The sequence below is a fragment of the Pseudohalocynthiibacter aestuariivivens genome (assembly GCF_018457175.1).
In the GTDB taxonomy this organism is placed as follows: domain Bacteria; phylum Pseudomonadota; class Alphaproteobacteria; order Rhodobacterales; family Rhodobacteraceae; genus Pseudohalocynthiibacter; species Pseudohalocynthiibacter aestuariivivens.
This window is the reverse complement of record NZ_JAGFNU010000006.1, coordinates 166,666-209,642: the sequence shown is the minus strand read 5'-3', so window position 1 is coordinate 209,642 and position 42,977 is coordinate 166,666. Positions and strand designations below refer to the sequence as shown.

Sequence of the window (42,977 nt, the reverse complement as noted above, 5' to 3'; positions counted from 1 at the left end):
ATGCCAAAAATAAAAAAAAGGCAATGGGCCGGAAAAAACTGTCGCGGGATGGAGCAGCCCGGTAGCTCGTCAGGCTCATAACCTGAAGGTCGTAGGTTCAAATCCTACTCCCGCAACCAAAATTTATTTGCACAAGGCCATCGGCAGTCATGCGGGTGGCTTTTTTGTTGTCTTGCGCGAGGCCGAGTATTCCTGCGATATCTCTCTCGATACCTATCAGGAGACCGGACGATAAGTCCTTGTTCACACGCCGGTTGGTTCGCAACCACCGAAAGCTACCAACTCCTCAAATTGTGTTAGGGTTTTTTTTGCCAACGTTGTTGGCTCGTCAGCCTTAAGCTTTTATTTCAAGCTCTGATAGATCAGGCGACCAGGGTTCAGCGGGTCGCAGGATGGCCTTTAACGTGATAAAAGTGTCCGGAACAGGAGGCGTTTCATGACCACAGCTTTGATTATTGGTGCAGGCCAAGGACTCTCCACCTCACTCGCCCGTGCGTTGCACGCGCGCGGCCACTCACTCATTCTCGCTGCACGCGATACGTCTGATCTAGGTGGGCTTGCTTCCGAGACCGGGGCGGCATTGATCAACTGCGATGCACGCAACCGCGATGATATGGTCCGCCTGTTCGACACTGTCGATACCAAAGGGCCATTGGACGTCGCCATTTACAACCCAAGTGCCCGCGTAAGAGGTGCTGTCGCTGATCTAGACACTGAAGCCGTCGAAAACGCCATTCTGGTCACCGCTTACGGGGCCTTTCTGATGGCCCATTACGCCACCAAACGGATGCAGCCGCAGGGGCACGGCGCGTTGCTTTTCACCGGGGCTTCCGCTGGGGTCAAAGGCTTCGCCAATTCTTCGGCCTTCGCCATGGGGAAATTCGCATTGCGGGGGCTATGTCAGTCTTTGGCCCGCGAACTGCATCCGCAAAACATACACATTGGCCACTTTGTAATTGATGGCGTTATCGCCAAATCCACCGACTCTGAGCCCGGCAATACCGTGCTGCACCCAGACGCCATCGCCCAATCCTACATGCATTTCCTCGACCAGCACCCATCATCCTGGGCGTGGGAGATTGAATTGAGACCGCAAACCGAACGGTTTTGACGTCCGTTTAGAGGTGGAGCCGGACATCGCGAGTTTCTAATCGTGAGCACTTAGTCGACCACGCTACAGTATCAAAAGGATTTGCGTATGATCGAGGCGCGTGACCTCATACAAAAAGGTCGACACTCTGTATCTGCCGCAGGGCTCGAAGTGAGTTATGAAAGCCCAACGCATTTTAGCCGCGACTACACACGGAATTTTGACGTTTTCCCCGTCAATGACGTTCGTGCAGCTAACGCCATATCTCAAGAAGATGCGCTGATAACTGCATGAACGGAACATTCGACGCGGATGCAAACGCTGGGAACTTGGTGAAAAGGCAGGCGTCAGACGCTAACGCGATTTCTTAATCGGCGTTCAAGGCGTGCGCGGTTTTGGTCTGACGTAACCGCCGCTCACGCCAAACAATCAACAGGCCACCTGTTGCGATCAGAAACGCACCCGGAAAAAGATCATCAATCGGGGCCTCTCCAAAAAATGCCCAACCAAAGACAAATGCAATCAGGATGCCAAAATAGTTGAACGGAGCAAGATTGCTCTGCTCGGTCATCCTGAACGAAACGACCAAGGCTAACACCGCCGATCCGCCAAGACACCCCATCGCCACGATCCAACCCAAATCACGTGACCCATCCAGCACGGAGAAACCGCCTGTGAGCAAAGTTAGCAACACCGCACCTCCACAAGACACCACCGTAGAATAGAGATTGATCAGAGGGCTTGGCACGCTTTGATCCATCATTCGTGCCATTACACCTGACAGCGCATACAGAAACGCTGCGCCTAGCGGCAACAATGCGTCATACGTGAAATTTTCGCCCGTGGGTCCCACGATCATGACCACACCTAAAAAACCAACACCCACCGCCAGCCAGCGTGCGAGGCCAACCCGTTCGCTAAGCAGCGGCACCGCGAGGGCCGTCATGAACAGCGCGTTGGAATACGTAATTGTCGAGGCCGTGGCAAATGCCAGCCGCCCTAAGGACAGATAAAATAGAAATTGTGCCATCGCCGTAATCACACCACGCAGGCATGCAAGCTCCCACTGGTGCATTCGCATCAATCGTCCTTTTTGATGCCATTGGCGAGAGGAGAAAAGGACAATCGCGCTCGGGATAAGTCCAAAAAAATTGCGATAGGCACTTAGCTCGGCGGCACTATAATCCTCTGAAAGATGCTTGACGATCAGCCCCATAAAATCAAACAGAACGATGGCTAATAAGCTCAGTAGAATGGCGGGTACAACTTTATCGGGGCGTTGGGGGACCACTCAACAACACTCCGTTTGAATGAATAAAAGCTCAAAATAGAACTGAACAAACATTCTGTCACATTGGAGAGGGACAGGTTTGCTGGCAAGGGGGATCGTTTCTTCCCTTCATTCGTTCGCCGGTAAGTTTTTGTCGGCTTTTGTAGGTAACGATCAGCAAAGTCTGGTTGGTATTCTGCTCCCCTGAGAGTTCGCGTCTGTGAGTTGGCTCCGTTCAGGTTTTGGTCCCCTTTAAGACGTGTGTTAAGAAGGTTTTGGACATCCCAAACAAATGGGCGGCAGGTTTCAATTTTCGGGCCAAATCACGGCAAAGTAGGAGAGCGTCCATGCGAATACCTCATAACAGTAAGGTCCTGATATTTTGCGCGTGCTGGTTTTGGATTGCGAACACAGGCACATCTGCCGGGGCCCAAGAAATTGGCTGCAACGGTTTGGACGCCCTTTCTTGTGTTAGCTCTGCAGAATGCATGTTGACTGCAAAATCTGAATGCATTGCGCCATGGGATCGCTGCCAAATCGGGTTTCAGCAAGCCATCTTGGGCAGCGCGGGAAATTCCATTGACTATGAGCAGCATCAAAGCACCGTAGATCAATGTCATTCTCAAGCGGGATGTTCCTATATTCCTGCAGAGCAATGTTATTGCCCACCGGACGTGAGTTGCGTCTGTGGCGGCGGTGAACCTCCGAACTGTCTACCGACTGAATCCGGTATGTTAAGTCCACCTGTTGGGGAATTTGTGATCGTTGATGCGCGGGCCGTCAGCGGCGTCGCTACTTCACCTGTCTTGCAAGATGTTGGCGAAATCATCGGAAATACGGTTTCCCTCTCGGCTGAGGCCATCTCACTTGAAGCGATAGCTTGCGATGAGTGGGAAATCCGTGAAATACCTGTGCCCCTTGATGTAATGGACCCACTCTTAGCCGATGTAATGCTTGGTCCAGTTGAATTGGGCGACACGGTCGTCGATCATCGCGTGCTCACCGGCTGGAATTATGGGTGCGAGGGTGAGTCGTTGATCGACATACTCGAAATTGACGGACGTGTTTTGGTGGCCCCATGGATGAACGGTGCAGTGAACCTAATTCTGGAACGTCCTTTGACATCAGGGGAGATTCACTTGGCTCAAACAAATTTGAAGAATCAAAAGTTTCTGGACCAAGTTTCCACTGGCCAACTTGATGAGGCGACAATTGCGGCCTTCGGATTTTGGGCAGAATACCGAAATCAAGAAACTCAGGCGTATCGGTTTGCACGAACTGCGATTACAGAAAACCTTCTCGTTGGTCTGATCGGACCAGATTAAGAATTAAGCTTTTGGTGTCCAATGTGATGTCGAGAGGACCGTTCCCAAAAACTCTGATGACAAACATACAGTTCAATCGTTTACAAAACGCCTAAGGGCGAACCTCGAAGAAGGGCGTACCTATGCCTCCTTTGATGTATTAATCCGTGTCGGCCACCGCCTTGGGCTTATTGTCGCCTATCAGGGGATATTGAAACCCTGTTCCCATAAGTAGTTGAATCCATTGCCCCGCCGCGAATGTTTGTTTGGCTAAAATTACTCCGGAGGAACTGGGACACCTGCGAAAGGTGAAACTATCTGGACTGACGAATTCGCCAATCCCATATTGCGGCAAGAAACAACAGCACAAAGCCAGTGATCTCGACGAGCCGGTCGTATCGCACGTACATGGCAAAGATAATTGCGAGAGTTCCTGCTATGCCGAGTACTATCGGCCAAAAGACTTTGTGCCGCTTCAGTCCGAGTACAAAGCCGAAGAGTGCAAGGATTGCAAACAGAACAATTGCACCGGCCCAAAGTGTCTCGTTCAAATGTATGGCGATGCCAAGAGCACCAAGAGCGGAAATAAAGACGAGGGAACCGTAGCAGGCAACCACCGAAAGTACCGTGGCGACACCGGCGAACCACCCAAACCGTAAAGGTTTCTGAGGCATTTTCAGTTTCCTCCAAACGGAAATGTTCCAGTCACACCCGTTCTCCATTTACCCATTTTTGTATCCTAGTGTTTGAGTTTACTGCCGTCCAGATTTGCAGTTTCAAGCGCCCCGCCTGACATGTTGGATGTCGTTCCGGGTTAAACAAAGTACTACCCGTCCGTCTCGGAGCCCGCATGTTCGCAAAGTTGTTTCAGCCACGTCGCAACACGTTGTTTAGAACGCTGATCGCCGCTGGTCCTGGGCTGACGCAAATAGTACTTGGCGGTCAGGGAATAGGGCGCGCCAAAAACCTCTGCAAGTTGGCCAGATCGCAAATGCTGATCAACAAAGGGGCGTCGCCCCAGGACGACACCGTCTCCACGAACGGCAGCCTCAAGGGCGATTAGGGATCCATCAACGGCCAAGCCGCGTGGTACAGCAACATCTTTCAGACCAAAATGGCGAAACCACCTGTGCCAGTCGTCTTCATAACCCAGAACATGGATCAGTTCGAAAGATTGGATATCTTTGGGGTTTTTCAACGGTTCCGCTTCAGCGAGCAAACGGGGAGACGCAACTGGCGTTATCGTAGAAGTTAGCAGCGGGCTCGTATTCGGGTCGCTAACGTCTTTGCCTGTAACGAAGATTTCCAGATCTACATTTGGATTTTTGTCTGCCGAGTTTTCGGAGTCGAGCGTTCGAATGCGAAGGTCAATTTCAGGATGCTCTCTGTGAAATGCGCCGATGTTTGGTGCAAGCCAGAGTGTCGCGATACTTGACGTACAGCGTATTGTTACGATTTGGTTTGATCTTTCCGGGAAGAGCTGATCCGTCACCGTGTCCAACCTGTCGATCGCTTCTTGGACGGTTCTGAAGTAGGCCTGCCCAACCGCGCTTAACGAAAGTTGCCTGTGATTTCGGACAAAAAGCTCGCTTCCCAAAAAGGTTTCAAGTTTGCGGATTTGCTGGCTGACCGCGGCCTGCGTGATGTTCAGCTCCTCGGCTGCAATTGAAAAGCTTAGCTTTCGGGCAGCAGCTTCAAACGTGCGCAGGGCATTCAGATTCGGGCGTTTCATTGGCGGGCTTTGAATAAGTTGTGCTTATGCAAACTGGCAGCAATTATCGTTTGTCGCAAGAACAGATGTGCCTACACTTCCCCGGAAGCTGCAATTCGCGGGAGCGCACAGGTGAAGTTTTTTTCTTATCTCACAGACGCGGAAATTCAGTACGTACATGCGTCGTCGCTGGAAATTCTGGAAGAGACCGGTCTTATCGTGCGAAACGCCAAGGCACGCAAACGCTTTGCCGATCACGGTGCCATTGTGGACAATGAAACGGAACTGGTTCGAATTCCGGCAGAGGTTGTTGAGAAATACCGAAAAATGGTGCCTCCAACCATTACCTTGCGGGGGCGGGATTCGGCATATGATATTACTTTTCCCCGTGAATTGCCTGTTGTTGCAACCGCAAGCTCGGCACCGGATATTGTTGACCCCGCAACCGGTATTACTCGTCGGTCAACTTCGGCAGACATCGCGCGGATTGCACATCTGGTAAACACTTTGCCGGGGTTTGATCTGTTTTCAATTTCGACACTGGCGGATGATGCCCCTTCAGACCAGTTCAGCCTGACACGGTTTTATGCAGCGCTGAAAAACTGCGTCAAACCCGTACGAACATCTGTTTATGATGTGAGGGAAGCCAAACAGGTTATCCGGCTGGGGGAACTTATTACCGGTTCACCCGAGGCGTATTGGGAACGTCCATTCATCAACTTTGGCTATTGTTCCATCGTTTCGCCACTGACGATGGATTACGACAGCACTGAAACCATGATGTATTTTGCCGAAAACGGCATTACCGCCTATGGCACGATTGCGCCCATGGGGGGTCTTAGCACCCCGCTGTCGCTGGCAGGTATGCTGACGATCATGAACGCTGAATGGCTGGCCGTGGCGACATTGGCACAGATGAGCAAAGAGGGTACCGCACAAATCTATAATTTCCTTCCGGTCTTTGCGGATATGCGGGACGGGGCCTATGCGCCCGGCGCGATTGAAATTGGTATGATGAATTCGGCCGTTTGCCAGATGGCGCGGTTTTATAACGTGCCTGCTGGGGGGTATCTGGGCCTGACAAACTCAAAGGTTTCCGACGCGCAATCGGGTTTTGAGAAAGGTATGTCGCCCCTTATGGGCGCTATGTCGGGTGCCGATTTCATCGTTATGGGTGGGCTGCAGGATGCGCTTATGTCGTTTGATTTTGGACAATTGATGATCGATAATGAGATTTCGATGATGATCAAACGGGTGCGCGAGGGCTTTGGCTTTTCCAAAGAAAGCGCCAGTTTGCAGGAAATCAAAGACACTGGTCCAGCGGGGATGTTTGCGGACAACCCGTCTACGCTGGAGCGTATGCACACGGCGACGTTCATGCCGGAACTTGCCGACAGAAACCTGCGCGAGAAATGGGAACTGGAGGGGTCTTCCACAATTCAGCAACGGGCGCTCAACAAAGCACTAGAGATTCTGTCCACTCCAAATTCTGCTGCCTTGGGTGCTGACGCAGATGCCCGAATCAGGGCTGAATTCGAAGGCATTGTTGCCGGAGAGTCCCAACTACAGGAAGGTTGGGAGCGGATTGATATCGGCTCAAAGTTACCGACGCGTGCACGGCGGATTAACCGTCGTGGAAAAGCCACCCAGCGCCACTAGCTAACACATACGAGCGAACACCCCATGACCAAAACCTTCCCAACAACTGCGAACATCGTGATCATAGGCGGAGGCGCGATTGGTACCAGTATCGCCTACCATCTTGCCCGGGCTGGCGTGAAAGATGTCATTTTGCTGGAAAAATCAAAGCTGACTGAAGGGGCCACATGGCACGCCGCCGGTTTGGTAGGGCAATTCCGATCACAACAAAACCTGATGAGCCTGATGAACGACAGTGTAAAACTGTTTGATACCCTGCTTGAAGACACGGGTCAGGACCCGAGCTGGTGTAAGGTCGGCAGCATGCGGATCGCCAGTAGCCCTGATCGCTGGAAAGAACTGCAGAAATCATATTCGTCAGCGCAGGCCGTGGGGTTTGAGATGAACGTGATGACGCCCGCAGAGGCGAAAGAGATTTATCCGCTGATGAAGGTGGATGACCTGATAGGCGCCGCTTTCATTCCGGATGACGGGCATATCGACCCCAACAGTCTGACGCAGGCCTATGCCAAGGGTATCCGTAAATATGGTGGCCGAATACTCGAAGAGGTGATGGTCAAGGATCTGGTGCGCGACGGTCGCCGGATCACCCAAGTTGTGACAGACCACGGAAATATTGAGGCTGGAACGGTTGTAAATGCAGGTGGTCTGTGGGCCCGGCAAGTCGGTTGGATGGCCGGTGTTGAAATACCCGCGGGTGTCGTGGAGCATCAGTATCTGGTGACCGAGAAAACAGATGCGATCCCCAATAATCTTCCTGCGTTTCGTGACCCGGACGGCGGATATTACGCGAAGCCTGAACCCGGGGCGCTGGCAATCGGAGGATGGGAGAAAACAACGCGAAAAGTGAACCCGAAAGAGGGGTTTCCGTGGTCTCATGAACGGCATCTGTTTGACGCCGACATGGACCGAATTGAAGAGTTTCTAGAGCCTGCGATGCACCGCTTGCCGATCCTTGGGGACCTTGGTGTTCGTACAGTCATAAATGGCCCAATCCCAATTTCCCCAGATGGTGAACCGGTTATGGGGCCGGTGCCGGGGCTTGAGAATTTCTTTGTTGCCTGTGCCTTTACCTCTGGAATTGCCGCTTCGGGCGGCGCTGGCATGGCAGCGGCAAACTGGATCATGCATGACGATCCCGGACTTGACCTTTGGGCCTTTGACATCCGTCGTTTTGGGCCATTGCACGCAGGGCAAAAGTTTCTGTACGACCGCGCTGTTGAAAGCTATTCGCAGTACTACGCTATCCATTGGCCGGGGGAAGAACTGGAAAGCGCGCGCGGTGTGCGCCGTAGCCCGCTTTACCAAACACTTAAAAATCAGGGCGCGGTCTTCGGCTCCAAATTTGGCTGGGAACGTGCCAACTGGTTCACCCAAGGGGGCATTCCGCAACAAGATGTCTTTGGTTGGGATAGACCGGGGCAGGACCTGACAGTTGGTCGCGAACACAAGGCCGCGCGCGAAGGCGTTGTGATGATCGACATGTCGTCCTTCACCAAATTCGAAATCAGCGGGCGGGACGCCTGTCAGTTCCTCCAATTTCTCGCGGTAGCAAATGTCGACAAAGAACCGGGCGGTGCGACCTATACCCAGCTTTGCAATGACGCGGGCGGGATAGAGGCGGATGTGACGATCATTCGCCGGTCCGAAACGTCTTTCTGGCTGATCACCGGATCAGGCCTTGGAGTGCGTGATCGCGATTGGATAGAGCGGGCGGCGCAGAGATACAGAAAGGGCCATGCGCTTGACCTGCGTGTCTCAGACATCACGTCGGCTTATGGCGTGATCAACCTTGCAGGTCCACTGGCGCGTAAGGTTCTGGAAAAGGTTACGGATACAGATGTCAGTAATGAAAGCTTTCCTTTCACGTCAGCACGCGACATTCGCATCGGGTATGCCTCTGCTGTTGCTTACCGTGTGACATACATAGGAGAGCTGGGTTGGGAGCTCTACATTCCAACCGAATACATGCAGTACGTCTATGAAGTGCTGCAAAATGCCGGGCAGGTGTTTGGTATTTCAAACACCGGATACCGGGCGGTTGATAGCCTGCGGTTGGAAAAACGTTACCTCGCCTGGGGCGTCGATATTTCACCTGACTACAACCCGTATGAGGCGGGACTGCAATTTTTGATAGATTGGAACAAAGGTGATTTTCTGGGTTCTGACGCGTTGGCGCGGATCAAAGAAAATGGCGTAGCGCGAAAGCTCGTTTGCCTTGCGTTGGAAAAACCATTGTCGGTTTTTGGCGGAGAGGCGATTTTTCACGAAGGCAAAGCGATCTCCCAAACAACAAGCGGCAACTTTGGGTATTCGGTCGGTAAAAGTCTGGTTCTGGGATACGTGCCGTCAGACCTGTTTGGGAAAACGGAATTTGAAGTCGAAGCCTTTGGTGAAAGGTCACGGGCATTGTTGGTGAATGGGTCGGCCTACGACCCGGAACGAAAAAAAATTCTTTGCTGACAGTTGGGCTGTCTTCTCTAAGCGACCTGCACGGTGTTCGCTAAATGCGAACTGCCTGACATAGAATTCGCTCTTGCGCAGGGTCGTGGAAATGCGACTAATCCTTATAAGGGGCAGTGTTGCTAAAAGAGGTGTCCGCGATGTCCACAAACTTTCAACAACTCACGCAAGTGCTGCCAGAGCTTGAAAACCATCCGCGCGCGCCGCTTTTTAGCAGGTCTTCTGATCTTGAACCCTTACACAACCTTGGCCAACATCTTGGGATAAAACTAGACGCCAAACGTGATGATAGCCTTCCGCTCGCGATGGGCGGCAACAAGGTTCGTCAGCTTGAATATTATCTTGGACAAGCCGTCGAACAAAAGGCGGATACAGTTCTGATCACAGGGGCTGTTCAGTCGAATTTCGTGCGCCTCTGTGCGGCTGCAGCCCGAAAGTTGGGCATGCGTCCAATCTTGCAACTTGAAGACCGGGTGCCGAAGGATGACGTCGCCTACAACACCTCGGGAAACGTGCTGTTACTCAAGCTAATGGGCGGCGAGATTGAGTATTTCCCGGAAGGTGAAAACGAAAGCGCGGCTGACGCCAATCTGGATCGTATGGCCGCTGGGATCGCTGCGGAAGGCGGCAACCCTTTTGTCATTCATCTTGGTATCAACCACCCACCGATTGGGGCGTTGGGGTATGCTGCTGCAGCGGTTGAAACCTGGCTTCAGCACCGTGCGCTCGGGGAAATGCCGGATCACGTTGTTGTTCCATCTGGCAGCGGGCTGACACATGCCGGTTTTCTGGTTGGCGCGCGTGCAATAGGTTGGGACGTTTCCGTTCTGGGTATTTGTGTGCGGCGTGATGCAACCCAACAGAGCGCCCGGATTTTACGCCGTGCAAATGAGGTCGCTGAATTGCTTGGCGGGAAAGTCACCATCACTGAGGCCGACGTTCAGGTTGACGATACATCTTTAGCGCCGGGTTACGGCCAGATGAACGCCCAGGTTCTCAAGGCTATAACGAGCGCCGCAGAGAAAGAAGCGTTGCTGCTTGATCCGGTCTATTCCGGACGCACGATGGCTGGATTGCTGGACCATCTTGAAAGCGGTGTGATCAAACCCGGCGAGCACGTGACATTCATTCATACAGGCGGCACACCAGCGATTTTCGCGTATCAAAGCGACCTTCAGTAAACTGTTCGTTAACCCGCGGCATTCTTTCACGTGGTTTACATTTATTTCTGTCGGCAGCGGCGCAACACTGGGTGTTGATTTCACACCTGACCTTGTTGTGGGGCGGGTCGCGCTCTACATCGGGGGAATGACTCGATGGATACCTTTTCTCAACCGTGCACCCAAAGTCGCCGTTGTTCGCCTTTCAGGCGTTATTGCAACTGCTGGCCGAGGTAGTTTGAACGACGATGGAATTGCGCCGATACTGGAGCGCGCGTTTAAACGCGGCAAACCTGCGGCTGTCGCTTTGCTGTTGAACTCTCCCGGAGGCTCGCCTGTTCAATCCTCGCTGATCGGCGTCAGGATCAGGCGGCTCGCGAAGGAACACAGCGTACCTGTCTATGCTTTTGTTGAAGATGTGGCAGCCTCTGGTGGCTATTGGCTGGCTGCTGCAGCAGACGAGATATGGGTCGATCACAGCTCTATTGTTGGTTCGATCGGTGTCATCTCATCAAGCTTCGGGCTCGAAGAATTCATTGGGCAACATGGTATCAAACGCCGCGTCCATACAGCAGGCAAATCAAAGTCTATGCTGGATCCGTTTCAGCCAGAAAAGGCTGCGGATGTGAAACGGCTGAAGGTGTTGCTGGAACATATCCACGACAACTTCAAGGAACATATAACATCTCGCCGTGGTGAAAAACTTGATCAGGAAAAAGACCTGTTCACCGGTGAAATCTGGGTGGGTCAGCAGGCGCTGGACGTTGGGCTGGTTGATGGCATCGGCCATCTTGTCCCTAAGATGAAAGAACTCTACGGCGAGAAGGTGCGCTTCTTGCGTTATGGGCAGAAAAAATCGATCCTGCAACGGTTCGGCGCGCGCATCGTAAATGATGCTCTGACCGGAATAGAGGAGCGGGCAGAGTACGCGCGATTTGGCCTTTAGATGATTATCAAGATCGTCAGTCTTTTTCTGATCGCTATGGTCGTTCTGGCTATGTTTGGAAAACTTCGGTTCCCGGGGAAAACGGCATTCGACAACCGGAAATGTCCGTCTTGCGGGCGTTTTCGCATCGGCAAAGGTCCGTGCGACTGCGGAAAAAGGGGTCGCTGACGAATGGATTGGGTCTATGTAGGTCTGGGACTGGTCATTCTGCTGTTGGCAGGTGATGTACTGGTCAAAGGCGCGGTGAATCTATCACTACGTCTTGGTGTGCCGGCTTTAATTGTCAGCCTGACAATCGTGGCCTTCGGCACCTCAGCCCCGGAATTGCTGATTGCGATAAATGCTGTCCATGAAAATGCCCCCGGTATTGCGCTTGGCAATGTGATCGGTTCGAACACGGCGAATATTTTGCTTGTTCTGGGTATACCCGCGATGCTTGCAGTGCTGCACTCAAGCGAGTGCAATACCCGAAAAACATATATCTACATGATCCTGTCCAGCGTGCTTTTCATCGTTGTGGCGATGATGGGGCCAATCACCTGGATGCATGGTATCGTATTACTGAGCGCGTTGTTTTTCGTGTTAGGTGACGCCTTTTGCGAAGCAAGGGCGCACCGCAACGGCAATTCAGCGTGTGATCCCTGTGCAATTGGCGATGTAGAAGACATCGAAGGTGTTGACCCCGATATGCCGTGGTGGCGTATCGGGATTTTTATGGTGCTTGGTCTGATAGGCTTGCCGCTTGGTGCTGACCTTCTTGTGGAAGGGGCAGTCAGCATCGCGCGGCATTTTGAAATTGACGAGACCGTCATTGGGTTAACTTTGGTTGCGGTCGGAACGTCATTGCCAGAGCTTGCGACAACGGTCATGGCGGCCTTGCGCCGTCAGGCGGACGTCGCTCTTGGCAATGTCATCGGCTCGAATATGTTCAATCTGCTCGCAATTATCGGCATCACGAGTTTCGTAGGCGTCATCCCGGTGGATGAACAATTCCTCCGTTTTGATCTTTGGGTTATGCTCGGTGCCTCGCTGTTGCTGGCTCCTTTTGTTTTTCTGGGCTGGAATATTACCAAACAGTGGGGGATTGTGCTGACAAGTCTTTACGCGGTTTATATTTTGATCGTGTTGCTCTGACGAAGTTGCCAATAACGCAGCGGCAAGTAGGAATCTTCTTTGTTCCCAAACTCTAATTAGGTAATCGAAATTTCTTGATTGGGCTCAGAATCTAGGCTGCAGGACACTTCGAAACCTCAGGATAGAGAGCATTTTTTAATGATCAAAAGATTAGACACCAAGAAACTTGTGCACTTCGAAATTTAACGTCACAAAACTGTTACCTTTTCTCTAATGTTTTCAGTGATTTGGCTAGCAGAATAAAAAATAACACTTAATATCAATAGCTTATTTTACTGCCTAAAAATTAGGCAATTGATGGAACCTGATTAAAAACAAAGAGAATTTTGCGGGAGCCGGAAGTTACCACCAGAGTTATCCACAGAAATCGTGGACATGTTTTCACTTGCTACCCGGAGCATAAGATTGCAGGCATCTAGGGAATCAGATTGTTAGCGCCAATGAGTGACGAAACCAACATCAAGGAACAAAGTGGACCGCTCTCGGGTCATGCCTGCATATTGTCTTATCTGAAAACTCTGGACAATTCTCCAGGTGTCTACCGGATGCTCGATAGTCAGGGCAGGGTGCTCTATGTCGGCAAGGCAAGGAACCTGAAAAAGCGGGTTTCCAACTATGCAAGTCCAACGGGTCACAGCGCGCGGATCGCCCGAATGATTTCGCAGACAACCAGTATGATGTTTCTGACAACCAAGACAGAAACAGAGGCCTTGTTGCTGGAACAAAACCTCATCAAGCAACTTAAACCGTACTTCAATGTGCTGCTGCGGGACGACAAAAGTTTTCCCAATATTCTTGTCGCAAAGGATCATCGGTTTCCTCAGATCAAGAAACACCGGGGTCGCAAGGCAGAAAAGGGTGACTATTACGGCCCATTTGCAAGCGCCGGGGCGGTGAACCGGACTTTGAACCAGTTGCAGCGTGTTTTCCTGCTACGAAACTGTTCTGATACAACGTTTGAAAACCGAACGCGCCCCTGCTTGCTCTACCAGATTAAGCGCTGTTCCGGCCCTTGCGTTGGTTATGTATCTGAAAAGGACTACGCCATACTAGTAAGTGATGCTGAACGGTTTCTGGCAGGCAAATCGACCCGCGTTCAGGAAGATCTTGCACGAGAGATGGAGGCAGCAAGCGAAGCACTGGAATTTGAGCGCGCCGCCGCGCTGCGTGATCGCATTCGTGCGTTGACTCAGGTGCAATCGACTCAAGGTATCAATCCACGCGGCGTTGCCGAGGCGGATATCATCGCGCTTCATCTCGACGGTGGTCAGGCTTGCGTGCAAGTGTTTTTCATACGCGCTAATCAGAACTGGGGAAACCGCGACTATTACCCACGTACTGGGGCAGGGGCCGAGGCAAGCGAGGTTCTCGAGGCTTTTGTTGGCCAGTTCTACGGTGACAAAACACCTCCTCGAGTGGTTCTCCTTTCGCATCCGGTAGAAAACGCCGATTTGGTTCAGGACGCGCTAAGCCAAAAAGCAGGACGCAAAGTTGAGGTTGCGGTGCCGCTACGTGGCGAAAAGGCGGAACTGATGTCAGGGGCTGCCCGCAATGCCCGTGAAAGCCTGGCGCGGCGTATGTCTGAAACAGCAACTCAGGCAAAACTTTTGCGAGGCTTGGCTGACGCATTTGATCTGGGTATGCCGCCTGCGCGCGTTGAAGTCTATGACAACAGTCACATTCAGGGAACAAACGCAGTGGGTGCAATGATTGTCGCTGGCCCCGAAGGTTTTGTGAAAAGCCAGTATCGTAAATTCAATATCAAGGGCAAAGATCTGACCCCGGGTGACGATTTTGGCATGATGAAAGAGGTGCTGACCCGACGCTTCCAGCGCCTTATCAAAGAAGATCCCGAACGCCAGAGCGGTAATTGGCCAGAGCTGTTGCTGATTGACGGCGGCGCTGGGCAAGTAAGTGTTGTTGCAGGAATTATGGCGGAACTCGGGGTTTCGGATATTCCCATAGTGGGTGTTGCTAAAGGCGTCGACCGGGATCACGGCAAGGAAGAATTCCATCGCACTGGTGTACGCCCCTTCGCTCTGCAAATGAATGATCCCGTTCTTTATTTCGTTCAGCGCCTGCGCGACGAGGCGCACCGTTTTGCAATTGGGACCCATCGTGCCAAACGTTCCAAGGCCATTGGCGCAACGCCGCTTGACGATTTGCCGGGCGTAGGTGCCGCGCGCAAACGTGCGCTTCTGACCCATTTTGGCAGTGCCAAAGCCGTCAGTCGCGCTGGCCTTCCTGATCTGAAGGCAGTAGACGGAATCTCGGACGCTTTGGCAGAAACCATTTATGACTTCTTCCATGACAAAGCCTGAACAGTTAAGGATGTTGTTATGATATGGAATCTTCCCAATATTCTGACTGTCTTGCGGCTGCTTGCAGCGCCAGGTGTCGCAATAATGTTCCTTTACTTTTCACGTCCGCTTGCGGATTGGTTCGCGTTGCTTTTGTTTGTCACCGCCGCTCTGACTGATTTCATTGATGGCTATCTCGCACGGGCCTGGAAACAGGAAAGCAAGTTCGGAGCGATGCTGGATCCAATCGCCGACAAAGCGATGGTCGTGATTGCGCTTTTGGTTATCACAGCGATTTCGGGATTGAACCCCTGGGTGTTGCTACCCGCGACGCTGATTATTTTTCGCGAGGTTTTTGTTTCTGGCCTGCGGGAATTCCTTGGCAGTAAAGCGGGGCTTCTTCAGGTCACAAAACTTGCGAAATGGAAAACGACCGCACAGATGATTGCGATAGCTGTCTTGTTCGCAAATGGCGTTTTTGAGCATTATTTCTATATGCAATCCTACGGTATGAATCAGGAAATCGTTCAAAACGTGCTGAACGGCACAGAGGCTGATCACCTTGGTTTGATTTGGAAATACAAAGGATTGATTGCAAGTTCCACAGGTGGGATTGTGATGCTCTGGCTCGCAGCTCTGTTAACGCTTGCAACGGGCTGGGACTACTTCGTCAAAGCAATGCCACATCTGCGAGAGGGGTCACGCAATGATTGATGTACTTTATTTCGCCTGGGTGCGCGAACGTATTGGTGTGCCAAAAGAATCTGTTGATACACAAGCGACTTCGGTGACCGAACTGGTCGCCGAATTGTCCGCGCGCGAAGAGCGCTATGCCATGGCTTTTTCGGATATCTCTGCATTACGCGTTGCTGTGGATCAGGAGCTTTCAGAATTTGACGCGCCACTACAAGGGGTACGCGAAGTGGCGTTTTTTCCACCCATGACAGGCGGTTGATATGGTCGTCAGGGTGCAGGAAACGGCTTTTGATCTTGGGGCCGAAGTCAAAGGTTTTGCGGAAGGCTGCAAAAATGCTGGTGCGGTAGTGACATTTACTGGTCTTGTGCGCGATCTCGCCTCAGGAAATCTCGACCGCATGCTGATTGAGCACTACCCGGGAATGACTGAAAAGGCTTTGTCCAAAATCGAAGCTGAAGCTGTAAAGCGCTGGTCCCTCAATGAAAGCCTGATTATCCATCGGCACGGTATGTTGCGCCCGGGTGAAATCATTATGATGGTAGCGACCGCCTCGAAGCATCGTAAAGATGCTTTTGAAGCTGCGGAGTTTCTGATGGACTACCTGAAATCCCGGGCACCTTTCTGGAAACAGGAATTCACGAACGATGGTACAGAGTGGGTTGAAAGCAAATCAGAAGACGAAGCAGCACTGGGGCGTTGGTCCTGACTATTCCAAATCACCAGTTTCCATAAATATCCCCGCCGGAGGCCCAAAAGTTTTCTTGCCTCTGGCGGGGATATTTTTAGAAATTGGTAACTTATTCCCAGCAGGTTACGTGTGCGGCACAGGCTGGGAAGCCGATGGCCGTGAAAATGGTCGGCACCCTGTCCGCCTGGCGTCGGGCAGGGTGTTGCATTTCAGGTGTCAGTCCCCCTGAACCCTGTCAATATAGGAGCGTAGTTCTTCTGCCTCTTGTCGCGCAGCCCTCAAGCCATCCATTGCAGCGCTGAGTTCGGCCTCGGTCTGGCTGAGTTGATTGGTCATTTCCGCTTCGCGTTGCTGCAAATAAGTAATCGCCTGATCCCGGGTTTCTTCTGCTTCGTGCAAAGACTTTGCCATATTGTCGAGCTCGCTGAGGTCGCCTTGCGAAACTCGTGTGAAACGATGGATCAGCCAATGGGCGAACCAGCCCATCAGAAATGCGACAAAGAGGATGATCGCCGTCGTAATAATAAATTCAGTTCTGTTCATCATCAGTTCCTGTTGCCGTAGCCTCTGTTTCATTCGCAACTGCTGTCGGTGTCGCGCTCTCAGCTTCTTCGGTTGGCTCTTCTTCAGGCAAGATTAGTGTAAACTCAATCCGACGGTTGGCTTCGCGGCCTTCTTCGGTGTCGTTGTCTGCAATTGGGGTGCTCTCGCCATATCCCTTTGCCTCAAGGTTTGAGGTCAGCACTCTGCGGGCCATCAGAGCGGAAAGAACTGCTTCTGCCCGGCCCTGGCTGAGGTTCTGGTTCATTATTTCACGGCCCTGGCTGTCGGTATGGCCCGCAATTTCCATCTTCACATCCTGACAGTCACGCATGATGTCCGCTATTTTATCAAGTGTTCTGCCCGCCCCTGCGGCGATTGTTGCAGCACCCGGTGCAAAGGTGATTTTTGTTTCAGCCAGCACTGCATTGATGCCGTCTACGCATTCTTCGGTTGTGGGAAGGGCGGCGATTGGGTCAAGCGTTTCTTCGTATGTCACTTCAACACCAAAATTTTCTGCTTCACCAAGTTTTTCGGAGAGAATCCTGGAAATATTTGCCCGCGCTTCCGGATGACCGGTGGTGCCGCGGACCTCGACGAAATCCGGCTGAACAACAATACTTCCGTGGTTAAGTTCAGCAAGTGCTTCAAGCGCTGCCAGCACACGAACGGGCCATCCGTCCGGAAGTTCCGCGTCAAGTCGTGTTGCTGCATAAACCTGATCCATCCCAAACCTTGCACGTGCGTAGCTTTCTACAGCGCTGCGCACCCTTTCGTCTGTCAGTCGACCGCGTAATTGTATCAGCCCTTCGGGACTACGTGTCGCGACAAATTCTGGTGGTCCTTGCCCTTCACCGGTTCCGTCAATTTCTACCGGGTCTGGCAAGACTGCATGCAGTGAAAACACATCGGGAAGGTCTGTTTCCAGTTCACCAGCCACGCGGTCAAATAAAGCTTGTGGGGTTGTGTCCAGAGCAACAAGCGTGACGTCTGCATCTGAGAAGGTGATTGATCCGCCACCGATTTCGGCAAGGGCCTTTACCCCTATCGCAACTGCCGAACCCCATTTTGGAGATGGGTTTCCAAGCCCGATGACGCATTCTGCGTCGCCCTGCAATCCAGATGCTCTCGCAGCTGTAAGAATTTGGTCGATCGTAGTCTGGCTATCGGCAGAACAGGCGTCAAATGAACCTACGCCATCATTGATCAGGTAGCGCAACGTAAAGGGTGTGATGACAGGACGTGGTGCGGAAATGTCCAGCATTACCTCAAGACCGTCTGGGACGCGCTGAAGAAGATTGGCTTCCAGCTGTTCTCGCTCAGCCGCAGAATTGCTGATCGCGGTAATAGCGACCAGGTCAGCGTCGACAGAGATTTTTGAACGAGGTAGCGAACCCAAAGCGTCCAGCCCAAAAGAAAGCGCACTTTCCCAACCTTCGGGGACAGGATGATCAGCGCTTTCCAGCATATCGGTGACGTGGGTTCCGTCAGCGATTTCTTCGATTTTGGTCACGACCTGATCACGGTTGGTACCGGTAGGTATTAGGCCGATAAGCGAAATGCCATCTCCATTTCGCAAAATCTCGACCGAAAAACGTGGCGCTGCGATCTCTGCTCCGGCCTGCACTTCCATGCGGTCGATTGCTCTGTGTGCATCGACAATCGAACCAGCCACGGAAAGGGCGCGAAAACGGTCGGCCTCTGTTGGGGCGGTTCCTGAAAGGCGTACCTGCAAACCATCAGACGAAACATGGACCCAGTCGAATTCGCCCTCTTCCAGTGCCTTGGAAATGGAATGGGTCGAAAAGCGCTCTATCGCTTCTGCCGCGAAAGAGGCGACAAGGACGGCCGCCGCGGCGGCTGTTACATAGACAGAGAAGACGATAATGGATGAAGATAGGCGCATATATCACTCAGCGTCAGGTTACTACAGCAATGTGTCTACGCCTTGAACGGATTAGGTTCAATCACACCACGAGGGCTACGGCGAAAAATAGTACAGGAATGAGGCCCGTATTTCGGTTGGCGCGAAAAAGACGAAGACAATTTTCGGGTTGATCGATGTCAAGATGGCGCATTTGCCATACAAGATGCCATCCAAAGGCCCAGGGACCGCCAAGCGCGATGACAAGTTTCAAGACGTTTGCCTGCTCGGTCATGGCAAGAAGAATCGCGAGTGCCATCAATGCGACAGAGATCATCATAAACCAGCGCAGCCAGCGACGCGTATTCTCCCCGAAAAGGCGCGCGGTGGATTTTACCCCGATCATGGCGTCATCTTCTTTGTCTTGGTGGGCGTAAATCGTGTCGTAAAACAGGGTCCAGGCAATGCCAGCGGCATAAAGGCAGACTGCGGGCCATTCCAATTGCCCCCGATGCGCTGTCCACGCAAGAAGAGCGCCCCAGTTGAACGCAAGGCCCAGAAAGACCTGCGGCCACCATGTAAAGCGTTTTGCGAATGGATAGATTGCAACAAGAACCAGAGACGCAATGCCAAGTTTGATGGCTGCCCAGTTAAACGTGAAAAGAATTGCGGCGCCAACAAGCGCCTGAAACGACATCCAAATCAGCGCCTGCTTAACAGATACCTGCCCTGATGGCAGCGGGCGAGACCGCGTGCGCTCAACCTGAGCATCAAACTTGCGGTCAGTAATATCATTCCAGGTGCAGCCAGCGCCCCGCATCACCAATGCGCCGATGGCACAGCCAACGGCAATCCAGAGATCATGTAACCCTGGGCTATCGCTTGCTGCCGCTAGCGTGACGCCCCACCAGCATGGCAAAAGCAAGAGCCAAGTGCCAATTGGCCGGTCTGCACGCGACAGACGCAGATAGGGCCGGGACCATGCCGGTGCCATGGTATCCACCCAATTGCCGCGATAGGCATCTGCAACCTGACCGGTGTCTGTATCTGTTTGTGGCTCTGGCGTTTCTGAAAACTCGGGCATAAGGTCCGCCTCATGACAGGTGCAAAGATCAGGCTCTATGTAGACGAGGCATTGGGGGAGGGGCAAACCATTCCTCTGACCCAACCACAGGCGCATTACCTTTTTGGGGTGATGCGGCTTGCTGTTGGGGGTGCCGTCGCTTTGTTTAACGGCCGTGACGGTGAGTATCTCGCGCATGTCGTCGAGGCCGGAAAACGCCGTGGCGTGTTAAAATGCGCAGAGCAGACGAAGCCGCTGCAAATGCCGCCTGATCTCTGGCTTTTGTTCGCGCCGATCAAAAAGGCGCGCACCGACTTCATCGTTGAAAAAGCGGCAGAAATGGGGGTGTCGAAGATTTGCCCGGTACAGACACAATTCACGAATTCCGAACGCGTGCGGCGGGATCGTCTGCAAGCCCATGCGGTTGAGGCGGCGGAACAATGCGGCGGTACATTTGTGCCCGGGGTTGCGGAGCTGCAAAAACTGGATTCGGTTCTGTCCAACTGGCCGGAAGACCGAAAACTTGTTTTCTGCGATGAATCCCTTGTTGGTGCGAGAGAAGTGCTGAGTGCCGTAGAATGTGAAAAATGGGCGATTCTGATTGGCCCCGAAGGTGGCTTTTCGGAAAAAGAACGTGCTCGGCTGAACAGCCTGCCATTTGTCGTTCCGATCAGCCTGGGTCCGCGTGTTTTGAGGGCAGACACCGCCGCGGTCGCGGCGCTTGCGCTGTGGCAATCTACACTTGGAGACTGGAAATGAACTTCATTCGCCCAGAAGCTCGAGCCTTGCTTTGGCAATGGCGTGACGTACTCATCGGGCTTGCTGTATTTGCGCTTGGACTGTGGGTTTTCCTGCGGAGTTTTGGTGTATTGGCGTGGCTTGGGGCTGCGGCGGCTATCGTAGGGGTGTTACTGGTTTTAACAGGCGCGATCAGGGTGCGATTTCGCGTTCCACACGGTGGGCCTGGTGTTGTCGAAATCATAGAGAGGCGTATGACCTACTTTGGCCCGGAAGGTGGCCGGAGCTTTTCATTTGATGAGGTTAAAAAAATCGAGATCGAAACAACTGAAGGCGGCCCTTCCTTTGACGACCTGTTCTGGATTTTCCATTTGGAAGGCAATCCACCTGTGCGCATTCCTGCCTCTGCTGCAGAAGGCGAGGAAATCATAGATGCGCTTTCTGCGTTTTCTGGGGTAAATTCAAAAAATGTTGTCGACGCCTGCCTTACAACAACTCGTGAACGGTTTCTTGTTTGGGAAAAAGGTGATTGAACCTCCCCGCGTGAAAGTCTAGCGCTAGGGAACTGAATCGCGCCCTTTGCGGCCGACGAAATGGAAGGAAACTGCCCATGTCGATCCCTCAATCCGGTGGTGGCCCAATTGAGAGCCACGAACAGCTTGCAGAGTTGTTGTCTAAAGGGTGCAAACCGAAAGAAGACTGGCGAATTGGCACCGAGCACGAAAAATTCGGCTATTGCAAAGATACACTGAAACCACTGCCATACGAAGGCCAGCGTTCCATCCTGGCTGTTCTTGAAGGGTTGCGTGATAGCTTTGGCTGGGCACCGGTTCTGGAAGGTGACAAGCTGATTGGCCTTGAGAAGAACGGCGCAAATGTTTCACTGGAGCCGGGTGGCCAGTTGGAATTGTCCGGTGCACCACTTGAGACGATTCATGAAACCTGTGACGAGGTGAACGCTCATCTTCGTGACGTGAAAGCGATTTCAGACAAGGTTGGCGTTGGGTTTATTGGCCTCGGTGCTGCACCGACCTGGACACATGAAGAAATGCCACAGATGCCCAAAGGGCGTTACAAGCTGATGACGGAATACATGGGCCGTGTCGGCACCCACGGAACACAGATGATGTACAGAACCTGTACCGTGCAGGTGAACCTCGATTTTTCATCTGAAGCGGACATGGTTCAGAAATTACGCGTGGCACTGGCGTTGCAGCCTGTTGCAACCGCCTTGTTTGCCAATTCACCGTTCTTTGAAGGCAAGCCCAATGGCCACAAAAGCTGGCGTAGCCGTGTGTGGCGCGGGCTTGATAATGCGCGCACCGGCATGCTGCCCTTTGTTTTTGAGGATGGCATGGGGTTTGAGCGCTGGGTGCAATATGCGCTCGATGTGCCGATGTATTTCGTCTATCGCGACGGGAAATATATTGACGCGCTGGGCCAGTCTTTCCGGGATTTTCTGCAAGGCAAACTTCCGGCTCTTCCCGGCGAAACCCCAACGCTTAGCGATTGGGCGGATCATCTGACAACGGCCTTTCCAGAGGCGCGTGTGAAACAGTTCATCGAAATGCGCGGTGCGGATGGTGGCCCTTGGCGCAGGCTGTGCGCTCTTCCGGCATTCTGGGTTGGTCTGTTGTACGACCAATCCTCGCTTGATGCGGCCTGGGATATGGTCAAAGGCTGGGACGCGGAAACCCGTGAAGGGCTGCGCATTGCGGCCTCGGAAGATGCACTTCAGGCAGAGGTCAATGGTCTTAAAATGCAGGATCTCGCTGCACAGGCGGTCGAAATCGCAGAGGCTGGGTTAAAAGCACGCGCACGCCCCGGTGCTGACGGGCTGATCCCGGATGAGACACATTTCCTCAACGCGCTTAAAGACAGTATTGAAACCGGGCAGACCCCGGCTGATGAGTTGTTAGAAAAATACCACGGAGCCTGGGGTGGTGACCTGAACCGAATTTTTGCAGAATACAGCTACTAACACGGCTTGGGGTTTCATTTTGAAACGATGACATCCCTGACAAATGATATTACTTTTTCCTCTGGCATTTCGCAGGGCTTTAGCAGCGATTTTCCAGAGGATAGTTGATATAGGTTGAGGCTAATATAGTCCGGGCCACCCAATTCTTCTGCAATAAGTTTTTGGCTGCGTCCCCCGGCAAATCGCGATTTCGTCAGAACATAGGGACGGTTCTGATAACGCCCCTGATGGGTGCCGAACGGCAGCGCATCAAACGCAGCAAGAAACGCCTTCATGGCCTAGCTCTTATGGCCTATTCTGGGTTCGGTCCCTGCACGCAGACGTTTGATGTTTGCCCAGTGGCGCGCGTAAACCAGAATGGACAACAGAAGACCCAACAGGATGGCTTGGCCGTAGAAAAAATACATCATCCAGAAAGGTGATATGCCCGCAGCCAGAAGCGCGGCGAGCGAGGAATAACGAAACACCAAAGCCACGACCAGCCATGTGGCACAGCAGGCCAAACCCACAAAGAAGTTAAGCGCAAGCAGTATACCAAGGAATGTCGCTACGCCTTTGCCACCTTTAAAACCCAACCAGACCGGGAACAAGTGGCCGAGAAAGGCGCAGACCCCGGCGAGTTGTGCAGCGTCCTCGCCCAGCAGCGCACGCGCGACCAGCACGGCAACAGCACCTTTACCAGCATCAAATACAAGCGTCAGAAACGCGGCGAGCTTGTTACCTGTGCGCAGCACGTTTGTTGCGCCAATATTACCAGACCCAATGTCGCGCAGATTGCCCAGCCCCATGACGCGGGCAACCACCATGCCGAAAGGAACAGAGCCAAGCAAATAGCCAAGCACACCAGCGAGGATGAGCATTTGAAGGGAATTTACAATCGCTGGCATAGCCTAGGCTCCAAAAACTTCGATACCGCCGACAAAGGTTTTTAATACTTTGCCCTGCATCCGCTGTTCGTCAAAGGGTGTATTCTTTGATTTCGAACGCAGTTTGAAACGATCCAGCACAAAAGGTGTGTTTGGGTCAAACAAAACAAGGTCTGCGGGCGCTCCAACCGCCAGACGTCCGGCATCAAGCCCAAGACGGCGCGCCGGGTTCAGCGACAACGCGCGCCAAAGTGTCGGCAAATCGATCGCACCCGCATGCACAAGCCGGAGTGCTGCAGGCAACAAGGTTTCCAGCGCAACGGCACCACTTGCTGCTTCTTCATAGGGCAGGCGTTTGCTTTCCTCGTCCTGCGGTGTGTGGAAGGATGAGATCACGTCGATCAACCCACTGGCAACGGCAGCGACGGTTGCAAACCGGTCATCTTCGGATCGAAGTGGCGGTTTAACCTTAAAGAAACTACGGTAGTCACCCACGTCGAATTCATTCAGTGTCAGGTGGTGAATTGACACGCCAGCGGTAACATCAAGACCTGCGTCCTTGGCGCGTTGCAACGCGGGCAGGGCGCCTGCGGTTGAAATGCAGTCAGCGTGGTAACGCGCGCCCGTCATTTCAACCAATGCAAGGTCACGCTCCAGCCCCATGCGTTCCGCCATAGGTGACACGGCAGGCAATCCTTTGAGTGAGGCGAATTTACCGGATGTAACAGCCGCCCCTTTAGACAGTCCGGGGTCTTGCGGATGTGCCATCACCAAGGCACCAAGGCTGCGCGCATAAGTCAGACAGCGTGAAAACACCTTTGGGCTTTCGACAACACGGTCACAATCGGTAAAGGCAACGGCACCAGCGTCGTGCAGGAAACCGATTTCGACCATCTCGCGGCCTTCACGTCCTTTGGTGAGCGCTGCCATGGGAAGGATATGAACCGGGGCGGCTTCGTTCGCGCGCCGTGCAACGAATTCAAGCGCTTCGGGTGTATCAAGCGCCGGGGTTGTATCGGGGCGCGTGATCATCGTTGTTATGCCACCTGCCGCCGCCGCCGCACCAGCCGTGCGGAAACTTTCCTTGTGCCGTTCACCCGGCTCGCCAATTTTAACGCCAATGTCGACGATACCGGGAGCAAGATATTGACCGCCGCAGTCCGCAACCTTCCCGGCAGGGAAGTTTTTAATAGCTTTTTCAATATCTTGCGTTAAGATTTCGGCAATCTTTCCTTCCGAAATCTTAATAGCACCGAAAGTTTCGGTGCCCGCTTCCGGGTCAATCAGGCGGGCGTTGGTGAGGAAAAGGTCGCTCATACCATCACCCCCTCATCACTGCTTGCCCGCAGATTTCGGGCCAAAAGGTCCATCGCAGCCATCCGCACTGCTACCCCCATTTCAACCTGGTCCTGAATAACGCTTCGGTTGATGTCATCGGCCAGTAGGCCGTCAATCTCTACTCCGCGGTTCATCGGGCCGGGGTGCATGACGATGGCGTCTTGCTTTGCGTAGCTCAGCTTTTCCGCGTCGAGTCCGAAGCGATGATAATACTCGCGCTCTGACGGGATAAACCCACCATCCATGCGCTCGCGCTGCAGGCGCAGCATCATCACGACATCAACGTCTTTTAACCCCTCGCGCATGTCGTCGAAAACTTCGACACCCAGTTCCGCGATTTGTGATGGCATGAGCGTTGGCGGGCCGACGAGGCGTACCCGGTTTTCCATTTTGCCAAGCAGGATCAGGTTTGAACGCGCCACGCGGGAATGGGCGATATCCCCGCAAATCGCGATGCTGAGGCGATGCAGGCGGCCCTTTTTGCGCCTGATGGTCAGCGCATCAAGCAGGGCTTGTGTCGGGTGTTCATGCCGTCCGTCGCCTGCATTTAACACCGCACAGTTCACCTTGGAGGCAAGCAATTCCACAGCGCCGGAATGGGGGTGGCGCACAACCAGCAGATCGGGGTGCATTGCGTTCAGTGTCAGGGCCGTATCGATCAGGGTTTCGCCCTTTTTGACCGAACTCGCCTGCATCGCCATGTTCATAACATCTGCACCCAGCCGTTTCCCGGCCAGCTCAAACGACGCCTGCGTGCGCGTCGAGTTCTCAAAAAACATGTTGATTTGGGTGAGGCCCGCCAGCGCGTCAGAGTGTTTGACCTGTCGCCTGTTCAGATCGACGTATTCGTCGGATAGATTCAGGATCGTTTCAATTTCTTCGGGCGATAGTTGCTCGATGCTTAAAAGATGCTTCGCACGAAAACTCATGGCGACCTCTGTCTGATTTGTTTGCTTATAGGGTGTGCATGCTTGGCGAGGCAAGAGTGTGCGAGCCTCATTGCCGCGAACCGCTCAAATCACGCTCAAATGAACGTTTCAAAGCGCGTTGTGCGGTTTCGTTTCCCGCAATCATGCTCTAGCGTGGCGCAATGAACGAGACTCAGGACTTTCATCATCTAAAGGCGATGCTGGAATGGCAGGTTGAACTTGGTGCGACCGAGGCAATTGGCGACGTTCCGGTGAACCGCTATGAGGTTCCGGCTGAAGCGCCGAAACCCAAAGCAACCGAAGAGGTTGCGCCTGCGCCTGTTTTAGAAGCGCCTAACCCTGTTGAAATAGCAAAAGCCGCGGCGATGCGGGCGACCGATTTGCCTGAACTGAGAACCGAAATCGACGCATTTGAATTTTGCGAGTTGAAGCGCGGTGCGCGTAATCTTGTGTTTGCCGACGGTAATCCGGCTGCGCGGGTCATGATTGTTGGCGAGGCGCCGGGGCGCGACGAGGACCTGCAAGGTCGACCATTTGTTGGCCGTTCCGGTCAGTTGCTCGACCGGATGTTTGCAGCGATCAACATGGCGCGCGATGCGGAAGAACCCGAATCTTCGGTCTACATCACCAATGTCTTGCCTTGGCGTCCGCCGCAAGACCGTGACCCGACACCAGAGGAGATCGCAATGATGCGCCCGTTTCTGGAACGTCACATTGCGCTGGTGAACCCGGAGTTTCTGGTTTTGACCGGGAACATTTCATCCAAAACCTTGTTAGGGAAGACAGGCATAACCCGCTTGCGCGGGATATGGACAGAGGTGTTTGGCATACCGGTATTGCCAATGGTTCACCCGTCCTATCTGTTACGCAAGCCCGAAGCGAAACGCGAAGCATGGGCCGACCTTTTGTCTTTGCAGGCGCGCTTGCGAGGTGATGTAGATGGTTGAGTTCACAACGCTTCTTGCGTTTATCCCGGCTGCGCTCGCATTGAACCTGACACCCGGTGCGGACATGATGTTTTGTGTCGGTCAGGGTTTGCGGGGGGGCGTGCGTGCTGCCACATCGGCGAGCTTTGGTATTTCAATCGGATCATTTGTACACGTGACGCTGGCGGGTATTGGGCTTGGCGCTTTGGTTTCTGCCTATCCCGCAGTTTTTGACGTAATTCGCTGGATGGGAATAACCTATCTTGTGTGGCTTGCCATAAAGGTGTTGCGAAGCCCGCTTGAGGCTAACGGCGCACCCGCAGTTTCAGCAAAACGTGCGTTTTGGGATGGGCTGCTCGTGAATTTGACAAACCCAAAAGTGATCTTGTTTGTATTGGCGTTCATCCCGCAGTTTGTTGATCCCTCACGCGGAAGCATTTTAGCCCAATTCCTTGTTTTCGGGGCGGTTCTTGGCCTTGGAGGCTTTGTAATCAACGCCTTAGCTGGTATATTCGCGGGTGGCCTTGGCGGGCGTATAACTGGCGCTGTTGGTTTTCAGCGTGGGTTGCGCTGGGTCTCTGCAACAGTTTTTGGTGCGCTTGCCGTACGGCTGGCGCTTGAGAAGTAGAGAAAAGAATGACAACCGAAAAAGAATTTATCCCGGTCCGGATCGCCGTACTTACAGTCTCCGATAGTCGTGGTTTGGCAGAGGACAGATCTGGTGATGTTCTGGTCGGACGGATATCCGGTGCCGGGCATGAGCTTGCGGACCGCAAGATACTTCCGGATGAGCGGCATCAGATAGCCGACCAACTGCGCGAATGGTGTGCAAACCCTGAAATCGATGTTGTTATTTCAACAGGGGGAACCGGTTTGACAGGGCGCGATGTGAGTGTCGAAGCACATCGGGACGTCTACGAGAAAGAGATTGAGGCCTTTGCTACCGTTTTCACCATGGTGTCTTACAAAAAGATAGGCACGTCTGCCGTTCAGTCACGCGCAACAGGCGGCGTAGCGCAGGGCACATACCTATTTGCATTGCCTGGCAGTCCGGGTGCCTGCAAGGATGCCTGGGACGAAATTTTGGCCGCGCAGCTCGATTATCGCCATGCTCCGTGTAATTTTGTGGAAATTTTTCCAAGATTAGAGGAACATAAGCGACGGAAATAGCTGCCTGGTACGTAATACAATTATGAGCCAAAGGCAGAATTTTTGCGTATACTCTAAGTAAACCGGTCTGAAAGGACAGCTATGCGGTTTTTGGCACGTAGTCTTATGGGGCTGTTCCTTCTGTCTGTGACAGTGGGATTTTTGGCGATGGCCGGTGCCATGTTTTACAATGCGCTTCTGATTTCATGGGCCGAAGACGATTTCACGATGCCAAACCGTGAGCGCATTTTTGCAGCAAATGTCGTTAGATATGAACCCGGCAACATCGCACCGGTCCTGACAGCATTTGGGGAAGTGCGCAGCCGCCGGACCCTGGATTTGAGAGCAACTGCGTCCGGCACCATCGTAGAGCTGACAGAGAATTTTGTTGAGGGTGGCCGTGTAGAAAAAGGCGCCTTGCTGGCCCGGATTGATCCGAGCGAAGCGCAATCTGAGTTGCAGCGTGCGCAAACCGACGTCTTAGAAGCTGAAGCCGAGGTGCGCGATGCAGCTCGTTCCTATGATCTTGCCGTGAATGAACAGGAAACAGCGGAGGCGCAACTGGTTTTGCGTCAAAATGCTTTGGCACGCCAGCGTGATTTGCGCGGTCGTGGTGTAGGAACCGAGGCTTCGGTTGAGGCTGCCGAACTCGCAGAGGCAGTGGCGCAGCAATCTTTGCTGTCCCGGCGTCAGGCCATTGCGCAGGCAGAGGCGAGGATAGATCAGGCAGATACGGAGCTGCGCCGGCAAAAAATTAATCTCGCGGATGCGGAGCGCGAACTTGCAGATACCGAAATTTTCGCAGAGTTCTCAGGTACACTGGGGGACGTCAGCGTTGTTCAGGGTGGACTTGTTGCAAACAACGAACGCATAGCACGATTGACGGACCCGGACCTGCTGGAGGTGTCTTTCCGTGTTTCGACCACTCAATACACGAGACTTCTCGATAGTCTGGGAGCATTGAACCGCGCTCCTGTAGAAGTATTGCTGGATGTGTATGGGGTCGATCTTTCGACCTCTGGTGTGATCTCACGTGAAAGCGCATCCGTGGGGGAAGGTCAGACCGGGCGACTTTTGTTCGCGCACCTAAAAGACGCGCGGGGCTTCAGGCCCGGTGACTTTGTAACAGTCAAGGTTCGGGAGCCTGAATTGATTGATGTCGCGTTGCTGCCGTCCTCTGCTGTGGATTCCGCTGAAACCGTGTTGCTGATAGGCCCAGAAGACAGGCTTGAAGTAGCATCAGTCGAATTGCTACGACGACAGGGCGACGATGTGATTGTTCGTGGTGAAATGCTTGACGGTCGCGAACTCGTTGCAGAACGCTCACCCTTGCTTGGCGCGGGAATAAAAGTACGTCCAATCCGTAGTAACGGTTCTACCACTGCGCAGGAGCAGGAAATGCTCGAACTCAGTGAAGAGCGCCGCGCCCGGCTTGTCGCTTTTGTAACCGAAAGTGACCGGATGCCGGAAGAAGCTAAAACCCGGGTTCTAGGATTGCTTGCTCAGGAACGGGTTCCTGCCCAGGTTGTTGAACGCATCGAAGCGCGAATAGGGGGCTGAGATGGTGCGCGAAATCCCCCCGGCGGCGGCTGGGATACTCAGCTACTTTACCCGCCATCGGACAGCCGCAAATTTGTTGCTTGTACTGATGATCGGGTTGGGTCTGGCGGCAATGCCGCGGATGCGCGCACAGTTTTTTCCAGATGTGATCATTGATAACGTAAGCGTTTCGGTCGTCTGGACCGGAGCCGGAGCCGAAGATGTGGACGCTGCAATTGTGCAGGTTCTGGAGTCGGCTTTGCTGGCTGTCGAGGGCGTCGAAAGCTCTTCTGCGACATCAAGCGAAGGCCGGGCGAGTATTTCGCTCGATTTTGAACCGGAATGGGACATGGCGCGCGCCGCAGATGAGGTGCAAGCGGCGGTTGACGCAGTCGACACATTGCCGGAAGACGCAGAAGAACCAAAGGTCAGGCGCGGAGCATGGTGGGACAGGGTAACTGATGTTGTGATAACTGGTCCTGTTGCGGTGGATCAGTTGGGTCGGTTCGCGGATGAATTTGTCACCCGGTTGTTTGCCGAGGGTGTGACGCGGACCACCATCAGAGGTGTGGCAGCCCCGCAAACGATTGTAGAAGTGCCTTCTGCGGCGTTGATCAAGAACGATGTCACAATGGCAGAAATCGCGGCGACGATTAACGCAGAGGTTTCTTCCGATCCCGCAGGAGACGTATCTGGCGCAAATGCGCGTGTGCGGACGGGCATAGAAAAAAGGCGTGCGGATCAGATTTCAGCCATATCTTTGCGCTCCAACCCTGATGGGTCGCATCTTACGGTCGGGGATGTTGGCCGTGTTATTGTTGAAGGGATTGACCGGGACAGGGCCTATTACGTTGGTGCCAACCCGGCAATTTCGGTGCGTGTTGATCGGTCGGGACAGGGCGATGCCATCCGAATTCAGAAACAGGTGGAAGAGGTTGCCGCCGACTTGCGTGCAACCCTGCCGGAAAACGTTTCAATAGATTTGATCCGAACACGTGCAGCGGCGATAACGAGTCGCCTGAATTTGCTGCTTGATAACGGGCTTGTCGGGCTGGGGCTTGTGGTTGCTTTGCTGTTTCTGTTCCTGAACGCGCGCACAGCATTTTGGGTTGCGGCTGGCATTCCGGTTTCAATGCTGGCGACGATCGCGCTGATGTATGCTTTTGGATTGACGATCAACATGGTTTCGCTGTTTGCGTTGATTATCACATTGGGGATTGTGGTGGATGACGCCATTGTTGTTGGCGAACACGCAGATTTTCGCGCGCGGCGGCTTGGAGAAGGACCTGTTGAAGCGGCTGAAAATGCGGCGCGCCGCATGGCTGCTCCGGTGTTTTCAGCAACAATTACGACTGTGATTGCGTTTTTCGGACTGGTTGCAATTGGCGGGCGGTTTGGGGACCTGATTGCCGATATTCCGTTTACCGTGATTGTTGTGTTGCTTGCTTCGCTCGTGGAATGTTTTCTGGTTTTACCAAACCATATGAGCCATGCGCTGGCCCATTCAGCAAAACAACATTGGTATGACTGGCCAAACCGCATTGTGAATCGGGGGTTTTCGAAGGTGCGCGACAAGCTGTTTCGCCCTCTGATGCGTTTTGTGGTTTGGGCGCGTTACCCGGTGTTCGCCGGGGTGTTGGTTGTCCTTTCCAGTCAGGTTTCGATTTTTGTTCGTGGTGATCTGCAATGGCGTTTTTTCAATGCGCCGGAACGTTCGTCTGTTTCCGGGAATTTTGCGATGGTGCCAGGCGCTAAGCGTGAGGACTCGCTCGCTATGATGCGCGAGATGCAGCGCGCAACCGAAGAAATTGGCAAGCTCTATGAAGAACAATACGGGGAGAACCCATTAAAATATGTTGTTGCGGAAATTGGCGGCAACACGGGACGCGGGCTGTCAGGGGCATCCGCGAAAGATCCGATTTTGTTGGGGTCGATCGCGATCGAATTGATCGACGCGGATCTGCGCCCCTATTCAGCCTTCAGTTTTGTCGCCGAATTGCAGGATCTGGTTCGCCAGCACCCTCTGGCAGAGACGGTTAGTTTCAGGCGCTGGCATTCTGGCCCCGGCGGCGATGCGCTTGATGTAGAGTTTTACGGCGCGGATTCGGCGACATTGAAGGCGGCAGCCGAGGCATTGAAAACTGCCCTTATTCCTTATCCGGAGGTATCAGCCGTTCAGGATTCACTGGCCTATGACAAAGTAGAACTGATCCTCGAGCTTACACCACAGGGTCAGGCTCTTGGGTTCACAATTGACGGGTTGGGGCGCGTGTTGCGCAATAGGCTGGGGGGGATTGAGGCCGCGACTTACCCCGATGGTCCACGCACCGCTGAAGTTCGGGTTGAATTACCCGAAGGCGAGTTGACCGCTGATTTTCTTGATCGCAGTCAAATGCGAACAGCTGAAGGAGAATATGTTCCCCTGTCGGATATTGTGACGGTCACAAGGCGCAGCGGTTTTTCAACGATACGCCGCGAGAATGGCCTCCGTCTGGTCTCAGTTACAGGAGATATTTCCGAGGACGACCCGGCGCGTGCCGAGGCGATCATGGCCGAACTGGAGAACGAGATACTGCCACGTATCGAAAGCGAATATCGCGTGTCGTTCAAAATGTCTGGTTTGGCCGAGCAGGAAAATGATTTTTTAAGTGATGCAGCATTTGGCTTTTTTCTCTGCCTGATCGGTATCTATCTCACGCTCGCCTGGATTTTTTCGAGCTGGACACGGCCTGTCGTTGTTATCGCAATCGTGCCTTTTGGGATGGTTGGTGCGATCTACGGACACGTCGCCTGGGAGGTGCCGCTATCAATGTTCAGCGTTGTCGGCCTGATTGGTATGACAGGTATCGTCATCAATGATTCCATCGTTCTGGTCACAACGATCGATGACTATGCAAAGGAACGGGGGCTCATTCCGGCGATTATCGATGGCACTGCAGATCGTTTACGCCCGGTTTTGTTGACCACAATGACAACGGTGCTCGGGCTGACACCATTGCTCTATGAGAGGTCCGTTCAGGCGCAGTTTCTGAAACCAACCGTTATAACGCTTGTCTACGGCCTGGGATTCGGGATGTTAATTGTGTTGTTGATTGTCCCTGCTTTGCTGGCCATGCAGTTGGACGTTACGCGTCAGTTAAACGGTTTTCGTCGTGCACTTAGCCTGCCCGCCCGTTCGGGCCGGGTTTGGCTGATTACAGCGCTGGCAGGTCTGGTAACTTTAGGGATTTTTGTTTTCACTTTAGGAACTGCCGCCTTCACGGGAACCTTGCCGAATGCATTGCTTGGCGCCTTGCCGGTTCTTCAAAATATATCAGCTCTCTCTGTCGGCTTTCTGCTTTTTGTAATTTCAACTGCGGCAATAGTAATATTCGCCTTTATATGCGGTGCTCTATTTTTACGCCTTGGTCGTTTGGAAAAGAGCTAGCCGCCATGGCAGCCCTGAATATCCACAGCGCGATCCGCCCCCAAAACCGTTATCCGCACGTCGGACCTGTTAAGCGAAAAAGGTTGCGCATTTGGTGGGACCATATCTGCGGATGCTTTTAGCTCACTGCCTGAGCGGTGTGCGCTCGCCTCGCTAATCCAGATCGTTTGATCCGGTAATTCGAACACCGCAACCTCATTGCGGCCAAGCGATGGCATAGTGATGCTCGCCGTCACGCGCAGCCCGTCTTCAATGGGTTCGACCTGACAAAGAACGGAACTGACCTGCGCTTGCACAGCGCTGGTTGGTTGTTGGTTTAGCGCAAGCCGAATGACCGGGTCGCTTTCTGTCAAATCATTTCCAAGTTCCGCATTCAGACGCAACGTTACCGGCACGCAAACAGATGCGCATACACCAAGTTCCACCTTGCCGCGTATCAGAATAGATGCGTTTGCGCGGTTCGGTGTGAACTCCAGTGGGATCACAACTTCATTAATGTATCCGATCGTGCGAAGCCCGTTCGTGTCAAACACGGATGGCCTTGGCCAGTGAAGCTCGACAGAACCAATGTTTCTTGAGCCGGTCCAGTCAAACCGTGGAGGAATCCCAGAATCTCCAGGTGCGCGCCAATAGGTTTTCCATCCTTCGGCAAGACGAACGCGCAGCGCGGTCATATGCGTGTTATTCTCCGTTCGCCACCCGGGCAACACATCAATCGTGACAACCCCATCTGCGACCTGCGCCGACGCTGGTACAGACAACGGTACCATGAAAACGCCAGCCAAGACCGCGTTCATGAGGAAATTCTTAATCATGCAAAGACAATAGACGAGCCACACGGGATAGAAAATCACATTTGGGAGATAGGTTGTGACTGTGGCGTTCTTGACCTTGCGAACAAGCCAAAGAGCGGCCATGCTTAAGCCATGGAAGCATCAGGCGACATGACGAATCTGAGCGGTAAGCTTCTGGTGGCCATGCCGGGCATGGGTGATACCAGATTCGAGAAATCTGTTGTATTTCTATGCGCACATTCTGACGCGGGGTCCATGGGGCTTATCGTAAACAAGCCGTCGGTTGAAATGAAGTTTGATGAACTTCTAAAACAGCTTTCGATCAATATCGTTCCCGGCATCGTTGTTCCCGACGTCCATTTTGGAGGCCCGGTTGAAATTGGCCGCGGCTTTGTGCTGCATTCTTCGGAATACGGAACAAAAGAAACGACGATGCAAATTGATGACTGTTTCGCAATGACAGCTACGTTGGATGTTCTGGAAGATCTTGCGCAAGGCCAAGGGCCAGAGCGTGTTCTTCTGGCGCTTGGATATGCTGGCTGGGGGCCGGGTCAGTTGGAGGCGGAAATTGGCCAAAACGGCTGGCTAACCTGTGATGCCAGTCCCGAAGTTGTTTTTGCCAAGAGCAATCGGAGCAAATGGGAAGCAGCGTTAAAAACGTTGGGAGTTGATCCCCTGCTTTTGTCGGCAACGGCCGGGCGGGCTTAAACTTAAGCGCTAGATCGTTCTACTAATAGCAAGGGCATTTTTAAGGCTAAGAGGTTTCATTGCCCTTTATGAGCGAGGTGCTGCTGCGCGGCGCAGGCGGTCATTAATTGCACGGCCAAGCCCGGTATCAGGAATGGTTGAGACTGCGATTGTCTTTGCGCCCATTGCGTCAAGTTGGTGAAGGTAGCCAAACAGGTTTGCAGCGGCTTCTACCATATCGTGGCTGGGTGAAAGGTTTAAATCAGCACCCTCGACCGACCCGAAACCAAGCAGCATTTCGCCCTCATTCTTAGTCGTTGCATTCAGGCGGACTCGCGCGTTTGGCGCGTAATGGGATGCAAGCTGTCCCGGTGCCGTGACCGGGTCAGTTTTCGAGATAAACCGCAGCGGCTTACCAAGGCAGGATTCGATGACTTCCATCGGTAACCCCCCTGCGCGCAGTAAGGTTGCGCCGCCCTCAAACCCAATGATTGTGGATTCAAGACCGACAGGGCAAGGGCCGTCATCCAGCACCGCCTCAATACGTCCGGTAAGCCCAGCCAGAACATGCGCCGCAGTCGTCGGGCTGATTTGGCCTGAACGGTTCGCTGAAGGCGCAGCAATAGGGCCACCGAACTCTTCAAGGAGCATTTGCGCAGCACGGTGTTCCGGTACACGCAGACCTATCGTGTTGAGCCCTGCAGAGGCGAGAGGAGACATGCCAGAGTTTTCGCGCAACGGAAGCACAAGTGTCAGAGGCCCCGGCCAAAATGCAGCGGCAAGTCGAAGAGCGATATCATCGAAATGCGCGAAAGCACGCGCCATCCGGATGTCAGCAACATGGGCAATCAACGGGTTGAAACTTGGCCTTCCCTTTGCTTGAAAAATCCGTGCAACAGCGCGGTTACTGCAGGCATCGGCCCCCAGACCGTAGACAGTTTCGGTTGGAAAGGCGACAAGCCCTCCGTTATGAAGGATCTCAGCCGCTTCTTTGAGGTCTGGCGGAGTTACGGAAAGAGTTTTGGTTTCGATCACTGTCTGCCCTGTGACGCTGCGTCAATGTTGCTGTACGGGGGCCGTCGTTTAACTTGGGCCGCGAAGAATTTTTTACTGTTGCCGCTGTTTTGACCACAATAAGGCGGTTTTGGAAAGGGAACACGATGGCCTATCGCGCACCGGTGGATGAGTTTCAGTATATTTTTGACCACGTGGTGGAGTTTGATCAGGTCGCAAAAATAGATTTGTTTGCCGAGGCCACCCCGGATATGACATCTGCGATTCTGTCAGAAGCCGGGCGGATGTGTAGCGAAGTCCTCTCGCCACTACAACGCAACGGGGATTTGCATCCGGCAGTTCTGGAAAACGGTGTTGTTCGTACGTCTCCGGGTTTTGCCGAGGGGTATCGTGCTATTGCTGAAGGAGGCTGGATCGGAATCTCTGCAAGCGCGGAAAGCGGGGGGATGGGTTTGCCAATGACCCTCACAACAGCCGTGAATGAGATGATGGCTGGCGCATGTCTGGCGCTGCAGCTGAATCCGCTCATGAGTCAGGGCCAGATCGAAGCGCTGGAACACCACGCGAGTGAAGAGATCAAGGCGATCTACCTGCCGAAACTTATCAGTGGTGAATGGTGCGGAACGATGAACCTGACCGAGTCACAAGCAGGTTCAGATGTTGGTGCATTGCGGTCAAAGGCAGAGTCAAATGGTGACGGCACTTTTGCTGTTACGGGCCAGAAAATCTATATCAGCTGGGCTGACAATGATTTCAGCGCGAATGTCTGCCACCTTGTGTTGGCCCGTTTGCCGGATGGTGCTGCTGGCACAAAGGGTATCAGCCTGTTCATGGTCCCCAAATATATCCCAGATACTGACGGTGAACCCGGTGTCGCCAACAGCCTGAGTGTTGTGTCGCTCGAACATAAACTGGGGCTGCACGGATCCCCCACAGCGGTAATGCAATTCGATGGCGCAACTGGTTGGCTCGTGGGAGAACCACATCAGGGCATGAAAGCCATGTTCACAATGATGAACAATGCGCGTCTGGGCGTTGGCGGACAGGGGATTGGTTCAGCCGAAGGTGCCTATCAGCAGGCGCTTGGTTATGCGCTTGAAAGAAAACAGGGTAGTACGCCGGTAGAAGGCGGCGGCACCATTGCTGATCACGCCGATGTGCGCCGGATGTTGACCACAATGAAGGCCGAGGTTTTTGCGGCACGCTCTATCGCACTGTCCTGCGCTGTCGCGATTGATATGGCGCGCGCAACAGGTGATTCAGACTGGCTGGCACGCGCGGCGCTAATTACGCCAATTGCCAAAGCGCATGGTACCGATATCGGCAACGAGGTCGCGCATATGGGGGTTCAGGTACATGGCGGTATGGGCTTTATTGAGGAAACAGGTGCTGCGCAGTTTTCACGCGATGTGCGTGTGACTGCTATCTACGAAGGGACAAACGGTATTCAGGCGATGGATCTGGTCGCCAGAAAGCTGATGGACGGCGGCGACGCCGCATTTCGTTTGTTGGAAGAAGTCGAAATGGCTGCCGAAGCAGAGCGGGAATTGTTCCCGAATATGAGCGAAGCGCTTTGGTCTGCGGCAGAAACCCTGCGCGAGACGACGGAATGGTTGGTTTCACAGGAAGATCTTAATGAACGTTTTGCCGGTGCTGTGCCTTACTTGCGCGCGTTCGCACGGGTTTTGGGCGCGCATTTCCACCTGAAAGCCGCAAAGGCAGAAGGCGGGAGTGGCCCACGTACCCATCTTGCGCGTTTCTACATCAAACGGCTGCTACCGGAATATGCTGCTCAGCTGACGCATGTACGCGAAGGCGCGCGCGGACTCTACGCGCTCTCGCTGGATGAATTGGGCGCATGATGGACGGCGCAGAGACGCCTCTCCGCTATCCCCATACATCGCCTCCCGTCGAAGGAGATGCGGTAGAGGTCGCTGATGGTGTGCTTTGGATGCGGCTGCCGCTTCCAATGAAACTGGATCATGTGAATGTTTATGCGCTGGATGAAGGTGAAAGCTGGACGGTCATCGACACTGGTTTTGACTCACGCCGCACACGCGCGGTCTGGGAAAAACTGCTGGCTGGCCCACTTGGTGGCAAGCCCGTCAGTAGGGTGATCGTCACACATCATCACCCAGACCATGTGGGATTGGCCGGGTGGTTTCAGGCCGCACAGGGGGCTGAACTATGGACGACACGTACTGCCTGGCTGTTCGCGCGAATGCTTATGCTGGATGAACAGGCGGTGCCGACCGAAGAAACGCTGAACTTTTGGCGATCATGCGGTATGGATGCGGACGTGCTGGAAAACCGTGCTACGGAACGACCCTTCAATTTCGCTGATATCGTCGCGCCCATGCCATTGGGGTTTAACCGCATCAAGCAAGGTGATGTCATGCGAATCGGCGGACGTGACTGGGACGTTCATATTGGGAACGGGCACGCGCCAGAGCATGCAACTTTCTGGTCACGCGATGACAATTTGGTGATTTCTGGCGATCAGATCATTGCGTCAATCTCGCCAAATGTAGGCGTCTATGCAACAGAGCCTGGCGCTGATCCGTTAGCTGACTGGCTTGAAGCTTGCGAACGTCTTCAAACACTTGCGCGGCCTGACCACTTGGTGTTGGCGGGCCATAATCTGCCATTTACGGGTTTGCCAACCCGAATGCGGCAACTGATTGATAACCACCATGGCGCGTTGAACCGGCTGATGGCGCACCTTGAAACACCGCGAACAGCGGGCGAATGTTTCGCACCTCTGTTTAAGCGGGAAATTGGTGAAGGTGAATACGGGCTTGCACTGGTCGAGGCAAAGGCGCACGTCTCTCATCTGTACCAACTTGATAAAATTGCGCGTCGGCGGCGCGAAGACGGTGCTTGGCTTTACTACGTAGGGGGATGAATATGGACGGTAGAATCAAAACGTCAGCCGAAGCGGAAGAAGACGCCGCACTGCCACGCGCCCATGCAGTGCATTGCAACCCGGACGGCACAGTCACGACCGAGGGCCGCAACCTACCAAAGGGCAAAACCAAAAAAACCGTTAAACAAAAAAGCCCCGCCGAATGGGCGTATGAACGCATCATTCTTTACATCAAAAACTTTGAAGAGCAGCTCGACAATGAACAAGAGGTCGCAATGGGCTTTACCGGCGGCGATGCGGGTGTTCTGCGGATCGAAGGGCTGGGTTATTTTGACCCGGATATTGTGACCTTTTATGGTTCGGATCAGGCTGGCGCCAAAACGCAACTGGTTCAACATGTCACCCAACTTAATGTCATGCTGCGCGCGCTTCCTAAAGAAGTTAGCCGCAAAGAGCCAAACCGGATTGGTTTCAGGTTGGCTGCGGATATAGAAGCCGGTTGAATTTGGGTCTATGATCCCGTTAACAGATGCGTGACAGCGCTTGTAAAATCGTCTAAGTGAAGCGCAAGACATTATGAGGATCGCACCTATGGCAGAACATAAACACGGAACAATGAGAACGACAGTTCAGGAAAAGACCTATTCTGGCTTTATCAAAGCCGTCACATATTCCAGCGTTTTCATTATTGGTATTCTGATTTTTCTTGCCATCTTTAATAGCTGATCTTCTGCCGCGCGCGGAAATGTTTGCCGCTTAGCTAAGAGTTCAGGGAACAGATAATGCGAAAGCTATTCCTGTGGTTTCTTCTTTCGGGTTTTCTTGTGGCCTGCGGAACCGCGGCAGAGCCCGTTTGGGCCCCTGCAGAGGAAGTAGAGCGCGCGGTCTACACTGACGGCGGGCCAACATCTCTGACGCTGTTTACAGTGATCAATGCGCAAAACGGAGCTGGCGCGCATTCGGGCTTGATGGTCAATGGAAACCAGCGGATTCTGTTTGACCCTGCGGGTACTTGGCACCATCCGGCAGCACCTGAACGCAACGATGTGCACTATGGCTTTACGCCGAGCTTTCTCGATTCCTATCTCGACTACCATGCGCGTATAACGCACTACGCAGTGGTCCAGACACTTGAGGTGTCACCCGAAGTTGCACAGGCAGCGATGCAAGCGGTCCAGAGCTACGGGGCGGTTCCAAAGGCGCAATGCTCAAAGAGTCTTTCAACTATTCTTGCGAGCTTGCCGGGTTTTGAAGAATTCCCGTTCAGCTGGTTTCCAAAGAAAACCATGGAAGAATTTGCAAAGTTTCCTGGGGTAACAACGCAGATTTTGCGCGACGACGATGCCGCCGACAACAAGTACCTTCTGGTCGAAGCTTCAGCCGAGGATATTGAGGGTATATAGCGCCAGATAAAGCGTACCTATGCCCGCGAAGATTGAGGCAAGCACATTTTTCGTTACATAACCGATTGTCAGCGCAGCACCCGCAGCCAATAGGCGTGCCAAATCGGGCTCACCCCCCGTTGCGGGCGGCCACAGAACAAGTGGCGCAACCATACCGGGGATGACCGCAACGGGTGTGTAGCGCAGATGCCGCAACACCCAATCCGGAAGTTTCCGGTCGCCAATCAGGCCCACAAAAGAAAACCGGATCAGAAACGATCCAATTCCGATCGCGACGATGACAATCCATGTTTCGCTACTATTCATGTCCATTTCCCGCGCCTTTCAAGCCAAAGTTCCGTTTGTGCGCCTGTGATCATTGCCAAAACCGCGGCAACCAGCAGGCCAAGGTTGAAGGGAAGAAATGCAAAAATCAGCGCAGCAGTGACTGAAACAACCGCTGCCAGCAAATGTGCAAGCGTGCGGATCGCAGGGGCTAAGATTGAAAGGAATGTGATCGGTAGCGCGAAATCCAATGCGTATTCCGGTGGAATCTGCGAGCCGACCAAGGCACCAACCAGTGTCATGCCGTACCAAGCCGGGATGATCGGTGTCGCGGCACCAACAAAAAAGGCCACTTTCTCGCCCACTGACATTTCCGGACGTTTCTCATATTCCAGCACAGATAGCGCATAGTTCTGGTCAAACAGAACATAGCTCAACAGAACTCGCTGCCAGAGAGGGGCTGAGCCGAGATAGGGAACAAGTGCCGCTGAATACATCGCCATGCGCAAGTTAACAGCCAACGCAATTGCGATAACAATAAGCGTGGGTGAATTGTCGACCATCTGCTGAACAGCGGCAAATTGTGCAGCCCCGCCAATGATCAGCACGCTAAAGCCCATGGTTTCCAGAATGTTGAAACCGGCTTCGGTTGCGACAACCCCAAAAAGCGTTGCAAAAGGGATCGCAACAAACAAAAATGGCAAACCGTTGCGAATGCCACGCCAATAGGCGGATTTCGAGGTGGTGGATGTCATTCGGTGACTCTAAGCTATTACTTGCAAATCCATGCCTGTTTCAGGGGAAAGATGCAAATGGCAACGCGTGATGATCTTGATCAATATCTGATAGCACCTGATCCGGCGCATCACAGATTGACGCGTGCAGTCGTCGGGCGCGATCAGGACGGTGCCGAAACGCAAATTTCCGTGGTAGAAGAACGCCCCTTGACGATTTTTCTGAACAGCCAGGAAATTGTGACTGCAATGACGATTGGCGACTATCCGGAATACCTGGCGCTTGGGTTTTTAAGCAATCAGGGGATGTTACAGCCGGGCGAGACCATTCGCGGCATCGACTATGACGAAGATCTGGAAACCGTCGTTGTGCGGACGGATGGGCAAACCACCTATGAAGAAAAGCTGAAAAAGAAGACGCGCACATCCGGCTGCGCGGTTGGGACAGTCTTTGGCGATATGATGGAGGGTCTGGAAGGGCTGGTGCTGCCACGAACGACGTTACGCACCTCGTGGCTCTATGCGCTCTCAGCCAAGATAAACCGCACGCCAAGCCTTTATCTGGAGGCCGGTGCAATACATGGGACGGTTCTGTGTCATCAGGACCAGCCGCTGGTCTATATGGAAGATGTGGGGCGTCATAACGCGGTTGATAAAATCGCGGGCTGGATGCTTTCCAAAGGCGCGACAGCCGAAGACAAGATCCTTTATACAACTGGTCGGCTGACATCAGAGATGGTGATCAAGACTGCCATGATGGGTATTCCCGTCCTTGCATCCCGGTCAGGTTTCACTGCCTGGGGTGTCGAGATAGCGCGCGAAGTTGGTTTAACCTTGGTTGGCCGGTTACGTGGGAGGCGCTTTATTTGCTTGTCTGGCGAAGAGCGGTTGGTCCGTGACGCTGACCCAGCCACAGTTCCCGATGAGGGGAAGAAGAACGGGCGCAAGGGGGCAAGTTTGTGAAGCAGCCTTTAGGGGTAATTCTTGCGGGCGGTCAGGCACGCCGCATGGGAGGTGGTGACAAAGGCTTGTTGCCGCTAGGTGGTGCGCGAATTCTGGACCATGTGATTGAGCGACTCGACCCTCAGGTTGCGGAATTGGCGCTAAATGCAAATGGGGATGCAACACGATTTTCCGAATTTGGACTTCCGGTTATCGCGGATAGCATTGAAGGTTTTGCAGGACCGCTAGCAGGCGTTTTGGCCGGGCTGGACTGGGCGGCGAAAAAAGGTGCAGACCATATCGTAACTGCAGCAGCCGATACACCGTTCTTTCCTGCCGATCTGGTGCCACAGTTGATTTTGGCTGCGGAAACATTGGGGACGCCGATCGCGCTTGCTGCGACGCCTGATCCGAAGCGTGGTGTGGCCCGGCATCCAACGTTCGGTTTGTGGCCAGTTGCTTTGCGCGACGATTTACGGGCAGCGCTTTCAGATGGGTTAAGAAAAGTTGTTCTTTGGACCGACAGGCATGGTGCAGGACAGGCGCTGTTTCCGGTTGCCGCGTTGGACCCGTTTTTTAACGTTAATACTGCCGAAGATTTGGCGCTTGCTGAAGCGTATTTAAAGACGGGTGCCGCATGAAAGTTTTTGGTGTAACCGGCTGGAAAAATGCGGGTAAGACCGGGTTGATGGAACGGCTGGTCCGTGAAATTACGACGCGTGGGATTAGCGTTTCGACTGTAAAACATGCGCACCACAGTTTTGATGTTGACCACCCCGGCAAAGATAGCGCGCGCCACCGCGAAGCAGGTGCACGAGAGGTTCTGCTGTCGTCTCGCAATCGCTGGGCGTTGATGAGCGAATTACGCGGAGAAGACGAAGAGGTGCTTTCTGATTTACTTGCACGACTCTCGCCGGTAGATCTGGTGTTGATTGAAGGATATAAGCGGGATCGTCACCCAAAAATCGAGGCGTATCGCGCGGCAACAAAACATCCTCTAATTTCGATAGAGGACGACAGCATTGTCGCAGTTGCAAGCGACGTCGCCTTGGCAGAGTCGGTGATACCAGTTTTCGATCTGGACGATACCGTTGGAATTGCGGATTTTGTTTTACAACAGGTGGGTCTGTCGGTCAGTCAGGCGAAACCTACCAAAGCTGAAATGCAATTGAAAAATGATTGTTTTGCCCTGCCGTCGGGCGTTGACTGGACACCAGTCGATACGGCGCTTGCCCACCTTCGGGAAAATCTGGGCCGGTGTGTCGGAATCGAAACTCTGCCGGTATCAGACTCTCTCGGCAGCGTGTTAGCAGAAGACCAGATCGCACGACGCTCTAACCCGCCAGCCCCTAACTCTGCAGTGGATGGCTTTGGCTTTGCGTATGCGGCTTTAGCGGACCAACAATCTCAGAAGTTACCACTTGTTAACGGGCGCGCCGCCGCCGGTTCACCCTATTTGGGGGAGGTGCCCTTGGGTTATGCGGTTCGTAT

General features: G+C 53.4%; 42 protein-coding genes, 1 tRNA gene and 1 pseudogene (1 of these 44 running past the window's edge). 30 read left to right on the top strand and 14 right to left on the bottom strand.

From position 1 onward, the window contains the following. Nucleotides 1-42: 42 nt before the first annotated feature. The 3 genes and pseudogenes from J4E70_RS11305 to J4E70_RS11295 all read left to right on the top strand — a co-directional run. A tRNA-Met gene (locus J4E70_RS11305) sits at nucleotides 43-119 on the top strand. A 317-nt stretch (nucleotides 120-436) separates the two neighbouring features. Further along, entirely contained in the window at nucleotides 437-1,111 is a 675-nt protein-coding gene (locus J4E70_RS11300; RefSeq protein WP_213889443.1) for an SDR family NAD(P)-dependent oxidoreductase, read from the top strand. A 69-nt stretch (nucleotides 1,112-1,180) separates the two neighbouring features. Next, nucleotides 1,181-1,384 (top strand): annotated as a pseudogene (locus tag J4E70_RS11295) (helix-turn-helix transcriptional regulator); the annotation flags it as partial. Nucleotides 1,385-1,457: 73 nt separating this feature from the next. Here J4E70_RS11295 and J4E70_RS11290 read toward each other — a convergent pair. Then, nucleotides 1,458-2,381, bottom strand: coding sequence for a DMT family transporter (locus tag J4E70_RS11290; protein ID WP_343229459.1), 924 nt, complete (start codon nucleotides 2,379-2,381; stop codon nucleotides 1,458-1,460). 710 nt (nucleotides 2,382-3,091) lie between these two features. Here J4E70_RS11290 and J4E70_RS11285 point away from each other — a divergent pair. After that, the gene (locus J4E70_RS11285; protein WP_213889441.1) at nucleotides 3,092-3,685 is read left to right on the top strand and encodes a hypothetical protein; all 594 of its coding nucleotides are present in this window, start codon (nucleotides 3,092-3,094) and stop codon (nucleotides 3,683-3,685) included. A 293-nt stretch (nucleotides 3,686-3,978) separates the two neighbouring features. Here J4E70_RS11285 and J4E70_RS11280 read toward each other — a convergent pair whose 3' ends face one another. Beyond that, on the bottom strand, nucleotides 3,979-4,338 hold the full coding sequence (locus J4E70_RS11280) for a MerC domain-containing protein (protein ID WP_213889440.1): 360 nt from the start codon (nucleotides 4,336-4,338) through the stop codon (nucleotides 3,979-3,981). A gap of 152 nt (nucleotides 4,339-4,490) precedes the next feature. Continuing rightward, on the bottom strand, nucleotides 4,491-5,396 hold the full coding sequence (locus J4E70_RS11275; protein WP_213889439.1) for a LysR substrate-binding domain-containing protein: 906 nt from the start codon (nucleotides 5,394-5,396) through the stop codon (nucleotides 4,491-4,493). 111 nt (nucleotides 5,397-5,507) lie between these two features. Between J4E70_RS11275 and J4E70_RS11270 the strand changes: the two genes are divergently transcribed. The 9 genes from J4E70_RS11270 to J4E70_RS11230 all read left to right on the top strand — a co-directional run bounded on the left by J4E70_RS11270 (nucleotide 5,508) and on the right by J4E70_RS11230 (nucleotide 16,440). After that, nucleotides 5,508-7,034, top strand: coding sequence for a trimethylamine methyltransferase family protein (locus J4E70_RS11270; protein WP_213889438.1), 1,527 nt, complete (start codon nucleotides 5,508-5,510; stop codon nucleotides 7,032-7,034). A gap of 24 nt (nucleotides 7,035-7,058) precedes the next feature. Next, nucleotides 7,059-9,497: a GcvT family protein gene (locus J4E70_RS11265; RefSeq protein ID WP_213889437.1), complete on the top strand. Its 2,439-nt coding sequence runs from the start codon at nucleotides 7,059-7,061 to the stop codon at nucleotides 9,495-9,497. A 140-nt stretch (nucleotides 9,498-9,637) separates the two neighbouring features. Then, nucleotides 9,638-10,678 (top strand): D-cysteine desulfhydrase family protein, encoded by a 1,041-nt coding sequence (locus tag J4E70_RS11260; protein ID WP_213889436.1) that lies wholly within the window; start codon nucleotides 9,638-9,640, stop codon nucleotides 10,676-10,678. 127 nt (nucleotides 10,679-10,805) lie between these two features. After that, complete coding sequence (locus J4E70_RS11255) at nucleotides 10,806-11,603, top strand: S49 family peptidase (protein ID WP_213889434.1); 798 nt, start codon at nucleotides 10,806-10,808, stop codon at nucleotides 11,601-11,603. Between the two features lie 171 nt (nucleotides 11,604-11,774). After that, nucleotides 11,775-12,737 (top strand): calcium/sodium antiporter, encoded by a 963-nt coding sequence (locus J4E70_RS11250; RefSeq protein WP_213889433.1) that lies wholly within the window; start codon nucleotides 11,775-11,777, stop codon nucleotides 12,735-12,737. 440 nt (nucleotides 12,738-13,177) lie between these two features. Then, a complete protein-coding gene (gene uvrC, locus J4E70_RS11245) occupies nucleotides 13,178-15,058 on the top strand; it encodes an excinuclease ABC subunit UvrC (protein WP_213889431.1) in 1,881 nt (626 codons plus the stop codon). Between the two features lie 18 nt (nucleotides 15,059-15,076). Beyond that, entirely contained in the window at nucleotides 15,077-15,751 is a 675-nt protein-coding gene (pgsA, locus tag J4E70_RS11240; RefSeq protein ID WP_213889430.1) for a CDP-diacylglycerol--glycerol-3-phosphate 3-phosphatidyltransferase, read from the top strand. Next, nucleotides 15,744-15,992 (top strand): molybdopterin converting factor subunit 1, encoded by a 249-nt coding sequence (gene moaD / locus J4E70_RS11235; protein WP_213889428.1) that lies wholly within the window; start codon nucleotides 15,744-15,746, stop codon nucleotides 15,990-15,992. Before pgsA ends, moaD begins: the two co-directional genes overlap by 8 nt. A 1-nt stretch (nucleotide 15,993) precedes the next feature. After that, the gene (locus J4E70_RS11230; protein ID WP_213889426.1) at nucleotides 15,994-16,440 is read left to right on the top strand and encodes a molybdenum cofactor biosynthesis protein MoaE; all 447 of its coding nucleotides are present in this window, start codon (nucleotides 15,994-15,996) and stop codon (nucleotides 16,438-16,440) included. 198 nt (nucleotides 16,441-16,638) lie between these two features. Here the strand turns inward: J4E70_RS11230 and J4E70_RS11225 are convergent, their stop codons facing one another. The 3 genes from J4E70_RS11225 to ubiA form a co-directional block, all read right to left on the bottom strand. Next, nucleotides 16,639-16,965, bottom strand: a complete 327-nt coding sequence (locus tag J4E70_RS11225) for a hypothetical protein (RefSeq protein WP_213889424.1) — start codon at nucleotides 16,963-16,965, stop codon at nucleotides 16,639-16,641. Further along, complete coding sequence (locus J4E70_RS11220; RefSeq protein ID WP_213889423.1) at nucleotides 16,952-18,868, bottom strand: OmpA family protein; 1,917 nt, start codon at nucleotides 18,866-18,868, stop codon at nucleotides 16,952-16,954. Before J4E70_RS11220 ends, J4E70_RS11225 begins: the two co-directional genes overlap by 14 nt. A gap of 61 nt (nucleotides 18,869-18,929) precedes the next feature. Further along, nucleotides 18,930-19,910, bottom strand: coding sequence for a 4-hydroxybenzoate octaprenyltransferase (gene ubiA, locus J4E70_RS11215; RefSeq protein WP_246531707.1), 981 nt, complete (start codon nucleotides 19,908-19,910; stop codon nucleotides 18,930-18,932). Nucleotides 19,911-19,922: 12 nt separating this feature from the next. Here ubiA and J4E70_RS11210 point away from each other — a divergent pair, with 12 nt between their 5' ends. The 3 genes from J4E70_RS11210 (at nucleotide 19,923) to J4E70_RS11200 (ending at nucleotide 22,608) form a co-directional block, all read left to right on the top strand. Further along, the gene (locus J4E70_RS11210; protein WP_213889419.1) at nucleotides 19,923-20,648 is read left to right on the top strand and encodes a 16S rRNA (uracil(1498)-N(3))-methyltransferase; all 726 of its coding nucleotides are present in this window, start codon (nucleotides 19,923-19,925) and stop codon (nucleotides 20,646-20,648) included. Then, nucleotides 20,645-21,160, top strand: coding sequence for a hypothetical protein (locus J4E70_RS11205; RefSeq protein WP_213889418.1), 516 nt, complete (start codon nucleotides 20,645-20,647; stop codon nucleotides 21,158-21,160). Before J4E70_RS11210 ends, J4E70_RS11205 begins: the two co-directional genes overlap by 4 nt. A gap of 77 nt (nucleotides 21,161-21,237) precedes the next feature. After that, nucleotides 21,238-22,608: a glutamate--cysteine ligase gene (locus tag J4E70_RS11200; RefSeq protein WP_213889416.1), complete on the top strand. Its 1,371-nt coding sequence runs from the start codon at nucleotides 21,238-21,240 to the stop codon at nucleotides 22,606-22,608. A 14-nt stretch (nucleotides 22,609-22,622) separates the two neighbouring features. Here J4E70_RS11200 and J4E70_RS11195 read toward each other — a convergent pair whose 3' ends face one another. The 4 genes from J4E70_RS11195 to J4E70_RS11180 are packed head-to-tail and all read right to left on the bottom strand — an operon-like array spanning nucleotide 22,623 to nucleotide 25,741. Beyond that, nucleotides 22,623-22,883, bottom strand: a complete 261-nt coding sequence (locus J4E70_RS11195) for a hypothetical protein (RefSeq protein WP_213889415.1) — start codon at nucleotides 22,881-22,883, stop codon at nucleotides 22,623-22,625. Nucleotides 22,884-22,886: 3 nt separating this feature from the next. Next, nucleotides 22,887-23,495 carry a glycerol-3-phosphate 1-O-acyltransferase PlsY gene (plsY, locus tag J4E70_RS11190; protein ID WP_213889414.1) on the bottom strand — a complete coding sequence of 203 codons (609 nt, stop codon included), beginning with the start codon at nucleotides 23,493-23,495 and terminating at the stop codon, nucleotides 22,887-22,889. A gap of 3 nt (nucleotides 23,496-23,498) precedes the next feature. Further along, nucleotides 23,499-24,791, bottom strand: a complete 1,293-nt coding sequence (gene pyrC, locus J4E70_RS11185; RefSeq protein WP_213889413.1) for a dihydroorotase — start codon at nucleotides 24,789-24,791, stop codon at nucleotides 23,499-23,501. Further along, entirely contained in the window at nucleotides 24,788-25,741 is a 954-nt protein-coding gene (locus tag J4E70_RS11180) for an aspartate carbamoyltransferase catalytic subunit (protein ID WP_213889412.1), read from the bottom strand. Before J4E70_RS11180 ends, pyrC begins: the two co-directional genes overlap by 4 nt. 161 nt (nucleotides 25,742-25,902) lie before the next feature. On the opposite strand from J4E70_RS11180, the gene J4E70_RS11175 reads away from it, so the two are divergent. From J4E70_RS11175 to J4E70_RS11155, 5 genes are all read left to right on the top strand, one after another. Continuing rightward, nucleotides 25,903-26,688 (top strand): uracil-DNA glycosylase, encoded by a 786-nt coding sequence (locus J4E70_RS11175; protein WP_213889410.1) that lies wholly within the window; start codon nucleotides 25,903-25,905, stop codon nucleotides 26,686-26,688. Next, nucleotides 26,681-27,295 carry a LysE family translocator gene (locus J4E70_RS11170; RefSeq protein WP_213889409.1) on the top strand — a complete coding sequence of 205 codons (615 nt, stop codon included), beginning with the start codon at nucleotides 26,681-26,683 and terminating at the stop codon, nucleotides 27,293-27,295. The genes J4E70_RS11175 and J4E70_RS11170 overlap by 8 nt, the downstream gene beginning before the upstream one ends. Before the next feature lie 8 nt (nucleotides 27,296-27,303). Continuing rightward, nucleotides 27,304-27,837: a molybdenum cofactor biosynthesis protein B gene (gene moaB, locus J4E70_RS11165; protein ID WP_213889407.1), complete on the top strand. Its 534-nt coding sequence runs from the start codon at nucleotides 27,304-27,306 to the stop codon at nucleotides 27,835-27,837. Nucleotides 27,838-27,918: 81 nt separating this feature from the next. Further along, complete coding sequence (locus J4E70_RS11160) at nucleotides 27,919-29,376, top strand: efflux RND transporter periplasmic adaptor subunit (RefSeq protein ID WP_213889405.1); 1,458 nt, start codon at nucleotides 27,919-27,921, stop codon at nucleotides 29,374-29,376. Between the two features lies 1 nt (nucleotide 29,377). Further along, a complete protein-coding gene (locus J4E70_RS11155) occupies nucleotides 29,378-32,782 on the top strand; it encodes an efflux RND transporter permease subunit (protein ID WP_213889403.1) in 3,405 nt (1,134 codons plus the stop codon). Here the strand turns inward: J4E70_RS11155 and J4E70_RS11150 are convergent. Next, nucleotides 32,779-33,579 (bottom strand): protein-disulfide reductase DsbD domain-containing protein, encoded by an 801-nt coding sequence (locus J4E70_RS11150; protein WP_213889401.1) that lies wholly within the window; start codon nucleotides 33,577-33,579, stop codon nucleotides 32,779-32,781. The genes J4E70_RS11155 and J4E70_RS11150 overlap by 4 nt on opposite strands. Nucleotides 33,580-33,726: 147 nt before the next feature. Between J4E70_RS11150 and J4E70_RS11145 the strand changes: the two genes are divergently transcribed. Beyond that, entirely contained in the window at nucleotides 33,727-34,284 is a 558-nt protein-coding gene (locus tag J4E70_RS11145; protein ID WP_213889397.1) for a YqgE/AlgH family protein, read from the top strand. Between the two features lie 66 nt (nucleotides 34,285-34,350). On the opposite strand, the gene J4E70_RS11140 is transcribed toward J4E70_RS11145, so the two are convergent. Continuing rightward, nucleotides 34,351-35,298 carry an L-threonylcarbamoyladenylate synthase gene (locus tag J4E70_RS11140; protein WP_377609648.1) on the bottom strand — a complete coding sequence of 316 codons (948 nt, stop codon included), beginning with the start codon at nucleotides 35,296-35,298 and terminating at the stop codon, nucleotides 34,351-34,353. Nucleotides 35,299-35,423: 125 nt separating this feature from the next. Between J4E70_RS11140 and J4E70_RS11135 the strand changes: the two genes are divergently transcribed. The 5 genes from J4E70_RS11135 to J4E70_RS11115 all read left to right on the top strand — a co-directional run bounded on the left by J4E70_RS11135 (nucleotide 35,424) and on the right by J4E70_RS11115 (nucleotide 39,546). Continuing rightward, nucleotides 35,424-37,139 carry an acyl-CoA dehydrogenase family protein gene (locus J4E70_RS11135; RefSeq protein ID WP_213889396.1) on the top strand — a complete coding sequence of 572 codons (1,716 nt, stop codon included), beginning with the start codon at nucleotides 35,424-35,426 and terminating at the stop codon, nucleotides 37,137-37,139. Beyond that, a complete protein-coding gene (locus J4E70_RS11130; RefSeq protein ID WP_213889395.1) occupies nucleotides 37,136-38,182 on the top strand; it encodes an MBL fold metallo-hydrolase in 1,047 nt (348 codons plus the stop codon). Before J4E70_RS11135 ends, J4E70_RS11130 begins: the two co-directional genes overlap by 4 nt. Before the next feature lie 2 nt (nucleotides 38,183-38,184). After that, complete coding sequence (locus J4E70_RS11125) at nucleotides 38,185-38,646, top strand: DUF6173 family protein (RefSeq protein WP_213889394.1); 462 nt, start codon at nucleotides 38,185-38,187, stop codon at nucleotides 38,644-38,646. An 88-nt stretch (nucleotides 38,647-38,734) separates the two neighbouring features. Further along, nucleotides 38,735-38,869 (top strand): aa3-type cytochrome c oxidase subunit IV, encoded by a 135-nt coding sequence (locus J4E70_RS11120; RefSeq protein ID WP_213889393.1) that lies wholly within the window; start codon nucleotides 38,735-38,737, stop codon nucleotides 38,867-38,869. 56 nt (nucleotides 38,870-38,925) lie between these two features. Beyond that, complete coding sequence (locus J4E70_RS11115) at nucleotides 38,926-39,546, top strand: hypothetical protein (RefSeq protein WP_213889390.1); 621 nt, start codon at nucleotides 38,926-38,928, stop codon at nucleotides 39,544-39,546. On the opposite strand, the gene J4E70_RS11110 is transcribed toward J4E70_RS11115, so the two are convergent. After that, nucleotides 39,520-39,858, bottom strand: a complete 339-nt coding sequence (locus J4E70_RS11110; protein WP_213889388.1) for an AzlD domain-containing protein — start codon at nucleotides 39,856-39,858, stop codon at nucleotides 39,520-39,522. The genes J4E70_RS11115 and J4E70_RS11110 overlap by 27 nt on opposite strands. Beyond that, on the bottom strand, nucleotides 39,849-40,565 hold the full coding sequence (locus J4E70_RS11105; RefSeq protein WP_213889387.1) for an AzlC family ABC transporter permease: 717 nt from the start codon (nucleotides 40,563-40,565) through the stop codon (nucleotides 39,849-39,851). The genes J4E70_RS11110 and J4E70_RS11105 overlap by 10 nt, the downstream gene beginning before the upstream one ends. A gap of 51 nt (nucleotides 40,566-40,616) precedes the next feature. Here J4E70_RS11105 and J4E70_RS11100 point away from each other — a divergent pair, with 51 nt between their 5' ends. The 3 genes in view from J4E70_RS11100 to J4E70_RS11090 are tightly spaced (each overlapping or abutting the next) and all read left to right on the top strand, a layout consistent with a single transcriptional unit that may run on beyond the window. Beyond that, the gene (locus J4E70_RS11100; protein ID WP_213889385.1) at nucleotides 40,617-41,507 is read left to right on the top strand and encodes a formate dehydrogenase accessory sulfurtransferase FdhD; all 891 of its coding nucleotides are present in this window, start codon (nucleotides 40,617-40,619) and stop codon (nucleotides 41,505-41,507) included. Continuing rightward, nucleotides 41,504-42,127, top strand: a complete 624-nt coding sequence (mobA, locus tag J4E70_RS11095) for a molybdenum cofactor guanylyltransferase MobA (protein WP_213889383.1) — start codon at nucleotides 41,504-41,506, stop codon at nucleotides 42,125-42,127. Before J4E70_RS11100 ends, mobA begins: the two co-directional genes overlap by 4 nt. Then, a protein-coding gene (locus J4E70_RS11090) for a bifunctional molybdopterin-guanine dinucleotide biosynthesis adaptor protein MobB/molybdopterin molybdotransferase MoeA (protein ID WP_213889381.1) crosses the window boundary here: on the top strand, nucleotides 42,124-42,977 show its beginning. The gene runs 922 nt beyond the window's last position; only the first 854 of its 1,776 coding nucleotides appear in the window; the start codon lies at nucleotides 42,124-42,126; its stop codon lies off the right edge, out of view. Before mobA ends, J4E70_RS11090 begins: the two co-directional genes overlap by 4 nt.

Bases quoted from the DNA above. Each gene is read 5' to 3' on its own strand.
- J4E70_RS11210 (WP_213889419.1), top strand. From the start codon at position 19,923: ATGACAGGTGCAAAGATCAGGCTCTATGTAGACGAGGCATTGGGGGAG.
- J4E70_RS11110 (WP_213889388.1), bottom strand. From the start codon at position 39,858: ATGGACATGAATAGTAGCGAAACATGGATTGTCATCGTCGCGATCGGA.
- J4E70_RS11150 (WP_213889401.1), bottom strand. From the start codon at position 33,579: ATGAACGCGGTCTTGGCTGGCGTTTTCATGGTACCGTTGTCTGTACCA.
- J4E70_RS11250 (WP_213889433.1), top strand. From the start codon at position 11,775: ATGGATTGGGTCTATGTAGGTCTGGGACTGGTCATTCTGCTGTTGGCA.
- ubiA (WP_246531707.1), bottom strand. From the start codon at position 19,910: ATGCCCGAGTTTTCAGAAACGCCAGAGCCACAAACAGATACAGACACC.
- J4E70_RS11300 (WP_213889443.1), top strand. From the start codon at position 437: ATGACCACAGCTTTGATTATTGGTGCAGGCCAAGGACTCTCCACCTCA.
- plsY (WP_213889414.1), bottom strand. From the start codon at position 23,495: ATGCCAGCGATTGTAAATTCCCTTCAAATGCTCATCCTCGCTGGTGTG.
- J4E70_RS11260 (WP_213889436.1), top strand. From the start codon at position 9,638: ATGTCCACAAACTTTCAACAACTCACGCAAGTGCTGCCAGAGCTTGAA.
- J4E70_RS11265 (WP_213889437.1), top strand. From the start codon at position 7,059: ATGACCAAAACCTTCCCAACAACTGCGAACATCGTGATCATAGGCGGA.
- J4E70_RS11180 (WP_213889412.1), bottom strand. From the start codon at position 25,741: ATGAGTTTTCGTGCGAAGCATCTTTTAAGCATCGAGCAACTATCGCCC.
- pgsA (WP_213889430.1), top strand. From the start codon at position 15,077: ATGATATGGAATCTTCCCAATATTCTGACTGTCTTGCGGCTGCTTGCA.
- pyrC (WP_213889413.1), bottom strand. From the start codon at position 24,791: ATGAGCGACCTTTTCCTCACCAACGCCCGCCTGATTGACCCGGAAGCG.
- J4E70_RS11170 (WP_213889409.1), top strand. From the start codon at position 26,681: ATGGTTGAGTTCACAACGCTTCTTGCGTTTATCCCGGCTGCGCTCGCA.
- J4E70_RS11255 (WP_213889434.1), top strand. From the start codon at position 10,806: ATGACTCGATGGATACCTTTTCTCAACCGTGCACCCAAAGTCGCCGTT.
- J4E70_RS11120 (WP_213889393.1), top strand. From the start codon at position 38,735: ATGGCAGAACATAAACACGGAACAATGAGAACGACAGTTCAGGAAAAG.
- J4E70_RS11100 (WP_213889385.1), top strand. From the start codon at position 40,617: ATGCAAATGGCAACGCGTGATGATCTTGATCAATATCTGATAGCACCT.
- J4E70_RS11195 (WP_213889415.1), bottom strand. From the start codon at position 22,883: ATGAAGGCGTTTCTTGCTGCGTTTGATGCGCTGCCGTTCGGCACCCAT.
- J4E70_RS11175 (WP_213889410.1), top strand. From the start codon at position 25,903: ATGAACGAGACTCAGGACTTTCATCATCTAAAGGCGATGCTGGAATGG.
- J4E70_RS11155 (WP_213889403.1), top strand. From the start codon at position 29,378: ATGGTGCGCGAAATCCCCCCGGCGGCGGCTGGGATACTCAGCTACTTT.
- moaB (WP_213889407.1), top strand. From the start codon at position 27,304: ATGACAACCGAAAAAGAATTTATCCCGGTCCGGATCGCCGTACTTACA.
- J4E70_RS11225 (WP_213889424.1), bottom strand. From the start codon at position 16,965: ATGAACAGAACTGAATTTATTATTACGACGGCGATCATCCTCTTTGTC.
- J4E70_RS11275 (WP_213889439.1), bottom strand. From the start codon at position 5,396: ATGAAACGCCCGAATCTGAATGCCCTGCGCACGTTTGAAGCTGCTGCC.
- J4E70_RS11200 (WP_213889416.1), top strand. From the start codon at position 21,238: ATGTCGATCCCTCAATCCGGTGGTGGCCCAATTGAGAGCCACGAACAG.
- J4E70_RS11105 (WP_213889387.1), bottom strand. From the start codon at position 40,565: ATGACATCCACCACCTCGAAATCCGCCTATTGGCGTGGCATTCGCAAC.
- J4E70_RS11145 (WP_213889397.1), top strand. From the start codon at position 33,727: ATGACGAATCTGAGCGGTAAGCTTCTGGTGGCCATGCCGGGCATGGGT.
- J4E70_RS11135 (WP_213889396.1), top strand. From the start codon at position 35,424: ATGGCCTATCGCGCACCGGTGGATGAGTTTCAGTATATTTTTGACCAC.
- J4E70_RS11125 (WP_213889394.1), top strand. From the start codon at position 38,185: ATGGACGGTAGAATCAAAACGTCAGCCGAAGCGGAAGAAGACGCCGCA.
- J4E70_RS11130 (WP_213889395.1), top strand. From the start codon at position 37,136: ATGATGGACGGCGCAGAGACGCCTCTCCGCTATCCCCATACATCGCCT.
- J4E70_RS11280 (WP_213889440.1), bottom strand. From the start codon at position 4,338: ATGCCTCAGAAACCTTTACGGTTTGGGTGGTTCGCCGGTGTCGCCACG.
- moaD (WP_213889428.1), top strand. From the start codon at position 15,744: ATGATTGATGTACTTTATTTCGCCTGGGTGCGCGAACGTATTGGTGTG.
- J4E70_RS11160 (WP_213889405.1), top strand. From the start codon at position 27,919: ATGCGGTTTTTGGCACGTAGTCTTATGGGGCTGTTCCTTCTGTCTGTG.
- uvrC (WP_213889431.1), top strand. From the start codon at position 13,178: ATGAGTGACGAAACCAACATCAAGGAACAAAGTGGACCGCTCTCGGGT.
- J4E70_RS11115 (WP_213889390.1), top strand. From the start codon at position 38,926: ATGCGAAAGCTATTCCTGTGGTTTCTTCTTTCGGGTTTTCTTGTGGCC.
- J4E70_RS11205 (WP_213889418.1), top strand. From the start codon at position 20,645: ATGAACTTCATTCGCCCAGAAGCTCGAGCCTTGCTTTGGCAATGGCGT.
- J4E70_RS11220 (WP_213889423.1), bottom strand. From the start codon at position 18,868: ATGCGCCTATCTTCATCCATTATCGTCTTCTCTGTCTATGTAACAGCC.
- J4E70_RS11230 (WP_213889426.1), top strand. From the start codon at position 15,994: ATGGTCGTCAGGGTGCAGGAAACGGCTTTTGATCTTGGGGCCGAAGTC.
- J4E70_RS11285 (WP_213889441.1), top strand. From the start codon at position 3,092: ATGTTAAGTCCACCTGTTGGGGAATTTGTGATCGTTGATGCGCGGGCC.